The organism is Methylobacterium sp. J-059, from assembly GCF_022829485.1.
Classification (GTDB): domain Bacteria; phylum Pseudomonadota; class Alphaproteobacteria; order Rhizobiales; family Beijerinckiaceae; genus Methylobacterium.
In genome coordinates, this window is sequence record NZ_JAKSYA010000055.1 from 1 (window position 1) to 55,341 (window position 55,341).

General features: G+C 70.4%; 53 protein-coding genes, 1 tRNA gene and 2 pseudogenes (1 of these 56 only partly in view). 28 read left to right on the forward strand and 28 right to left on the reverse strand.

Annotated features, from left to right (window positions below; all coding sequences use genetic code 11):
* Positions 1-70: 70 nt before the first annotated feature.
* Complete coding sequence (locus MKK55_RS05920) at positions 71-394, reverse strand: hypothetical protein (RefSeq protein ID WP_147729311.1); 324 nt, start codon at positions 392-394, stop codon at positions 71-73.
* A gap of 182 nt (positions 395-576) precedes the next feature.
* Between MKK55_RS05920 and MKK55_RS05925 the strand changes: the two genes are divergently transcribed.
* From MKK55_RS05925 to MKK55_RS05950, 6 genes are read left to right on the forward strand one after another with little or no spacing between them, the layout of a single operon-like run.
* Complete coding sequence (locus tag MKK55_RS05925; protein ID WP_147729314.1) at positions 577-831, forward strand: acyl carrier protein; 255 nt, start codon at positions 577-579, stop codon at positions 829-831.
* Entirely contained in the window at positions 828-2,036 is a 1,209-nt protein-coding gene (locus MKK55_RS05930) for an acyl-CoA dehydrogenase family protein (protein WP_243933730.1), read from the forward strand. The genes MKK55_RS05925 and MKK55_RS05930 overlap by 4 nt, the downstream gene beginning before the upstream one ends.
* Complete coding sequence (locus tag MKK55_RS05935) at positions 2,036-3,007, forward strand: amino acid--[acyl-carrier-protein] ligase (protein WP_243933732.1); 972 nt, start codon at positions 2,036-2,038, stop codon at positions 3,005-3,007. Before MKK55_RS05930 ends, MKK55_RS05935 begins: the two co-directional genes overlap by 1 nt.
* A gap of 4 nt (positions 3,008-3,011) precedes the next feature.
* On the forward strand, positions 3,012-3,980 hold the full coding sequence (locus MKK55_RS05940) for a DUF1839 family protein (RefSeq protein ID WP_243933734.1): 969 nt from the start codon (positions 3,012-3,014) through the stop codon (positions 3,978-3,980).
* Positions 3,981-3,991: 11 nt separating this feature from the next.
* Positions 3,992-6,439: a glycoside hydrolase family 2 protein gene (locus MKK55_RS05945; RefSeq protein ID WP_243933736.1), complete on the forward strand. Its 2,448-nt coding sequence runs from the start codon at positions 3,992-3,994 to the stop codon at positions 6,437-6,439.
* Between the two features lie 7 nt (positions 6,440-6,446).
* Positions 6,447-8,171, forward strand: coding sequence for a thioesterase (locus MKK55_RS05950; protein ID WP_243933738.1), 1,725 nt, complete (start codon positions 6,447-6,449; stop codon positions 8,169-8,171).
* 324 nt (positions 8,172-8,495) lie between these two features.
* On the opposite strand, the gene MKK55_RS05955 is transcribed toward MKK55_RS05950, so the two are convergent.
* A complete protein-coding gene (locus MKK55_RS05955; protein ID WP_243933740.1) occupies positions 8,496-9,050 on the reverse strand; it encodes an ATPase in 555 nt (184 codons plus the stop codon).
* Between the two features lie 116 nt (positions 9,051-9,166).
* Positions 9,167-9,358 carry a hypothetical protein gene (locus MKK55_RS05960; protein WP_243933742.1) on the reverse strand — a complete coding sequence of 64 codons (192 nt, stop codon included), beginning with the start codon at positions 9,356-9,358 and terminating at the stop codon, positions 9,167-9,169.
* A 281-nt stretch (positions 9,359-9,639) separates the two neighbouring features.
* On the opposite strand from MKK55_RS05960, the gene MKK55_RS05965 reads away from it, so the two are divergent.
* The 4 genes from MKK55_RS05965 to rimM all read left to right on the forward strand — a co-directional run bounded on the left by MKK55_RS05965 (position 9,640) and on the right by rimM (position 12,569).
* A complete protein-coding gene (locus tag MKK55_RS05965; protein ID WP_147728734.1) occupies positions 9,640-9,855 on the forward strand; it encodes a glutathione S-transferase in 216 nt (71 codons plus the stop codon).
* A 4-nt stretch (positions 9,856-9,859) separates the two neighbouring features.
* Positions 9,860-11,425, forward strand: a complete 1,566-nt coding sequence (gene ffh / locus MKK55_RS05970; RefSeq protein ID WP_147844507.1) for a signal recognition particle protein — start codon at positions 9,860-9,862, stop codon at positions 11,423-11,425.
* 104 nt (positions 11,426-11,529) lie between these two features.
* Complete coding sequence (rpsP, locus tag MKK55_RS05975) at positions 11,530-11,892, forward strand: 30S ribosomal protein S16 (protein WP_147728730.1); 363 nt, start codon at positions 11,530-11,532, stop codon at positions 11,890-11,892.
* 11 nt (positions 11,893-11,903) lie between these two features.
* Positions 11,904-12,569: a ribosome maturation factor RimM gene (gene rimM, locus MKK55_RS05980; protein ID WP_243933743.1), complete on the forward strand. Its 666-nt coding sequence runs from the start codon at positions 11,904-11,906 to the stop codon at positions 12,567-12,569.
* 33 nt (positions 12,570-12,602) lie between these two features.
* On the opposite strand, the gene MKK55_RS05985 is transcribed toward rimM, so the two are convergent.
* Entirely contained in the window at positions 12,603-14,909 is a 2,307-nt protein-coding gene (locus MKK55_RS05985) for a PAS domain-containing protein (protein WP_243933744.1), read from the reverse strand.
* A 5-nt stretch (positions 14,910-14,914) separates the two neighbouring features.
* On the reverse strand, positions 14,915-15,721 hold the full coding sequence (locus MKK55_RS05990; RefSeq protein ID WP_147727551.1) for a Crp/Fnr family transcriptional regulator: 807 nt from the start codon (positions 15,719-15,721) through the stop codon (positions 14,915-14,917).
* A gap of 156 nt (positions 15,722-15,877) precedes the next feature.
* Here MKK55_RS05990 and MKK55_RS05995 point away from each other — a divergent pair, with 156 nt between their 5' ends.
* Positions 15,878-16,939, forward strand: coding sequence for an MBL fold metallo-hydrolase (locus tag MKK55_RS05995; RefSeq protein ID WP_243933745.1), 1,062 nt, complete (start codon positions 15,878-15,880; stop codon positions 16,937-16,939).
* A gap of 54 nt (positions 16,940-16,993) precedes the next feature.
* On the opposite strand, the gene MKK55_RS06000 is transcribed toward MKK55_RS05995, so the two are convergent.
* From MKK55_RS06000 to MKK55_RS06015, 4 genes are all read right to left on the reverse strand, one after another.
* A complete protein-coding gene (locus MKK55_RS06000) occupies positions 16,994-17,878 on the reverse strand; it encodes an EamA family transporter (RefSeq protein ID WP_409566023.1) in 885 nt (294 codons plus the stop codon).
* 4 nt (positions 17,879-17,882) lie between these two features.
* Positions 17,883-19,196, reverse strand: coding sequence for an ATP-dependent protease ATPase subunit HslU (gene hslU, locus MKK55_RS06005; RefSeq protein WP_147843262.1), 1,314 nt, complete (start codon positions 19,194-19,196; stop codon positions 17,883-17,885).
* Positions 19,193-20,278: a hypothetical protein gene (locus tag MKK55_RS06010; RefSeq protein ID WP_243933746.1), complete on the reverse strand. Its 1,086-nt coding sequence runs from the start codon at positions 20,276-20,278 to the stop codon at positions 19,193-19,195. The genes hslU and MKK55_RS06010 overlap by 4 nt, the downstream gene beginning before the upstream one ends.
* A gap of 109 nt (positions 20,279-20,387) precedes the next feature.
* Positions 20,388-22,058, reverse strand: coding sequence for a methyl-accepting chemotaxis protein (locus MKK55_RS06015; protein ID WP_147859931.1), 1,671 nt, complete (start codon positions 22,056-22,058; stop codon positions 20,388-20,390).
* A 261-nt stretch (positions 22,059-22,319) separates the two neighbouring features.
* Between MKK55_RS06015 and MKK55_RS06020 the strand changes: the two genes are divergently transcribed.
* Positions 22,320-23,804 (forward strand): hypothetical protein, encoded by a 1,485-nt coding sequence (locus MKK55_RS06020; protein WP_243933747.1) that lies wholly within the window; start codon positions 22,320-22,322, stop codon positions 23,802-23,804.
* 60 nt (positions 23,805-23,864) lie between these two features.
* Here MKK55_RS06020 and hslV read toward each other — a convergent pair whose 3' ends face one another.
* The 5 genes from hslV to MKK55_RS06045 form a co-directional block, all read right to left on the reverse strand.
* Entirely contained in the window at positions 23,865-24,395 is a 531-nt protein-coding gene (hslV, locus tag MKK55_RS06025; protein ID WP_147844277.1) for an ATP-dependent protease subunit HslV, read from the reverse strand.
* A gap of 108 nt (positions 24,396-24,503) precedes the next feature.
* Positions 24,504-25,226, reverse strand: a complete 723-nt coding sequence (locus tag MKK55_RS06030) for an ABC transporter ATP-binding protein (RefSeq protein WP_147728685.1) — start codon at positions 25,224-25,226, stop codon at positions 24,504-24,506.
* Positions 25,219-27,291, reverse strand: a complete 2,073-nt coding sequence (locus MKK55_RS06035; RefSeq protein ID WP_243933748.1) for an ABC transporter permease subunit — start codon at positions 27,289-27,291, stop codon at positions 25,219-25,221. The genes MKK55_RS06030 and MKK55_RS06035 overlap by 8 nt, the downstream gene beginning before the upstream one ends.
* A 4-nt stretch (positions 27,292-27,295) precedes the next feature.
* Positions 27,296-28,168 (reverse strand): branched-chain amino acid ABC transporter permease, encoded by an 873-nt coding sequence (locus tag MKK55_RS06040; protein ID WP_243933749.1) that lies wholly within the window; start codon positions 28,166-28,168, stop codon positions 27,296-27,298.
* A gap of 238 nt (positions 28,169-28,406) precedes the next feature.
* Positions 28,407-29,633, reverse strand: coding sequence for an ABC transporter substrate-binding protein (locus MKK55_RS06045; protein WP_147727533.1), 1,227 nt, complete (start codon positions 29,631-29,633; stop codon positions 28,407-28,409).
* 442 nt (positions 29,634-30,075) lie between these two features.
* Here MKK55_RS06045 and MKK55_RS06050 point away from each other — a divergent pair.
* A tRNA-Gln gene (locus MKK55_RS06050) sits at positions 30,076-30,149 on the forward strand.
* A 36-nt stretch (positions 30,150-30,185) separates the two neighbouring features.
* Here the strand turns inward: MKK55_RS06050 and MKK55_RS06055 are convergent.
* From MKK55_RS06055 to MKK55_RS06070, 4 genes and pseudogenes are all read right to left on the reverse strand, one after another.
* Entirely contained in the window at positions 30,186-30,560 is a 375-nt protein-coding gene (locus tag MKK55_RS06055; RefSeq protein WP_243933750.1) for a hypothetical protein, read from the reverse strand.
* A gap of 520 nt (positions 30,561-31,080) precedes the next feature.
* Positions 31,081-31,992 carry a class I SAM-dependent methyltransferase gene (locus MKK55_RS06060; RefSeq protein ID WP_243933751.1) on the reverse strand — a complete coding sequence of 304 codons (912 nt, stop codon included), beginning with the start codon at positions 31,990-31,992 and terminating at the stop codon, positions 31,081-31,083.
* A 49-nt stretch (positions 31,993-32,041) separates the two neighbouring features.
* A pseudogene (locus MKK55_RS06065) lies at positions 32,042-32,594 on the reverse strand (integrase core domain-containing protein); the annotation flags it as partial.
* Between the two features lie 100 nt (positions 32,595-32,694).
* Positions 32,695-33,579 (reverse strand): transglycosylase SLT domain-containing protein, encoded by an 885-nt coding sequence (locus tag MKK55_RS06070; RefSeq protein WP_243933753.1) that lies wholly within the window; start codon positions 33,577-33,579, stop codon positions 32,695-32,697.
* 265 nt (positions 33,580-33,844) lie between these two features.
* Between MKK55_RS06070 and MKK55_RS06075 the strand changes: the two genes are divergently transcribed.
* Positions 33,845-34,126 carry a hypothetical protein gene (locus MKK55_RS06075; protein WP_243932425.1) on the forward strand — a complete coding sequence of 94 codons (282 nt, stop codon included), beginning with the start codon at positions 33,845-33,847 and terminating at the stop codon, positions 34,124-34,126.
* A 55-nt stretch (positions 34,127-34,181) separates the two neighbouring features.
* On the opposite strand, the gene MKK55_RS06080 is transcribed toward MKK55_RS06075, so the two are convergent.
* The 5 genes from MKK55_RS06080 to MKK55_RS06100 all read right to left on the reverse strand — a co-directional run bounded on the left by MKK55_RS06080 (position 34,182) and on the right by MKK55_RS06100 (position 38,337).
* The gene (locus MKK55_RS06080) at positions 34,182-35,105 is read right to left on the reverse strand and encodes a CsgG/HfaB family protein (protein WP_243933755.1); all 924 of its coding nucleotides are present in this window, start codon (positions 35,103-35,105) and stop codon (positions 34,182-34,184) included.
* Between the two features lie 55 nt (positions 35,106-35,160).
* Positions 35,161-35,493: a curli assembly protein CsgF gene (locus tag MKK55_RS06085; protein WP_243933757.1), complete on the reverse strand. Its 333-nt coding sequence runs from the start codon at positions 35,491-35,493 to the stop codon at positions 35,161-35,163.
* A gap of 5 nt (positions 35,494-35,498) precedes the next feature.
* A complete protein-coding gene (locus MKK55_RS06090; protein WP_243933759.1) occupies positions 35,499-36,020 on the reverse strand; it encodes a hypothetical protein in 522 nt (173 codons plus the stop codon).
* Positions 36,005-36,403, reverse strand: coding sequence for a curli-like amyloid fiber formation chaperone CsgH (csgH, locus tag MKK55_RS06095; RefSeq protein ID WP_243933761.1), 399 nt, complete (start codon positions 36,401-36,403; stop codon positions 36,005-36,007). Before csgH ends, MKK55_RS06090 begins: the two co-directional genes overlap by 16 nt.
* A 65-nt stretch (positions 36,404-36,468) precedes the next feature.
* Complete coding sequence (locus MKK55_RS06100; protein ID WP_243933763.1) at positions 36,469-38,337, reverse strand: beta strand repeat-containing protein; 1,869 nt, start codon at positions 38,335-38,337, stop codon at positions 36,469-36,471.
* 1,001 nt (positions 38,338-39,338) lie between these two features.
* On the opposite strand from MKK55_RS06100, the gene MKK55_RS06105 reads away from it, so the two are divergent.
* The 6 genes and pseudogenes from MKK55_RS06105 to MKK55_RS06130 all read left to right on the forward strand — a co-directional run.
* Complete coding sequence (locus tag MKK55_RS06105) at positions 39,339-39,680, forward strand: hypothetical protein (protein WP_243933765.1); 342 nt, start codon at positions 39,339-39,341, stop codon at positions 39,678-39,680.
* A gap of 230 nt (positions 39,681-39,910) precedes the next feature.
* Complete coding sequence (locus MKK55_RS06110; protein ID WP_243933767.1) at positions 39,911-40,396, forward strand: hypothetical protein; 486 nt, start codon at positions 39,911-39,913, stop codon at positions 40,394-40,396.
* A gap of 43 nt (positions 40,397-40,439) precedes the next feature.
* Entirely contained in the window at positions 40,440-40,802 is a 363-nt protein-coding gene (locus tag MKK55_RS06115; protein WP_243933768.1) for an XRE family transcriptional regulator, read from the forward strand.
* Entirely contained in the window at positions 40,799-41,242 is a 444-nt protein-coding gene (locus MKK55_RS06120) for a hypothetical protein (protein ID WP_243933769.1), read from the forward strand. Before MKK55_RS06115 ends, MKK55_RS06120 begins: the two co-directional genes overlap by 4 nt.
* 515 nt (positions 41,243-41,757) lie before the next feature.
* Complete coding sequence (locus MKK55_RS06125) at positions 41,758-41,967, forward strand: hypothetical protein (RefSeq protein ID WP_243933770.1); 210 nt, start codon at positions 41,758-41,760, stop codon at positions 41,965-41,967.
* A gap of 255 nt (positions 41,968-42,222) precedes the next feature.
* Positions 42,223-42,596 (forward strand): annotated as a pseudogene (locus tag MKK55_RS06130) (transposase); the annotation flags it as partial.
* Between the two features lie 68 nt (positions 42,597-42,664).
* Here MKK55_RS06130 and MKK55_RS06135 read toward each other — a convergent pair.
* Positions 42,665-43,594, reverse strand: coding sequence for a LysR family transcriptional regulator (locus MKK55_RS06135; protein WP_243933771.1), 930 nt, complete (start codon positions 43,592-43,594; stop codon positions 42,665-42,667).
* Positions 43,595-43,674: 80 nt separating this feature from the next.
* On the opposite strand from MKK55_RS06135, the gene MKK55_RS06140 reads away from it, so the two are divergent.
* The 3 genes from MKK55_RS06140 (at position 43,675) to MKK55_RS06150 (ending at position 46,025) form a co-directional block, all read left to right on the forward strand.
* Positions 43,675-44,292, forward strand: a complete 618-nt coding sequence (locus tag MKK55_RS06140) for a pyridoxamine 5'-phosphate oxidase family protein (RefSeq protein ID WP_243933772.1) — start codon at positions 43,675-43,677, stop codon at positions 44,290-44,292.
* On the forward strand, positions 44,289-44,693 hold the full coding sequence (locus MKK55_RS06145) for a VOC family protein (RefSeq protein WP_147843978.1): 405 nt from the start codon (positions 44,289-44,291) through the stop codon (positions 44,691-44,693). Before MKK55_RS06140 ends, MKK55_RS06145 begins: the two co-directional genes overlap by 4 nt.
* 75 nt (positions 44,694-44,768) lie before the next feature.
* Complete coding sequence (locus MKK55_RS06150; RefSeq protein ID WP_243933774.1) at positions 44,769-46,025, forward strand: YbfB/YjiJ family MFS transporter; 1,257 nt, start codon at positions 44,769-44,771, stop codon at positions 46,023-46,025.
* Positions 46,026-46,125: 100 nt separating this feature from the next.
* Here MKK55_RS06150 and MKK55_RS06155 read toward each other — a convergent pair whose 3' ends face one another.
* Entirely contained in the window at positions 46,126-47,373 is a 1,248-nt protein-coding gene (locus tag MKK55_RS06155; RefSeq protein WP_409566026.1) for a winged helix-turn-helix domain-containing protein, read from the reverse strand.
* 97 nt (positions 47,374-47,470) lie between these two features.
* Positions 47,471-48,334 carry a helix-turn-helix transcriptional regulator gene (locus MKK55_RS06160; RefSeq protein ID WP_243933776.1) on the reverse strand — a complete coding sequence of 288 codons (864 nt, stop codon included), beginning with the start codon at positions 48,332-48,334 and terminating at the stop codon, positions 47,471-47,473.
* A gap of 99 nt (positions 48,335-48,433) precedes the next feature.
* Between MKK55_RS06160 and MKK55_RS06165 the strand changes: the two genes are divergently transcribed.
* Positions 48,434-49,336, forward strand: coding sequence for an SDR family oxidoreductase (locus tag MKK55_RS06165; RefSeq protein ID WP_243933778.1), 903 nt, complete (start codon positions 48,434-48,436; stop codon positions 49,334-49,336).
* Between the two features lie 225 nt (positions 49,337-49,561).
* Here the strand turns inward: MKK55_RS06165 and MKK55_RS29210 are convergent, their stop codons facing one another.
* Entirely contained in the window at positions 49,562-49,690 is a 129-nt protein-coding gene (locus MKK55_RS29210) for a hypothetical protein (RefSeq protein ID WP_313898890.1), read from the reverse strand.
* A gap of 269 nt (positions 49,691-49,959) precedes the next feature.
* Here MKK55_RS29210 and MKK55_RS06175 point away from each other — a divergent pair, with 269 nt between their 5' ends.
* The 4 genes from MKK55_RS06175 to MKK55_RS06190 all read left to right on the forward strand — a co-directional run bounded on the left by MKK55_RS06175 (position 49,960) and on the right by MKK55_RS06190 (position 54,784).
* Positions 49,960-50,793 (forward strand): DeoR/GlpR family DNA-binding transcription regulator, encoded by an 834-nt coding sequence (locus MKK55_RS06175; protein ID WP_147843193.1) that lies wholly within the window; start codon positions 49,960-49,962, stop codon positions 50,791-50,793.
* An 86-nt stretch (positions 50,794-50,879) separates the two neighbouring features.
* Positions 50,880-52,412, forward strand: a complete 1,533-nt coding sequence (gene glpD, locus MKK55_RS06180; RefSeq protein ID WP_243933780.1) for a glycerol-3-phosphate dehydrogenase — start codon at positions 50,880-50,882, stop codon at positions 52,410-52,412.
* Positions 52,413-52,496: 84 nt separating this feature from the next.
* Entirely contained in the window at positions 52,497-54,002 is a 1,506-nt protein-coding gene (gene glpK / locus MKK55_RS06185; protein ID WP_243933782.1) for a glycerol kinase GlpK, read from the forward strand.
* A 50-nt stretch (positions 54,003-54,052) separates the two neighbouring features.
* Positions 54,053-54,784: an MIP/aquaporin family protein gene (locus tag MKK55_RS06190; protein ID WP_243933784.1), complete on the forward strand. Its 732-nt coding sequence runs from the start codon at positions 54,053-54,055 to the stop codon at positions 54,782-54,784.
* A gap of 9 nt (positions 54,785-54,793) precedes the next feature.
* On the opposite strand, the gene glmS is transcribed toward MKK55_RS06190, so the two are convergent.
* Positions 54,794-55,341: the final stretch of a glutamine--fructose-6-phosphate transaminase (isomerizing) gene (glmS, locus tag MKK55_RS06195; protein ID WP_243932404.1), read on the reverse strand. Its footprint extends 1,279 nt past the window's final position; 548 of the gene's 1,827 nt are visible here — the last part of the coding sequence; its start codon lies beyond the right edge, outside the window; it ends in the stop codon at positions 54,794-54,796.

Below are 55,341 nucleotides of genomic sequence, written 5' to 3' on the forward strand. Positions count from 1 at the left end.
AGCGTCATAGATATCTCCAAAAGCTTCGAGACCCGAGGATCGTGTGGTCGCGGGGCCGGGGCCGATCGCGTCACACCTTGTTTTGCGGCCCGCTTTTTGGTGCGGGCTCATCGGGCCCGCTTTTGCGATGCCCCCAGTGCCCGAGCACTGTGTGCGAACCGGTCCACCCGAGCAACGTCGAATCCTCCTCGAAGACCTCGTGCGACGCCGCTGTTGCATCACGGCAACGAATCGAGTGACCTTTAGCCAGCTTGCATACGGATGTAGCGATCTGGCCCGCGCAACCGACCACGGAAGCCGTCGAAACACAGATCCTGCCGGCACTTCGCACATGGATTGTGCGCAATGTCGTCAATTCGATCTGCGGCGTGCTTTCGATCGCCGCTTCGCGCATCGCCGCCTCGCCTCCGGCGAATCCTGTCTCGCGGTGCGAAGGAGCGAATACCGACTTCCAGCGCGATAGACATCAAAGCTTTAGAATTCACCAATTATTAAGTTAACTTTATTGAAGAGTAAGAATTGACGACGACAGTCCAAGGCTTCAGGTTCGAGATGGATCAGATGGTGTTGCGTGCAATGATTTCCTCTCACGACATTCGCGAAACGCTCGGTGGAATCGAGTCCCTGTCCGGCCAAGTCGACCGGCTCTCGGACGACGACGATCTGTTCGACAAGGGCCTGTGCTCCTTCGGATCCGTGCAGCTGATGCTCGCGCTCGAGGAGCGGTTCAACATCGAGTTCCCCGATCATCTCTTGAACCGGGCGTCGTTCGCGACGATCCGCGCGATCCGCAGCACCGTCGCGACGATCGCCCAGCCGGTGGACGCATGAGCGCGCTCGCCAAGCGGGTGCCCCCCGAACCGGTTCTCGCTCCGCCGGCCTTCGCGGAGCGCATCCGCCGGGTCGCGCAGGTCGCCGCGCTCCATGCGGACGCCGTCGATCGCGAGGGGCGCTTCCCCGCGGAAGCCGTCGCCGCGCTCCGCGAGGAGCGGCTCCTCGGGATCCAGATCCCGGAGGCGTTCGGCGGCGAGGGGGCCGACATGAGCCGGCTGGCGGAGGCCTGCTTCGGCCTGGGGCAGGCCTGCGCCGCAACCGGGATGGTGTTCGCGATGCACCAGATCAAGGTCGCGAGCCTCGTCACCCATGGCGGGGAGAGCGCCTGGCACCGCGCGCTGATGCAGCGGGTGGCGGAGCGGCAGCTGCTCGTCGCCTCGGCGACCACCGAGGGCGGCATCGGCGGCGACCTGCGCAACAGCCTCTGCGCGGTCGAGGCCGAGGGCGACGCGTTCGCCTTCCGCAAGGACGCCACCGTGATCTCCTACGGCGCCCACGCCGACGTGATCCTCGCCACCGGCCGGCGCCATCCGGACGCCGCCTCCTCCGACCAGGTCCTTGTCGCGCTGACGGCCGACCAGATCACCCTGGAGCGGACCAGCCGCTGGGACACGCTCGGCATGCGCGGCACCTGCAGCGACGGCTTCCTGCTTGCCGCCCGCGACGTGCCGATCGCCCAGATCCTGCCGAAGCCCTTCGCCGAGATCGCGGCCCAGTCGATGCTGGCCTCCTCGCACCTGCTGTGGAGCAGCGTCTGGTTCGGGATCGCGAGCCATGCCGTCGACCGGGCGCGGACCTTCGTCCAGGCCGAGGCCCGCCGGCGGCCGGGCACGGTGCCGCCGGGCGCCCTGCGTCTCGCCGAGGCGACGAGCGCGCTGCAGGCGATGAAGGGGACCATCCAGGGCGGGCTGCGCCACTACGCGGAAGCCCAGGGCGCGCCCGATCTGCTCGGCTCGATCGGCTTCGCGGTGGCCTTGAACAACGTGAAGACCACCGCCTCGACCGCGGCCGTCGCCATCGTCCAGCTGGCGCTGGGGATCGTCGGCATCGCCGGCTACAAGAACGGAACCCCGTTCAGCCTCGGCCGGGCGCTGCGCGACGTGATGTCGGCGCCGCTGATGATTAGCAACGACCGTATCCACAGCAACACCGCCAACCTTCTGCTGGTGCAGAAGGGCAACGGCCAATTCCTGAGCGCGTGATGGACAGCTTGGCCACCCCGACCCTCGCCGCGCCGCTCGAGACGAGCCCGTCCCAGGCGGATGCGGCGGAACCGCGCTCGTTCCTCGACCGCCTGTTCGACCGCGGCCACCTGGTGCGCACCGGGATCGACGGGCTGTACGGGCGCGGCGGCGACTTCGAGAGCGTGGTCGAGGCGCTCGACGCCCTCGTCTCGCGCCTCGGCGCGGCCGACGGCGCCGAGCGGATGCGCTTCCCGCCGGGCATGAGCCGCCCGGCCTTCGAGCGCAGCGGCTATCTCAAGGGCTTCCCCAACCTCGCCGGCACCGTGCACAGCTTCTGCGGCGACGAGGCCGCCCACGCGCGCCTCCTCGCCTGCGTCGAGGCCGGGCGGGACTGGACCCAGGACCAGGCCTGCACCGACATCGTGCTGACGCCGGCCGCCTGCTACCCGCTCTACCCGGTCGCCGCCGCGCGCGGTCCCCTGCCGGCCGGCGGCCTGCTGTTCGACCTGCAATCCTACTGCTTCCGCCACGAGCCCTCGGTCGAGCCGACCCGGATGCAGATGTTCCGCATGCGCGAGTACGTGCGCATGGGCAGCCCCGAGCAGGTGCTGGCCTTCCGCGAGGTCTGGCTCGAGCGCGGCACCGCGATGATGCGCGCCCTCGGCCTGCCGCTGGCGGTCGACCCGGCCAACGACCCGTTCTTCGGCCGCGCCGGGCGGATGCTGGCCAACAACCAGCGCATGCAGGGGCTCAAGTTCGAGCTCAACGTGCCGGTCAACAGCGAGGCCCCACCGACCGCCTGCCTGAGCTTCAACTACCACCAGGACCACTTCGGCAGCACCTGGGAGATCGGCCAGGCCGACGGCGCCGTCGCCCACACCGCCTGCGTCGGGTTCGGCCTGGAGCGGATCACGCTCGCGCTGCTGCGCCACCACGGCCTCGACCTCGCCGCCTGGCCGGCGGACGTGCGCACGCAGCTCTGGGGCTAGGACGGTGCCGGCCGCCCTCGCCCTCGACCGTGCCCCGGACGCCGCCCCCGAGCCGGCGCCCCACCCGCTCCACGCCCCGGCCCGCGCCTGGCCGGAGACGAACTGCTACGTCGACCTCTGGATCGAGCTGCTGCACGCCCGCGGGCTCGAACCGGAGGGGATGCTCGGCTTCACCCTGCGCCAGGATTTCGAGGGCGACCAGTTCACCTTCTTCAAGCCGGCGATGGCCGACATCGAGGCGCTCTACGGCCTGCGCCTGGAGGAGCTCGCCGTCTACGACGGGCTCGAGCGCCACGCGAGCGTCCAGGTCGCCCGCGGCTGCCCGGTGCTCGTCGAGGTCGACGCGATCCACCTGCCCGACACCGCCGGCACCACCTACGGGCGCGAGCACGCCAAGACGACGATCGCGATCCTCGGGCTCGACCCGCGGCGGCGTACCCTCGACTACCTGCACAATGCCGGCCGCTTCCAGCTCGCCGCCGACGACTACGACGGCATCTTCGGCCCTGCCCTGCTGGCGCCCTACGCCGAGTTCGTGAAGGTGGTCGCCCCGCCCCTGCCGCCTCGCGCGCTGCGGGCGGCGGCCGGCACGCTGCTGTGCGGGCATCGCACCCGCGCCCCGCGGACGAACCCCGTGAGCGCCTTCCAGGCGGCGCTGGAGCAGACCGGCGAGGCCCTCGTGCTGCAGCCGCTCTCGGTCTTCCACCGCTACGCCTTCAACACCACACGCCAGCTCGGGGCCAACTTCGAGCTTCTCGGCAGCCACCTCGCCTGGCTCGACGCCGCGGGGCTGGCCGATCTCGCCACCGCGGCGGAGGCGGCGACGCGGCTGGCACAGGAGACCAAGGCGTTCCAGTTCCAGCTCGCCCGCGCCTTCGGCCGGCGCAACGCCGCGCCGCTGGCGGCCGCGCTCGAGCGCCCCGCCGCGAGCTACGACGCGGTCTTCTCCGCCCTCGACCGCGCCCTGCGCTGAGGGACGGCGCCGTGGCCCGCCTCCACGCCGTCGACGGCATCCCGGCCCGCACGATCGAAGGGCCGTGGTCCCTCGTGGTGACGGCGCCCGGTGCCTGCGCCGGGTCGGGCGAGGCGGCGAGCCTGCCGGGCTGGATTTCGGCGGAGGTCCCCGGCACCGCGGCCGCCGCGCTCCGTGCGGCCGGCCTCTGGTCGGAGGCCGAGCCGACGCCGCTCCACGGGGCGGACGTCTGGTACCGCACCGCGCTGACCCTGCAGGGCCGCGAATCCCTCCGCTTCAAGGGGCTGGCGACGCTCGCCGAGATCTGGGTCGACGGCGTGCTCCGCCTCGAGACGCGCTCGATGTTCCTCGCCCACGCCATCGCGGTCGAGGGGACGGGCACGGTCGAGCTCGCTCTGTGCTTCCGCGCCCTGCAGGCCGAGCTCGCCCGGCCCAACCGGCGCGGGCGCTGGCGCCCTCGCCTGGCGACGCCCGGAGCGCTGCGCCACGTCCGCACCAGCCTGCTCGGCTTCATGCCCGGCTGGTGCCCGCCGATCGACACGGTCGGCCCGTACCGGCCCGTCACCCGGACCGCGATCGGTCCCGGTCGTCCGTACGTGCTGTCGGTCGACCTGTGCGCCGCGCTCGACGGCGGCACCGGCCGCCTGCGCCTCGGCCTCGCCCTCGCCGATGCCGGAGGCTCCCGGCTGACGCTCCGCTGCGCCGGGGCAGAGGCGGTGATCGAGGCCGACGCGGCGGGCGGCTTCGCCGGCGAGGTGCTGATTCCCGAGGTCGCCTTGTGGTGGCCGCACACCCACGGCGAGCCGCGCCTCCACGCGGTCGAGGCCGAGATCGACGGCCATGTGCTGGCGCTCGGTCGCGTCGGCTTCCGTACGATCGCGCTGGAACGGCCGTTCGCCGAGGGCCTGAGCCTGACGGTCAACGGCGTGCCGGTGTTCTGCCGCGGCGCGTGCTGGACGCCGGCCGACCTCGTCGGCCATTCGGCCGAGGCGTGCCGCCCGCTGCTGGCGCTCGCGCACGAGGCCGGCATGAACATGCTGCGGGTCTCCGGCATCACGCTCTACGAATCCGACGCCTTCCACGACCTGTGCGACGAGCTCGGCATTCTGGTCTTCCAGGACCTGATGCTCGCCAACTTCGACTACCCCGTCGACGATCCGGCCTTTCGGGAGCTGCTGCTCGCCGAGATCGACGGCTTCCTCGACCGCACCCAGGCCTCGCCCTCGCTCTGCGTCCTGTGCGGCGGCAGCGAGGTCGCGCAGCAGGCGGCGATGCTCGGGTTCCCCCAAGACGCCTGGACCGGGGGCCTTGCCGACGACGTCCTCGCCGCCCGCGTCGCCCGCCTGCGGCCGGACCTCGTGGTGGTGCCGAACTCGCCCTTCGGCGGGGACCTGCCGTTCTCGACCGAGGCCGGGCTCGCCCACTATTACGGCGTCGGCGCCTATCGCCGGCCGCTGGAGGATGCGCGCCGCGCCGAGGTCGGCTTCGCCTCGGAATGCCTGGCCTTCGCCAACGTGCCCGAGGACGCGACGCTGCGGGAGGCTGACCTCCTAGACCCCGCCGGCCCGGCCTGGGCCGCGGCGATCCCGCGCGACCGCGGCGCGGATTGGGACTTCGAGCAGGTCCGCGACCACTATCTTCGGACGCTGTTCGGGCTCGACCCCGAGACCTTGCGTCGCGACGACCCGGACCGCTACCGCGCGCTCGCCCGCGCGACGAGCGCCGAGGTGATGGAGGCGGTGTTCGGCGAGTGGCGCCGGGCGCGCTCGCCCACCGCCGGCGGGCTCGTGTGGAACTTCCGCGACCTCGCCCCCGGGATCGGATGGGGCGTCGTCGATGCGGCCGGCCGCCCGAAATCGGCGTGGTACGCCCTCAAGCGCGCCTTCCGGCCCATCCAGCTGGCGATCTCGGACGAGGGCCTGAACGGCCTGCACCTCCACGTCCACAACGAGACGGCCGCGCCGCTGTCCGCAACGTTGCGGCTCGTCTTCAGCGATGCCGAGGGGCGCGTGGTGCAGCAGGCCGAGCGCGCGATCGCGTGCGATCCGCGCAGCTCGGGAACCTGGTCGAGCGCGACGCTGCTCGGGCGGTTCTTCGATGCCACCGGAAGCTACCGCTTCGGCCCCCCCGCGCACAGCCTCGCCCACGCGAGCCTGATCGGCCCGGACCGCGACGGCGTCCTCGCCGAGAGCTTCCACTTCCCGCAAGGGCGCGATCCGGCACCGCGCCCGATCGGGCTCGCCGCCGCGATCGAGGCCGGCGCGGCCGGTCCCGTCCTCCGGGTCGCGGCGGACCGCTTCGCGCTCTGCGTGCGGATCGAGACCGAGACGGACGCGCGTCCCGCCGACGACGGCTTCCATCTCGCGCCCGGCACGCGGCGGCGCATTGCCCTCGTCGGGGACGGCCGTCCGCGCGGGATCGTCCGGGCCGTCAACACAAACGAGATCGTGAGGTTCTAAAACCTTGATGATGCACGCTCCCTTGCCGCAGCGCCTGTCGCCCCTCGAAGCGGAACCGGTCGTGATCGACGGCCTGTTCGGATGGTTCAGCCCGGGCATCGGCCGGCGCGGCGTGATCCTGTGCGGTGCGACCGGCTTCGAGCAGCTCTCGGCGCATCGCCCGTGGCGGGCACTGGCCGGACGGATCGCCGCCACCGGCTGCGCGACCCTGCGCTTCGACTATCCGGGCGAGGGCGATTCGGCGGATGCGGGCGCCGGGACGCTGGCGGCGTGGCGCGATGCGGTCCGCAGGGCGGTGCGCTTCCTGCGCGAGGAACCGGGGGTGACGGAGGTCGTCCTCGTCGGCCTGCGGCTCGGGGCGACGCTGGCGGCGCTCGTGGCCGAGGAGGGCGGCGTCGACCGGCTCGTGCTGATGGCGCCGTGCCGGACCGGGCGCGGGTACCTGCGCGAGATGAAGCTGCGGGCCCCGGCGGTGAACCAGCTGTCGGACGGCACCGCGCCGGCCGAGATGCCCGGTCGCCTCTCGGTCGGCGGCTTTCCGATCGGCCCGGAGCTCGCGGCCGACCTTGCGCGGATCGACCTCGCTTCGGCGACGGTCCGGCCGGCGCCCGAGATCCTGATCCTCGGCGCGGAGACCGACGCCCTCGCCAAGCGCTACGCCGCGCTCGGCGCCGCGGTGACGGCGGGCGCCCTGCCCGGCCTCGCCCAGCTCGTCGGCAACCCGCTGTTCTCGGAGGCACCCGAGGCGGCCTTCGCCGAGGTGGTCGCCTTCGCGACCGCAGGCGCCCTGCCCCGGCCGAATTCGGCGCGCGCCGTCGCGGCGCCCGCCCATCTTGCCGGAGGCGGCTGGCGGGAGGAGGCGGCCCGGTTCGGGCCGGGGCTGTTCGGCATCCACGCCCGGCCGACCGGCCCGTCGACGGGGGCGCCGACGGTCCTGTTCATCGCCGCCGGCCTCAGCGCGCATTCCGGCTGGGGCCGTCAGGCGACGCGGATGGCCCGCGTTCTCGCGGCCGAGGGCGTGCCGTCGCTGCGGATGGATCTGGCCGGGGTCGGCGACAGCGCGGATCGGCCGGGCGGCGCCTCGCCGATGTTCTCGGCCGACACCCTCGACGATTTCCGCCACGCCCTGGACCACCTCGAGGCGCAGGGCGCGAGCCGGGTCGTCCTCGTCGGCAATTGCAGCGGCGCCTACGCGGCGTTCCAGGCGGCGTGGCGCGACCGCCGGGTCGCGGGCGCGCTGCTGGCCAACCTCTACTGCTTCGACTGGCACCCGGACGACGACGTCGACGCCGTCGTGCGCCGGACGGTGGGAAGCGCCGCGACCTATGCCGCCCTGCTCCGGCGCGGCAGCACGTGGCGCCGCCTGCTCAAGGGCGAGGTCGGCGTCCGGGCGATCGGCAGCGTGCTCCTGCGCCGCGGCCTGTGCATGGCCGAACGCCGGTGGAAGGCGCTGTTCCGTCCGGCGCCCGAGGGCGGCAGCGTCGCGCGCCGGATCGCGGCGATGCGCCGGCGCGGCGCGCCTCTGCGCCTCGTCTACGCGGTCGGCGATCCCGGGATCCCCGCCCTGCGCAGGCATGTCGGCCGCACGCCGGAGCGGGCCGCCCGGCGCCTCGGCGCGCCGGTCGCGATCATCGCGGGCACCGACCACAACCTCGCGACGCCCGCCGCGCAGGCCGAGCTGGCCACGATCCTGCGGGACCTCGTCGCCACCGTCGTCGCGAGTCGCCCCTGACGCCCCGCCGGCCGCGCGGCCGCGGGGGGCGGCGAGACAACGCAGGCGAGGGGCTTCACAGGGCGGGTCCCACCGCCTACCTTCGGGGTCCCAGCAACGAACGAAAGGAGGTGATCCAGTGTCTCATTGTCATCAGCCGCTGTCTTCGGCTTACCGGACCTGGACCGTCGCCTCCGGCGCCTCCTTCTAAGGGCGCTCGAGCCGCACACTCGGGACAGTTTCGGCCGGACCGCGGTTCGGCAATGGAAGGGCCGCCCTCACGGGCGGCCCTTCGGCTTTTCGGGGGGCACGGCGATCGCGTCGCCGTGCCGATGCGAAGCCGGTTCAGCGCTTCTGGAACAACGGCTGCGCCAGCGCCTCGGTGCGGGCGCGCCACAGGTCGCGCTCCTCGCGCATCGCGTCGAGCTCGTCGCGGATCTGATCGCGCTCCCCCCGGAAGTGATCGCGCTCGGCGCGGATTTCCTGGAGGGCGTTCATCTCGATCTGCACGTGGTTGCGCAGCTCGCGGATCTCCTGGGCGAGCAGGGTCTGCAGCTCGCCGTGGCGGTCGGCCTCGAGCCGAAGCTTGGCCTTCAGCATCAGGTTCTCGGCCATCAGCTCCGAGACGTCCTCGGCGTCCGAGTTCGAGCGCGGGGCCTCGGCCGGCTGCTGCACGATCCGGGGCGACCAGGCCTGCTCGGCGGCGCGGGCCTCGGGGCGCGGCGCCGGGCGCGCCTCGGCATGGCGCGCCTCGACTTGGCGCGCCTCGACTTGGGGCTGTGCCGGGGCCTGGGCGGCGGGCGCCTGGGCCTTCATGGCGGCGAGCCAGTCGCGCAGCGGGCCCGGGGCCGGGCGTCCACCGGACTCGTAGGGTGGCAGGTTGCGGGCGGGGTCCGACATCGGCATGTCCTCAACGATCGAGGCCATTCAGCGCCGAACATGCTTAACGATCGGTAAAGGTTAACGCCGTCTCGCCGTCCGATCACGGGAATGTGGGCCGGATCCCGCCCTGCCCCTCAGCCCGCGCCCTTCTCGATCTCCTGGTCGCTCTCCTGGTCGACGTTCTGCTCGCGCTCGTCGAAGGTGTAGCCTTCGAGCCAGTCCGCGCTGTCCTGCGAGCCGGCCGGGTAGGGGTCGGCCGAGAGCGGCGCGCCCTGCTTCTTGGCCGCCCTGCCCTCTTCCACGATCTTGGCCGATACGTATGCCATGCGGGTCTCCTCCTTGGCGCCTTGGTCTTCCGAAGGTGGGAGGACCGTGCGAAAAGGCGAGCCCGGCCGTCGGCGGGGACGACGGACCGCTGCAGATCCGTCGCGAAATTGACTTTTCGCGTGAGCTTCCGTATCGCCCGGCGCATCCGACGTTCTTCGTCGACTCCGAAGCCGACCGGTCCACCGAGACCGGAGGTCAACGCCCGACAGCGCGTCCGCGCCCTCGGGCGTGCTCGGCGTTGGCGGCAGCGTCCTCACGAAGGCCGTCCTTGACCCACGCCATGACCCCATCCGCCGCCCTGCGCATCGAGGATGCCGTGAACGAGGTCTGCCCCTGGTCGGGCAAGCCGATCGCGGCCGATTCGCTGACGCTGTACAACGGCGCCGTGGTCGGCTTCTGCAATCCGGGCTGCCGGGACAAGTTCGCCCGCGCGGTCGGCGCCTTCGAGGATGCGTTCCAGGCGCGTCGCGCCGCCGCGTCGGGGCTGGACCAGTAGCGCCATGTTCGAGGGCCTTTCCGACCGCCTGTCCGGCATCCTCTCCGGCCTCACCCGCCGGGGTGCGCTGACCGAGGCCGACGTCACCGCCGCGATGCGCGAGGTCCGCCGCGCCCTGCTCGAGGCCGACGTGGCGCTCGAGGTGGTCCGCGGCTTCACCGACGCGGTGCGCGAGAAGGCCGTCGGCGCCGTCGTGCTGAAGTCGGTGACGCCCGGCCAGATGGTCGTGAAGATCGTCAACGACGAGCTCGTGGCGATGCTCGGCACCGACGCCGCGGTGATCGACCTGAACGCGCCCGCCCCCGTGCCGATCCTGATGGTCGGACTGCAGGGCTCGGGCAAGACCACCACGACGGCCAAGATCGCCCGCCGCTTGTCGGACCGCGAGAAGCGCAAGGTGCTGCTCGCCTCGCTCGACACCCGCCGTCCGGCGGCGATGGAGCAGCTCGCCGTCCTCGCTGGCCAGGTCGGCGTCGCCTGCCTGCCGATCGTCGCCGGCCAGTCGGCGGTGCAGATCGCCAAGCGCGCGATGGATGCCGCCCGGCTCGGCGGCTTCGACGTGGTGATGCTCGACACCGCCGGCCGCACCACGGTCGACGAGGCCCTGATGCAGGAAGCCGCCGAGGTGAAGGCGGCGACGAAACCCCACGAGGTCCTGCTCGTCGCCGACGCGCTCACCGGCCAGGACGCGGTCAACACCGCCCGCGCCTTCGACCAGCGCCTCGGCGTCACCGGCATCGTGCTCACCCGCATGGACGGCGATTCGCGCGGCGGTGCGGCGCTCTCGATGCGCGCCGTCACCGGCAAGCCGATCAAGCTCGTCGGCACCGGCGAGAAGGTCGACGCGCTGGAGGAGTTCCACCCCTCCCGCGTCGCCAACCGCATCCTCGGCATGGGCGACATCGTCTCGCTCGTCGAGAAGGCGGCCGAGACCATCGACCACGAGCAGGCGCTCCGCACCGCGGAGAAGATGCGCAAGGGCAAGTTCGACCTCGACGACCTGTCGATGCAGCTCGCCCAGATGGAGAAGATGGGCGGCATCGGCGGCCTGATGGGCATGCTGCCCGGCATGGGCGCGATGAAGAAGCAGGTCGAGGGCGCCAACCTCGACGAGAAGATGTTCAAGCGCCAGCGCGCGATCATCTCCTCGATGACGGCGCAGGAGCGCAAGAACCCCGATCTCCTCAAGAACTCCCGCAAGAAGCGCATCGCGGCCGGCTCGGGCACCAAGGTCGAGGAGCTGAACAAGCTCCTGAAGATGCACCGGACCATGGCCGACATGATGAAGGCGATGGGCTCAGGCAAGCGCGGCATCGGCCAGGCGCTGGGCTCGATGTTCGGCCTCGGCGGCGGCGGGATGCCGGGCGGCATGGGCGGGATGCCCGGGCTTCCCCCGGGGATGCCCGAGCCGACGCCGGAGCAGATCGAGGCGATGCAGAAGCAGTTCGGCGGCAAGCTGCCGCCGATGCCCCCCGGCCTCGGGGGCGGCGGCAAGATGCCAGGCCTTCCGGGTCTCGGCGCGCCGAAGATGCCGGGCCTCGGCGGCTTCCCGTTCGGGAAGAAGAAGTAGGGCGAATGGGGAGTAGCGAATAGCGAACGGGGCTTTCGGCCATCTGTTCGCTACTCACTACCCACGATTCGCCGATCGATCGAAGCAAATCAGGAGCTGAAGACATGTCCCTCAAGATCCGCCTCACCCGTGGCGGCGCCAAGAAGCGCCCGTACTACCGCATCGTCGTCGCCGACGCCCGCGCGCCCCGCGACGGCCGCTTCATCGAGAAGGTCGGCGCCTACGACCCGATGAAGGCCAAGGACGACCCGGCCCGCATCGTGCTCGAGGCCGAGAAGATCACGGCGTGGCTCGCCAAGGGCGCGCAGCCGACCGACCGCGTCCTGCGCTTCCTCGACGCCGCCGGCCTCGCCAAGCGCCCCACCCGCAACAACCCGCAGAAGGCCGAGCCGGGCGAGAAGGCCAAGGAGCGCGCCGCCAAGCGCGCCGAGAAGGCCGCCAAGCCCGCCGAGGACGCGGCCGCTTAAGGAGCGCCAGCATGCGTCGTCCCGCAGGCCCATCCCGCGGCGACGGCGCGCGCCGCGGCGCCATCGCGCCCGGCACTCAGACCTCGCCGCGGCCCACGCCCGCGGCGAAGCCGGCTCCCGCCGCGATCGATCCGAGCCTCGTCGTGATGGGCGAGTTCGGGCGGGCGCAGGGGCTGAACGGCGAGATCCGCCTGAAATCCTATACCGGCGACCCGCAGGCGATCGCCGGCTACGGCCCCCTCGTCGCGGCCGACGGCCGGACGTTCGAGCTGACGAGCGTGCGCCCGGCGCCCGGCTCCTCGCCCGACCTGCTGATCGCGCGGGTGCGCGGCGTCTCCGACCGGACCGGCGCGGAGGCGCTGAACCGGACCCTCCTCCACGTCCCCCGCGAGCGCCTCGGCGACCCCGATGAGGACGAGGTCTTCACCGCCGACCTCGTCGGGCTGCTGGCGATCGATGCCGCCGGCACCGTGCTCGGCACCATCGTCGCCGTGCCGAACTACGGCGGCGGCGATCTCCTCGAGATCAAGCCCGCGCAGGGTGGCGCCACCGCGCTGCTGCCCTTCACCAAGGCCTTCGTTCCCGAGCTCGACGTGGCGGCCGGGCGCGTCGTCGTCGCTCCGCCGGAGGATTTCTTCGCGCCGCCCGGCCCGAAGCCCGCGGACGATCCGGGCTGAGCGGAGCCTCGGCGTGCCCGGCGGCGATCCGCCCTACGCTTCCATCAATCCGCTGAGCGGCGCCGTGACCGTGCAGGTGACGCCGGTTTCCGGGTAGGCCAGCGCCACCGCGCCGCCGATCGCGCCGACGAGGCCGCGCTCGATCAGCCGGGTGCCGAAACCCTTGCGGCGCGGCTCGACCACCGGCGGACCGCCCTGCTCGCGCCAGAGCAGGTGGATCACCGCGCCGGGCCCCTCGCCCGCGACGTGCCAGCCCAGGACCACGCTGCCGCCCGGCACCGAGAGCGCGCCGTACTTGACCGCGTTGGTGGCGAGCTCGTGCGCCATCAGCGCCAGCGACAGCGCCGCCTTCGGGCCGACCGCGAGGTCGGGGCCGGACAGCCGGAACCGCTGCGGCCCGCCGTCGTCGTGGATGCTCAGCGCGCCGCTGAGCACCGCCTCCATCCCGGCGCTCTCGCTCTCGCCGGAGAGCAGGATGTCGTGGGCCTTGCCCATGGCCACGAGACGGGCCGACAGGGCCTCGCGCGCCGCGTCCAGATCGGTGACGTTGCGCAGGGTCTGCGTCGCGATCGCCTGGACCAGCGCCAGCGTGTTCTTCAGGCGATGGCCGAGCTCGTGGTGGAGGATGTCCTGCTGCGCCGCGGCGCGCTTGCGGTCCTCGATGTCGCTGATCGCCACCACGGCGCCGATCGTGGCGCCGGACGGGTCCTTCACCGCCTCGCCGACGATCTCGATCCAGCGGCGCGACCCGTCCGGCCGCTGGTAGTGCGCTTCCAGCTCGGCATGGTCGACCTCGCCCGCGGTGAGGCGGGCGAGCGGGTAGTCCTCCGGCGCCACCGGCGCCCCGTCCGAGCGGAAGGCGCGGTAGGCGCCGTAGCCGGCACGGTCTTCGGCGTAGAGGGTGGCGTGGCCGAGGATGCGCTCCAGGCGCGAGTTGCCGAACACGATCCGGCCGCTCGGGGCCTCGGCCAGCAGGATGCCCACCGGCATGGTCTGGAGCACGGTGTCGAGCTGCGCCTGGTTCTGGCGCAGGCGGCGCTCGGTCTCGTTGCGCCGGGTGATGTCGAGCATCGCCCCGATCATCCGCACCGCCCGGCCCGCGCCGTCGCGGATGATGTAGCCGCGGTCGATCACCGCGGCGTAGCTGCCGTCGCCCCGCCGGAAGCGGTACTCGTCGGTCCAGGTCTCGGTCGCGCCGTCGATCGCCGCATGGATGCTGTGGGCGATCCGGTCGCGGTCCTCCGGATGGATCTGGGCGAGCCACCAGGCGCCCTGCGGCGCGACGTCGGCGAGGTCGTGGCCGTGGGCCAGCATCAGCGCCTCGTTCCACCGGACCTGGTCCGCGACGAGGTCCCAGTCCCAGATCGCGTCGGTGGTGGCCCGCGCCGCCAGGCGATAGCGCTCCTCGGTCGCCTTCAGGGCGAGGTCGGCGGATTTGTGCTCGGTGATGTCGCGGACGGTGCCGATGAAGCGGACCGCGACGCCGTCCTCGAGGATCGCCCGCCCGCGGGCGGCGATCCAGCGCTGCGCGCCGGTGTCGGCCGCGATCACCCGGTAGTCGATGTCGAGCGCGCCGGTGCCGGCCAGGTCCATGGCCGCCCGGACCGCCGCGTCCGCGCGCTCCCGGTCGTCGGGGTGCAGGCCGCCGAGATAGGTCTCGGCGTAGGTGACCGGGCCGCGGGCCGGTACGCCGAACAGGGCGCGCACCCGCGCGTCCCAGCGCAGCTCGCCGCTCGCGAGGTCGAAGTCGAAGATGCCGATGCCGGTGGCTTCGACCGCGAGCCGCAGCTGCTCCTCGGCTAGCGCGCGGGCGGCGAGCGCCTGCTCGCGGTTCTCGATCGCCCGGCGCAGCTCGAGCTGGACCATCACCTGGCGCGCGAGGGCGCCGAGCGTCGCCATCTGCCGGTCGGTCAGCCCTTCGGGGCGCGGGACGGAGTCGATGACGCAGAGCGTGCCGAGGGCGAAACCCTCCTGCGTGTGCAGTGGCGCGCCGGCATAGAACCGGATCTGCGGATCGCCCGTGACCAGGGCGTTGTCGCGGGTCCGCGGATCGCGGGTCAGGTCGGGGATGACCAGGATGCCGTCCCGGCCCAGCGCGTGCGCGCAGACCGATTGCGACAGCGGCGTCTCGCACGGGTCGAAGCCGATGCGGGCCTTGAACCATTGCCGGTCCTTGGCGACGAAGCTGACGAGCGCGGTCGGGGTCTCGCAGGCCTGCGAGGCCAGCAGGACGATGTCCTCGAAGCCGGCCTCGGCGGGCGTGTCGAGGATGTCGTAGGTGTCGAGGGCGGCGAGACGCGCGTCGTCCAGCGGGTCGTCCGGCGTCGGTGCGGCGGTCATGGCGCTCAGGCCGCCCTTCCCTGCGAGGGCTGGCCGGCCGCAGACCCGCCGGCCGCGGCCGGGTCGACGGCCACCAGCGTGCCGTCGTCGCGATAGACCGCGCCCAGCACCTCCTCGAAATGACGGCGCACCCGGTCGTGGCACTCGCAGGCCGCCCGCTCCAGGGCCGCCCGGTCGCGGATGGCGATGCGGCCGCGCGACACCGCGATCATCCCGCGGTCGTGCAGGCCGCGCAGGACGCCGGACAGGTAGGTGCGGCGGACGCCGAGCATCTCGGCGAGCACGTCCTGGGTGATCGGCAGCACGTCGGTCGAGAGCCGGTCGTGCAGGGTCAGCAGCCACTTGGCGGCGCGCTGCTCGATCGGGTGCAGGGCGTTGCAGGCCACCGATTGCAGGAGCTGGGCGATCAGGCAGTCGGAGTAGCGCGTGAACAGGTTGCGCAGCGTGCTCGACGCGTGCTTGGCCGCCTGAAGGCGCCCCGCCTCCACGCGCAGCCCCGGGCCGCCGATCTGGACCACGGCGCGGCTGAAGGCCGGCAGGTAGCCCTGGCTGACCACGCCGCCGACCGCGCCCTCCCAGCCGACCGTCGCGGTCTCGGTCATGCGGCCGTCGAGCATGGTGATCGCCAGGGTGACCACGGTGTGGTCGCACGGGAAGGTGACGTGCGAGACCGGATCGCCCGATTCGAACACGATGTCGCCGCGCGCGAACTCGGCCGGCTCGGCGTAGGGCGCGATCAGCGCCCGGTCGGCGGGCTGGAGGGCGCGCAGCAGGAGGTTCCTGCCGAAGGACGTGGCGGCGGTGACGGCCATGGCGGGGCGGTTCGTTTCCCAGGTGCAACAAGGCCATAGCGCAGCGCGAGGCCGCCGTCTGTTCACAAGTCGAAGTTCGCGCAAGTTTTCGATGACGGACGGGCCGGCATCGGCATCCGCTTGATTCCGGGGCGGCGCCGGCCATGTGATCACGGCATGAAACGGCGAAGCCTGCTCACGGCCGCGAGCGCGGCCACGGTGATGACCCTGGGCGGCGTCGGCTACGCCGTGCACAGGCGCGGGCGCAACCCGTACTACCGCGGGCCGGAGAGCGACCACTTCGACGGGGTGCGGTTCTTCGCGCCCGGCCAGGTCGCCGACAAGGCCCTGGCCGACATCCTCCGCTGGAAGGCCGAGCGCGGCGGAACGGCGTGGCCCAAGGCCTATCCGAGCCCCTTCCCGGCCGACCGTCCGCCGGAGCGCGTCACGGGCCTGCGCATCGTGCTGATCGGGCATGCCAGCTACCTGGTGCAGGTCGCCGGCCGCAACATCCTGATCGACCCGGTCTTCGCCACGCGCGCGAGCCCGACGCGCTTCGCGGGCCCGAAGCGGGTCAACCCCCCCGGCATCGCCATGGCCGACCTACCGCCGATCGACGCCGTGCTGATCACCCACAACCACTACGACCATCTCGACGGGCCGAGCCTCGCGCGGATCTGGCAGGCGCACCAGCCGCTGGTCGTCGCGCCGCTCGGCAACGACACGATCCTGCGCGGCTACGACGACACGATGCATGTCGAGACCGCCGACTGGGGCGGCTCGGTCGATCTCGGCGACGGGGTGGCCGTCCACCTGACGCCGGCCTACCACTGGTCGGCCCGCGGGCTGAACGACCGGCGCATGGCCCTGTGGTGCGCCTTCGTGCTGACCACGCCCTGGGGCGTCCACTACCATGTCGGCGATACCGGCTTCGGCGACGGCGCGATCTTCCGGGACGTGCGTGCCCGCTTCGGGCCGCCGCGGCTGGCGACCCTGCCGATCGGCGCCTACGAGCCGCGCTGGTTCATGCAGGCGCAGCACATGAACCCGGCCGACGCGGTCGCCGCCCTCGACCTGCTCGGGGCGACCCAGGCGCTCGGCCATCATTGGGGCACCTTCCGGCTCACCGACGAGGGCATCGCGCAGCCGGCCGAGGCGTTGGACGCGGCGATGGACCAGGCCGGGCAGCCGCGCGCGCGCTTCCTCGCGCTGCGGCCGGGGCAGGTGTGGGAAGGCTGACCGCGGACGAACCACCCGCGTCGGTCACGGTGGAGACGCCCTCTCGATCGTCCGTCAGGCGGTCCGCTCCGTCGCGCTCGCCTTCCGGCCACCGGCGGTGATGCCGGCGGAGGCCGCGATGACGCAGCCGATCGCCAGCCATTGCAGCAGGGACAGGCGCTCGCCGAGCAGGATCAACGCCGCGAGCGCCGCGATCGCCGGCTCCAGGCTCATCATCACCCCGAAGGCCTGCCGCGTCAGCCGGCGCAGGGCCACCATCTCCAGCGAGTACGGCAGCGCGCTCGACAGCACGGCGATCCCGAAGCCGAGCGCCAGCGTCTCGGGATCGAGCAGGGCCGCGCCGGAGCTCGCCAAGCCGAACGGCGCCACCACGATGGCCGCCGCGAGCATGCCGAGCGACACCGCCTGCCCGCCGTCGACCCGGCCCGCGCGCTGCCCGAACACGATGTAGAGCGCCCAGGCCAAAGCCGCGACGAGGGCGTAGGCCACACCCGCCGGGTCCAGGCCGCAGGCCTCGCGCATCGGCAGCAGCAACCCGAGCCCGAGCACCGCGAGGCCGATCCAGGCGAAGTCGGCGGTTCGGCGCGAGGCCGAGAGCGCGACCGCGAGCGGCCCGAGGAACTCGATCGCCACCGCGGGCCCGAGCGGGATCGTGCGGAGTGCCAGGTAGAAGGTGAGATTCATCATCCCGAGCGCGGCGCCGTAGAGCGCGATGATCCCGGCCTCGCGCAAGCTCAGGCTCCGCCGCCACGGCCGCCACACCGCGAGCAGGATCAGGCCCGAGAAGCCGACGCGCAGGCTCGACACGCCGGCCGCGCCGACGATCGGGAACAGGCTCTTGGCCAGGGCCGCTCCGCTCTGGAGCGAGACCATGCCGGCGACGAGCGCGACGACGGGCAGGAGCGTCGCCGACGCGCCCGGCCGTTCGAGGCCGCGCACGGCGCTACAGGATGAACCGGCTGAGGTCGGCGTTGGCCGCCAGGCTCTCGACCCGGTCGCGGACATAGGCCGCGTCGATCGCCACCGTCTCGCCCGAGCGGTCGGTGGCGGTGAACGAGACCTCGTCGATGACGCGCTCGAGCACGGTCGAGAGGCGCCGCGCGCCGATGTTCTCGACCGAGCCGTTCACCTCCACCGCGACGCGGGCCAGCGCGTCCACCGCGTCGTCCGAGAAGGCCAGCGTCACGCCTTCCGTCTGCATCAGCGCCACCGTCTGCTTGAGCAGGCTCGCCTCGGTGGAGGTCAGGATCTGCTTGAAGTCCTCGACGGTGAGCGGCTGCAGCTCGACGCGGATCGGCAGGCGTCCCTGCAGCTCCGGCAGCAGGTCGGCGGGCTTCGAGACGTGGAAGGCGCCCGAGGCGATGAACAGCACGTGGTCGGTCTTCACCGGCCCGTGCTTCGTCGTCACCGTCGTGCCCTCGATCAGCGGCAGCAGGTCGCGCTGCACGCCCTCGCGGGAGACGTCGGCCGAGGACCGCCCCTCGCGGGCGCAGATCTTGTCGATCTCGTCGAGGAAGACGATGCCGTTGTCCTCGACCTCGCGGATCGCCTCGCGGATCAGCGCGTCGTCGTCGACGAGCTTGTCGGATTCCTCGGCGAGCAGGGGCGCGTAGGCGTCGCGCACGCTCATCCGGCGCGGCTTGCCCTTGGCGGCGCCGAACGCCTTGCCGAACATGTCGCCGAGGTTGACCGCGCCCATGGAGGCGCCCGGCATCCCGGGGATTTCGAACATCGGCAGGCCGGAGGACGGATTGCCGGCGAGCTCGATCTCGACCTCCTTGTCATCGAGCTGGCTGTCGCGCAGCTTCTTGCGGAAGCTGTCGCGCGTCGGCTGGCTCGCGGTCGGGCCGACCAGGGCGTCGAGGATGCGGTTCTCGGCCGCCGCCTCCGCCTTGGCCTTGACCGCCTTGCGCTTCTCCTCGCGCACGAGCCCGATCGCCACCTCGACGAGGTCGCGCACGATCTGCTCGACGTCGCGGCCGACATAGCCGACCTCGGTGAACTTGGTCGCCTCAATCTTGAGGAACGGCGCGCCGGCGAGCCGCGCGAGCCGGCGGGCGATCTCGGTCTTGCCGCAGCCGGTCGGGCCGATCATCAGGATGTTCTTCGGCGCGACCTCCTCGCGCAGCGGCCCGGTGAGCTGCTGCCGGCGCCAGCGGTTGCGCAGCGCAATGGCGACGGCACGCTTGGCGTCGTGCTGGCCGACGATGAAGCGGTCGAGTTCCGAGACGATCTCGCGGGGGGAAAACGTGGTCATCGCGCTCCGATCGGGTGCGGCAGCCGGTCTGCCAGGCGCGCGGGCAGGCCGCGCAGGACGACGCCCCGCATCGCGTGCCAGCCGGCGCTGAGCAGCAGGACGAAGGCGCCGAGCGCCAGGAAGCTCAAGGGGGCGGCCCGGTTGCTGAAGCCGGCGTCGCGGATCAGGGTTCCGAACGCGATCCCGGCATAGGTCAGGCCGGCCACGAGGATGGCGCGCCGGTCGGTGACCAGCGCCACCAGCGCCAGCAGCAGCACCACGCCGAGCACCAGGATCGCCGAGACCGTCGACGGTGCCTCGGCGTTCCGGAGGACCGTGGCGAGCATCGGATGCACGATCAGCGGGGCGGCGAGCAGGTGCAGCCAGAACGCGATGTCCGTGCGCCGGGTCTGGCGCTGGCGATCGCCGAGGTCGAAACGCATCGCCAGCGCGAAGACGGCGAGGCCCGCCGTGACCAGCAGCGCGCTGAAGGCGTCGGCATCGAGGGTCGGGACGAGGGCGAAGGCCAGCGCGAGCAGCGTGCCGGCGAGCGCGGCTGCGCCCGCCGCGATGGTGATCGGCACGGCAAAGCGCCGGTAATGCAGGGCGCAGAGCGCCAGGGTCGCGAGCGCCGCCCCGGCATAGGGAAGCGGTGCCGGCGCGCCCGATCCGCTCGGTCCCGGCAGGGCGCTGCCCCAGCCGATCGCGAGGCCGGCCATCGACGCGAGCGCCAGGAAGGACTCGACCGCGAAGATCGCCAGCAGGGCGATGCTCGGCAGCGCCATCCTGCGGCGGCGGGTGAAGAACTCCGCGAGCGCCCAGGCCAGGGCCGCGACGAGCACCCGGCTGCCCGTCTCGCCGAGGGTGTCGCCGGCCAGGAGCCAGGCCGCGCCCAGGAACAGGGCGATGCCGAGGGTGACGAAGATGTCGGCGAAGCCGGTGATGAAGCGCAGGCGCTCGTCGTCGTCCACCCGCTCGGGCACCGGCACCGCCTCCTCGCGGGCCAGCCGGTCCAGGGCCTCCACCTGCGCGGCGGTGAGGATGCCGCGGGCGACCGCGCGCGACAGGAGCGCGGGGTCGATCACCGGAGGGCCGGCGGGCACGGGGAGGGACGTCGCATCGCCCCGATCTAAGCGCGAAGCGGGACGCTTACCAGGGTCGAACGCGCCGCCGAGCGCGCGGCCGATCCGGCGTGCGATCCCCCGGCCGGCGTCAGGCGGCGCGGATCTCGCCGACGAAGCCGGCGACCTCGCCGCCGAGGCCCTCGGAGCGGCGCGCGAGCTCGCCGGCCGCGGCCAGCACCTGCGCCGCGGCGGCGCCCGCCTGCAGGGCGGCGGCCTGGACCTCGGCCATGGTCTCGCTCACCGCCCGGGTGCCCTCGGCGGCGTCGCTCACGCTGCGGGCGATCTCCTGGGTGGCGAGCTGCTGTTCCTCCACCGCCGCGGAGACGCCCATCGCGATCTCGTGGACCGAGCCGATGGTGCCGCCGATCTCCTCGATCGCCGCCACCGCGTCGGCGGTGGCCTCGCGGATCGTGGCGATCTCGGCGGTGATCCGGTCGGTCGCCAGCGCGGTCTGGCCGGCGAGGCTCTTCACCTCGGCGGCCACCACCGCGAAGCCGCGTCCCGCCTCGCCGGCCCGCGCCGCCTCGATCGTGGCGTTGAGCGCCAGCAGGTTGGTCTGGCCGGCGATGCCCGAGATCAGCGAGACGACCTCGCCGATGCTGGCGGCACTGCGGGCGAGCCGCTGCACGGACTGCTCGGTGCGTCGCGCGTTCTCGACGGCGCCGGCGGCGGCGACCGAGGTCTGCGAGACCTGCGCGCCGATCTCGTTGGCGGTCGCGGCCAGCTCCTCGGTGGCGGCCGCCACGGCCTGGACGTTCATCGAGGCCGCGCCGGCGGCGTCCATGACGGCCTGCGACTGCAGGCTGGTGCGCTCGGCGTTGCGCGCCATCGCGCGGGCCGTCTCCTCCATCGTCCCGGCGGACGCGGCCAGGTGGCCGACGAGGCCGCCGACGCTGCCCTGGAATCGGTCGGCGAGGGTGTCCATCTCGGCGCGCTTGACGGCGCCGGCTTCCAGGCCGGCCTGGGCCTGGCTGCGGCGCAGGGCGTCCGCCTCGCCCATCGCGTCGGCGAAGGTGCGCATGCTCGCCCAGATCGCGCCGATCTCGTCGCGCGAGGGCTTCACCATCGGCAGGTCGCGGTCGCCCTCCGCGAGGCGGCGGATCGCGGTCGACACGGCCCGCAGCGGCCTCGCGATCATGCGATGGCCGAACAGCCCGCCGATGAGCAGGCCGCCGAGGGCGCCACCGAAGGCCAGCGCCAGGAGCAGGCGCAGGCGCCCCGTGTAGAGCGCGTCGGCACCGGCGTTCAGGCTCTCGATGCGGTCGCGGTTGCGCATCACGAGGGCCTCGATCCCGGCCTGGAAGGCGATGCGGTTGTTGCGGTTCTCCTCGGTGAAGCCCTGCTCGGCGGCGGCCTTCGGCGAGACCTCGGTGCCGAGACGGGCCGTCTCGGTGCGGTGCCGTCGGAAATCCGCGGCGTCCTTCGCCACGCGGTCGAACAGCGCCCGGTCCTCCGCCGGCACCGCCGGGAGCCACTCGGTCAGCAGCGCATCGATCGCCGAGAGATCGCGGACGATGCCGCCGGCGTAGGTCCGCGCGGCCTGCGTGCTGGCGGCGGCGTAGATGCCGCGGGATTCGAGTGCGGTGTCGGTGGTGAGCCGGGTGAGCTCGGCCGCGAACAGCGCGTTCTCGGTGGCGTTCCGCGCGGCCCCGACCGACGCGTTGAAGGTCCGCAGGGTGTCGAGCCCGACGCCCGCGACCACGAGGGTCACGAGGCTGGAGGCGCCGACCAGTCCGATGAGTTTGCCGCCGATCGTCATCGCGTCCACGCCCCGTGCTTGCGTGGTCGAACCTACCCAGAGGTTGTCAAGGACCCGTTAAGCTTGCAACCCGCTCACCCCTGCACGGCCTCGGGGCGCGAGGCCGACATCCTCGATGCTTCGCCACCCTGCGGTCGAAGCTGCGAGAACGACAGCATAAACCCGCGGACCCGGCGGGCATAACCTTGACCGTTCCTTCGTCAGCCCGGATGAGTGGACCCGGCCGGGATCGATGATCGAGCCCGGTCCGGGGGACGTCAGATGAAGCGATGGATCGTGGGGGCCGCCCTGCTCGCCGGGCTGGCCGCGCCGGCTTGCGCCAAGGATATCGTCCTGCCGGCGAAGGAACCCGCCGTCACCGCGACGATGCCGGACGACTGGGACACCAGCGTCTACGAGACCGAGATCGCCTCCGTCTCGGCCGACGGCGACATCGTGGTCAACATCGCCACCGACAGCAAGGCGCGCCTCGACGCGCTGATCAAGGACAGCAAGGCCTACCTGACCAAGAACAAGGTCAAGCTCGTCGGCAAGCCGACCGAGCAGACCATCGACTTCAACGGCACCCCGGGCCAGGTGCAGCGCTACCAAGCGACGGACAAGAACGGCAAGGCGATCATCGACTTCGTCACCCTCGACGCGAGCCGGAACCGGGTGGTCCTGCTGACCGTGTGGGGCTCCGAGGACGACCGCCAGACCAACGGGACCGCCCTGGACGCGATCATGAAGAGCGTGACGGTCCCGGCCGGCGGCGGAGGCGGCGGGTTCTGGTCCGGTGCCGCCGTCCCGTCCGGCAAGGCCGGGACGGGCAAGACGGAAGCCACCGCGCCCGAGGCGGTCAAGCCGCCGCCGGGGGGCGCCGCGGCGGCGCCCCAAGCGTCCGCTCAAGCCCCCGCTCAAGCACCCCCTGCCGCAGCGCCGGCCGCCACCCAGACGCTCGGGGTCCGGCGCGTGCTGTTCGTCACGCGGCCCTCGGACGGCTTCGGCGACGCCGACCCGCGCGCCGCGAGCCCCTTCCTGCCGAGCGAGAAGGTCATCACCTACATGGAGCCGATCGGCGAGACGCTGGTGCCGGTCGCCGGCGGCGACGTGCGGTTCGGCTTGGTCGTCGACTACGCGCTGCAGACCAGGGGCGGCGCGATCCTCGCGGGCCAGAAGGCCGTGATCGACCGGGAGTTCACCGCCGGGAAGGACGTTCTGCTGGACGGCTCCCCGAAGTTCTCCTTCCACGTCACCCTGGGCATCACCGGCGTCGACCCGGGCGAGTACGTCCTCGCCTTCACGCTGCGCGACAAGTTCAGCGACCGCACGACCCAGATCGAGCGGCCGTTCACGGTGGCGGCGGCCCCGGCCACGGCCGCAGCGGCCCCCGCCGCCGCGCCCGTCCCCTCGGCTCCGACGGCCGCCGCGCCCGCGCCGTCGACGCCCGCTCCCGCCCCGGTCGTCGCGGCGGCTCCGCCCTCGCCTGCGGGTGGGCTCTGCGAGCAGGACGCGGTGCGCACGGATCTGATGGTCTCGGTCAACGGCGCCCCCGACTTCAAGGACGGCAAGCGCCGGCTCAAGGCGCTGGTCGAGCCCGAGACGGTCTTCGAGGATCGCAAGGCCAAGCGGATGACCTGCCGCTACACCTCGGTCTGGGACGAGACCCAGGACACGGGCACGACCGAGACGCGCATGAAGATGACCTTCAAGGCCAGCGACGACGGCAAGGACGGCATCGACCTCGATTACAGCTTCGACAAGTAGCAGCCGCGCAGCCTCCCGGCGGCCCCAGGGCCGTCGGGACGGAGCCGGTGAGGGCCGGACCTAGCCCGCGTCGAGAGCCTCGAGGACGAGGCTCTCGTTGGTGTAGACGCAGATCTCGGCGGCGATCCGCATGGCCTTGCGCACGATCGCCTCGGCGTCGAGGTCGGTGTCCTCCAGGGCGCGCGCGGCCGACAGCGCGTAGTTGCCGCCGGAGCCGATCGCCATCACCCCGCCCTCCGGCTCGAGCACGTCGCCCGCGCCCGACAGCAGCAGGCTGACGTCCTTGTCGGCCACCAGCATCATCGCCTCCAGGCGGCGGAGATAGCGGTCGGTGCGCCAGTCCTTGGTCAGCTCGACGCAGGCGCGGGTGAGCTGCCCGGGATACTGCTCGAGCTTGGCCTCCAGGCGCTCGAACAGGGTGAAGGCGTCGGCCGTCGCGCCGGCGAACCCGCCGATCACCGCGCCCTTGGCGAGCTTCCGGACCTTCCGGGCATTGCCCTTGACGATGGTCTGGCCGAGGCTGACCTGGCCGTCGCCGCCGATGACGACGCGGCCCCCCTTGCGCACCATCAGGATGGTGGTGGCGTGCATCTGGGCCGGGCCTGAATCGTCGTGTGCCAAGGGTGTCTCCGGGTATCGCTCGGCGTCAGGTAGGGGCTCGCGCCCCGGATTGCCAAGCGGCGCCGCGAAGACCCGCGGTCAGTGGTCGCCGCCGAGATAGGCCGCGCGCACCGCCGGATCGCTCTTGAGCCGGGCCGCCGGCCCCTGGAAGCGGATGCGGCCGTTCTCGAGGACGTAGGCGTAGTCGGCCACCCCGAGCGCCGCCATGGCGAACTGCTCGACGAGCAGCATCGTCACCTGCTCCTCCTTGAGCTGGCGGATGATGCGGAACACCTCCTCGACGAGCTTCGGCGCCAGCCCCATCGACGGCTCGTCCAGCAGCAGGATGTCGGGGCGCAGCATCAGGGCGCGGCCCATGGCGAGCATCTGCTGCTCGCCGCCCGAGAGCGTGCCGGCGAGCTGCAGCCGGCGCTCCTTGAGGCGCGGGAACAGCGCGTAGGCGCGCTCGCGGTCGGCGGAAACGTCGCCCTTGGGGCGCGAGCCGGTCAGCCGCGGGAAGGCGCCGAGCGTCAGGTTGTCCTCCACCGACAGGGTCGGGAACACCCGCCGCCCCTCCGGCGAGTGGGCGAGGCCGGCGCGGGCCACGTCGTGGCTGTCGAGCCCCGAGATCTCACGCCCGGCGAGCCGGATCGAGCCGGCGCGCGGCTGGATCATCCCCGAGAGGGCCCGCATCGTCGTGGTCTTGCCGGCCCCGTTGGAGCCGATCAGCGTCACGACCTTGCCCTTCGGCACCTGGAACGAGAGCCCGTGCAGGACCTCGATCTGGCCGTACCCGGCCGACAGGTTGGCGACCTCAAGCATGGGCTGGCTCCGGAGCGGCCGAGCCGCCCATGTCGTCGGGGGCGCCGAGATAGGCCTCGATCACCTTCGGGTCGGCCTGCACCTCGCGGGCCCCGCCCTCGGCGATCTTGTGCCCGAAATCGAGCACGCTGACCCGGTCGCACAGCCCCATCACCACGTCCATGTGGTGCTCGATCAGGATCACGGTGATGCCCGCGTCGCGGATCTTGCGGATGATCGCGGTCAGGTCCGCGATGTCGGGCGCGGTCAGGCCGGCGGCCGGCTCGTCCAGCAGCAGCAGCACGGGGTCGAGCGCCAGCGCGCGGCCGATCTCCAGGAGGCGCTGCTTGCCGTAGGGCAGGTTGCGGGCCTCCACCTGGGCGAGGCTCGACAGGCCCATGAAGTCGAGGATCGCCATCGCCCGGGCGCGGGCCTCGCGCTCCTCGCGGCGGCGCCGCGGCGTGCCGAGGATCGCGTCGACGATGGTGCCGTGGAAGGCGTGGTGCAGGCCGACGAGCACGTTCTCCAGGGCCGTCATCTCGCGGAAGAGCTGCACGTTCTGGAAGGTGCGGGCGACGCCGGCGAGCGCGATCTCGGAGGGCGTGCGCCCGTCGAGGCGCTTCGGCGCGCTGCCGGCGGCGGCCAGCGTCACCGCGCCGGCGGTGGGTTTGTAGATGCCGGTGAGCACGTTCATCATCGTGCTCTTGCCCGAGCCGTTCGGGCCGATGAGCCCGTGGATCGTGCCCGGCCTCACCGACAGGTCGACGCCGGCCAGCGCCTTCAGGCCGCCGAACTGCATCAGCGCCTGCTCGACCTGCAGCAGCGGCTCGGTGCCGGCGGCCTTGCCGCGCTGCGCGATCAGCGCGTCGCCGTCGGCCGAGAGCGCCTTGCCCTCCGCCGTGTGGGCCGGGCGGAGCGCCGGGATCTTCTCGCGCAGGAAGCCGACGATGCCGTCGGGCAGGTAGTAGACCACGAACAGGATCAGCAGGCCGAACACGCTGAGCCGGAAGTCGGTGACCGATTGCAGCGCCAGCGTCGCGGGCAGGAACAGGATGCAGAGCACCACCGGCACGAGGATCGCGAAGCGGTTCTCGCGCCGGCGCAGGAAGGCCTGGATGCCGACGACGAGCGCCACGGCGGCGATGAGGCCGGCCATGATCCGCACGAGGTCGATGTCGGCCAGGATGTTGGGCATCATCACGATGATCGCCGAGCCGATCAGCGGGCCGGCCCGCGACTTCCGGCCGCCCATCGTCACCGCGAGCAGGAACAGCACGGTGAGTTCGAAGCCGTAGGAATTCGGGGCGACGTAGCGCTCCGACCAGGCGAACAGCGCGCCCGCGAGCCCCGCGAGCGCCGCCGAGACCACGAAGGCGTAGACCTTGTAGCGGTAGACGCTGACGCCCATGCAGTCGCAGGCGATCGGCGAGTCGCGCAGCGCCTCGAAGGCGCGCCCGAACGGCGAGCGCACGATGCGGTTCACCACCACGATCGTCAGCAGGAGGCAGGCGCAGACGAGGTAGTAGAACTCGAGCTTGCGCCCCGCCGCGCCCCAGGGCGGCGTGATCCCGAGCGTCGCGAAGTCGATGACGCGGGCCGGCGGCAGGGTGATGCCGAGCGGCCCGTTGGTGATCGGCGTCAGCTCGTTGATGAAGATCTGCACGATGGTGCCGAAGGCCAGCGTCACCATCGCGAGGTACGGGCCGGTGACCCGCAGCGCCGGCACCGCGAGCAGCAGGCCGAAGGCGGAGGTGACGCCGATCCCGGCGAGCAGGCCCCACCAGATCCCGAGCTTGAAGTGCAGGAACAGCACGGCCGCCGCGTAGGCGCCGACGCCGAACAGCCCGGCATGGCCGAGGCTGACCTGGCCGGTATAGCCGACGACGATGTCGAGCCCGAGGATCAGGATCGCGTAGATCGCGATCACCAGGAGGAGGTGGATGTAGTAGCTGCTGGTGACCACGTGCGGGAAGGCGGCGAGGAACACCACGAGCAGCAATGCGCCCGCCGCGCCGATATGCCGGCCGAGACCGGCGGAGGCCGAGGGCGCCGGGGCGGCGGCCGGCGCGAAGGTGGAGTGCGCCATCGGCTCAGACTTTCTTGATCACGGCCTTGCCGAACAGCCCCACGGGGCGGATCGACAGCACGACGAGGAGCAGGATCAGGCCCGGCACGTCCTTGTAGCCGGTGGAGATGTAGAAGCCGGTCAGCGTCTCGGCGATGCCGAGGATCAGCCCGCCGACGATGACGCCGAGGCCGGATTCGAGGCCGCCGATGATCGCCACCGCGAAGGCCTTCAGCGCCAGCACCGCGCCCATCGTGGCGCCCGTCAGCGTGACCGGGGCGACGAGCACGCCGGCGAACGCCGCCGTCATCGCGCTGATCGAGTAGGACAGGGTGATGACGCGCTTGGTGTTGATGCCCATCAGGCCGGCGGCATCGATGTCGTTCGAGGTGGCGATCACCGCCTTGCCCCAGATCGACTTGCGATTGAAGATCTCGACCGCGAGCATCATCAGCAACGCCCCGGCGATGATCAGCAGCTCCATCGGCAGCATGCGGATGCCGCCGAGCTGCAGCGCCTCCTCGGGCAGCGGCGACGGGAACTTGAGGTCGTCGTGGCCCCAGATGTTCTCGGCGAGATTGCGAAAGATGATCCCGAGCGCGATGGTGGCCATGATCCACCCGTACTCGGACTTGATCTTCACCGCCGGGCGCACGCCGAGGCGCTCGACCACGGCGCCCAGCGCGAAGCCGAAGACCAGCACCAGCGGGATCATCAGCCAGTAGCCGGTGAACGGCGCCAGCGTCAGGCCGAACAGGGCGCCCAGCGCCAGCGCCTCGCCCTGCCCGAAGTTCAGCGTCTTCGAGGTGGCGAAGGTGAGCTGGTAGCCGAAGGCGATGGCGGCGTAGATCATGCCGACCGCGACGCCGGACGCGACGAGCTGCAGGAAGATGGTCATCGTGTCACCGGCGCCCGTGCGTGAGGGTTTGGTCGTTCATGACGTCCGGTCCCGACTCGATCCGTCGAGGCGCGGGCTCCCGTCCCGCTCGGGATCGGGCCGCGCGACGGGCGACCGGACGGCGTCGGGCCGGCCGTGCCGCCCCGGCACGCGGGCGGTTGCGGGACCTCGCGCGCCGCCGGACGCTCGATAAGCGTTCCGGCGGCGGTGGATCATCCCGCCCGACCGACGAAAATCGTCAGTTGGAGGTCTTTTCCTTGACGCGCACCACGCCGGCGTTCTTGGCGTCCGTGTCCTTGGCGTAGACGATCTTGCCGTCCTGCACCTTCCCGAACACGACCATGTTGCGCGAGATCGCGTTGTGGTCGGCGGCGGTGAAGGGCTTGTCGTAGGTCGTCACCACGCCCTCGACCTTCTCCTTGAGGTTCTCGAGCGCCTCGCGGATCTTCGGCCCGTCGGTCGAGCCGGCCTGCTTGATCGCGGCGGCGATCAGGAACACCGAGTCGTAGCCCTGCGCGCCGGCGACCGGGGTCGGGATCTTGGTCACGCCGTAGGTCTTGTAGTAGTCCTCCAGGAAGGCCTTGCGCTTCGGCAGCGTCTTGTCCTCGATGAAGGTCTGCGGCATCACCACGCCGTTGCCGTTGGCGCCAGCGATGTCGATGAAGCTCTGCATCGAGGCCGGCCACGAGGTGATCATCGGCACCTTCCAGCCGAGCTTGGCCATGCCGTTGGCGATCTGCGCCAGCTCCGGCCCGATGCCGTAGGCCAGGATCACGTCGGCGCCGGCCTGCTGGGCCTTCAGCAGCTGGGCCGTCATGTCGACGTCCTTGATGTTGAACTTCTCGACCACCACCGGCTTCACGCCCTTGGTGCCGAGGTACTTCTCGATGTCCTCGCGGCCGAGCTGGCCGTAATTGGTCGAGTCGGCGAGGATGGCGATCTTCTTGTGGCCCTGCGCGACGGCCTCGTCGACCATCATGCCGGCCTGCAGCACGTCGTAGGCCGAGTTCCGGAAGACGTAGTTGCTGTCGTAGTCCGGCGCCTTGAACTGGTTGGTGATGACGGTGCCGGTGGCGACGTTGTTGAACACCGGGATCTCGGCTTCCTGGTAGAAGCGCTGCGCGGCCAATGCCACGCCGGTGTTGATGAAGCCCAGCGTCGCGACAACCTTCTCCTTGCTAATGAGCTCCTGCGCCACCTGGGCGCCGACCTCGTTCTTGGCCTCGTCGTCGCGCTCGACGAGCTGGATCTGACGCCCGAGCACGCCGCCGGCCTTGTTGATCTCGGCGGCCGCCAGCCGTGCGCCGTCGCGCATCGACACCCCCATGGCGGAGGAGCCGCCGGTATAGGGGCCGGTGACGCCGATCTTGATCGGGTCCGCGGCCTGGGACGGCAGGGCGCCGAGCGTGGCCAGTGCCGTCGCGCCGAGCAGGGCGCCGACGAACGCGCGCGTCGTCAGTGTCATGGCTGTTTCCTCCGTGTCCCGATCCGGGCGTTTTTTGTGTCGCGGTGCCTTGAGGCACCGTCGCGGGTTCTGCGGCCCGAAGTCTCGGGCCCCTGCCCGAGCGTTGGAATATTGTCGAACGTGCACGCGAACGCAACGCAGGACGCGAGGCCCGGCCTACAAATCCAAAGGGTTGTGGGTTTTACGGCGCGAACCTCGGGCCGCCGCGGCGAGGGTCGGCCAGGCGGCGTCCGTCGCGGCCTGCGCGGGGACCATGCTCCGGCCGATGCGCCCAAGCGTTCCGGAAGCGCCGGGCCGGCCCGGAAATGCGCCGGCGCGGGCAAAGCCTGTTGACCGATCCGCGCTTTCCCCTTAACGGAAGCGCTCCCGAACGACGGACCCCTTCCGAGCGGTCGCCGGCTTCCAGCCGTGCCCGGATCGCGAGCGGTACCCGTCCCTTCGGTGGGGGATAGTTTAACGGTAGAACGGTGGACTCTGACTCCTCTGGTCCTGGTTCGAATCCAGGTCCCCCAGCCAATGAATTTTCAACGACTTAGCTTCAACGACGAGCGCCTACGGCGGCAGGTTTGACTTTTCTTCGGAACGGTCTTCCCCCTGCAGATCGCCGATCACGCGTGCGTTCGACCGTTTCATGTCGGTGCTCCGGTGGTACGTCGGCGTCGCGTGGGCCGTGCGTTGGCCCAAGATATCGGCGATCTCCCGATCCGTTTTTCCGAGCCCGCGCAGGTCGGTCGCGACGCTGTGGCGTAGGCCGTGCGCCGTCAGCCCCGGGCGCACTTGTCCTGCCTCTCCCGGCCGGGCGCGCAGCTTGCGCCAGGACGTGTTCCACCCGCCATCGGTCCACGGCGTGCCTTCCGGGCGTGACGAGCAGATGCGTTCGGCTCGGCGGGCGCTTGTTCGAGGATTGTGGCCAGCGGTGCCGGGCACGGCACGCAGACCTCGGCATCCCCCTTCCCCGTCCCAAGGGCGATCATGCCGTCCTGATAAGCGGCGGCCGGCATCGCACGCACGTCTCCAAGACGGCCCCCAAGGTGCCGCGTGAAAGCCAGCGGTGCCTTCCGCTGGATAGGCGCCGCGGCCAGCCCTGCCTCGCGCTCCGCCACCGACCAGAGCTGGTTCCGATGCCCCTCCCCTGTCGCCTTGCGGGTCTTCTCGACGCGTAGCGCCACGTTGGTCTCGGTCGTGGACCCATCAGCTCATCGCCAGATTCGAATGGCCAAGGGTTTGATGCTGGCGAGGACGGTTTGAGCCGCAGGAACTCCGGAGTCGTGCGATATTCGTGGATGAGGTGGCCGAGCGCGTGGCGGACGGCCGCCTTCGCTTTCCACGCTCGATCCAGGCGCTGAACCTCGACCGCGAAGGCAGCGGTGCCGAATTCGGAAGGCCGGCCTTCTGACAAGACGTCGATCCTCCACGCACCCGATGATTTGTGCGAAGCTTCCGTCGATCATCGCGGGAGCGTGGCTGCAAAACGAGACATGAACCGCTGCCGAAGCTTGGCGGCCATCGATTTTGGCGTTGGCAATTCATGATGGAGAGCCATGTCAAGATCAGATGGCATTGCCGGCTGAGACCCGGCTCCAGTTTTTTGCATCGTTACATAAAATTCATGTGATTTTTTCATCGTTGGCAGTATATTGATAATATTAAATTCTACCAATCCCATAGATATCAACTCTTGAAATATTTTTATGAAGATGTAAGGAGTATATACCGTGCAGTGAACATCGTGATAGCTGTTGTTTATCGAAACATCTTTCGCAACGTTTAAGGCGTTGCCAAGTTGTCCATCGAACATATCATCGGGCTCCCGCCCATGCCCGGCCCAAATCGCATTCGGATCGACATTCACGGTACGTGCAACGTGCTCGAACACCTGTGCCGGACTGGCGATGCGCGCGCCAGCGAGGTAGTGCGCGATCAGGTCTCCTGTCGTCGAGGTCGTGCGGCGAAAATCGAAGGTGAACCTTTTGTCGGGGACAACGAGAAACAAGATGCCGTCGGCTTTCAAGGCGCTTGCCAGGCCCTGGAGCCAGCGAATTGGATCAGGCAGATGCTCAATCACGTGGCTGGCGACGATGTAATCCACCGGTCCTCTCTGACCGAGGGCCTCGGCGAGATCTTGGTGCTCCAGCACAAGATCGACATCCACGATGCGATCGGCGTCGGGGCGCATCACATCATGAGCCGCATATTTCGCTTGCAGATGTTCCGTGGATAGATGATCGGCATAGAGCACATCACCATCGCTGCGTAAGATGATCGGCCGATTCAGGGGGCCAAGCTCGACTCCCAACTTTCCTTTCGGGCGCACGGACTTGAGTGCCTGCTCTCGCCTGAAACGTACGATCTTATCCATCTTAGCAATCCGACCGTGCCTGCCCCCATTCGGCGGCCCGGCTTCGAAGTTAGTGCATTGTCGGGCGCGTGACGATGGCGGGGTGGGCGAGCGGCGGCGAGCTGCTCGGTTCCGTCGGCCAGATGGCGGCCTCCAGCGCAGGCGTCGGGTAGCCGAGTGACGAGCGTGGACGGATGATGTCGGCGTGCCTCCGCCGATGCTCGATCCCGACGCTGACTTCCCTGAGGATGGAGATCACCTCGCCGTTCAGGCGTTCGTCGCGGAGCTTCGCGTTGGAGATTTCGCAATAGCCGCTTTCCCATGGACGGCCCGACTTGATGCAGGCTGCCCGCGAGCCGACCGCTGCGATCGAGTCCTGGACCGCTTTGTCGATCAATTCCAGCCCGTTGCCCGGGCGGATTTGATGGGGTGCCCAATCTAAACCGAACAAGTCCGAGATCACGTCGATCACGTCTACCGCCTGGAGCTTGCGAGTGATCCGGTTGAGCAGGCGCTTGCGGGTGAGCGCGCTGCACGATCCTTGGGGCCGCCACCACGTTCAGCGTTCGGTGCTTGCGACCCCTGTGCGTACGATGCTCGACGAAGTCGTAGGACCGGATATGTGTGTGGTCCTCGCATGTGGTGGAGCGGATCGAGTTTTCGAAGCTGCTCCTTCGGTGCCTTCGAAATCCGCTAACCTTTTCGACGGGAGCGCACGCCAAATCAGTAACTGACTTGGATCAGGCAACTCGGGCACATGGCACGTTCCGCCATCGTCGTCGAAACGCGGGTGACGCGTTTCCCGGATCGAGCTGACGACATCAGATTCGCGAATTTCGATCCTGCAGGTGACTTTCCGGTTTGGATGGGTGTCGTTCGGTTGGTCAACGATTCGAGGAGCTCGAGTTCCCAATTCTTCGCCTTGTAGGCTGAGGCGCGCATCGCGGCTTCCTTTCGGAGAATGCCGGAGCGCGTGTCGCCTCCGAGGAGTTTGGCACCGGGCGGTGCCCATTCCTCCGCCGTCCGACCGGTGATCGCCAGGACGTAGCTTCGGGTTTCCATGGGCAGGCCGCCGCGGCCAGCGAGCCAGTTCGCGACCCGCGTCGGGCCGCCGTTATAGGCGGCGGCGGCAAGGCCGATATTCCCGAATTGCCGGGTGAGGTCGCTGAGGAAGGCGGCCGATTTCGGCAGGGCCTCAGCCGGGTCGAAGGGATTCTTCAGCCCGCGGACGGCTGCCGTGCCGGGCATGAACTGCGCGATCCCCTGGGCGCCGGCGCGGCTGACCGCGCGATGATTGAAACCGCTTTCCTGCTTGATCAGGCGCAGGAAGTAATCGACCGGCACGGAGTGGGCGGCGGCGGCTTCGCGCGCGATGCGTTTGACCCCCGCCACATCGTGCGGCGCGGTGTCGGCCTGCGGTGCCTGCACCGGCCTCCTCAGGACCTTCAGCACGAGGGGGATGGTGGCTCCTTCGCGCAACTGGACCGCGACCGCCTCACCGCCCGGCCCATCCTGAACGGGGCTCTGCCCCGCCCGGGCGAGGTCGGACGAAGCCGCGCAAAGCAGGGCAAGCACGACGAAGGTCCGCAGGCGGGCCGCGAACCGCATGGCCGATCCGTCCGACATCAAAACGCCTGCTCGATCGGGCCGAGAACCATGCCCGGCCGGAGGCGGGAGGACAGCGAAGGCTCCGAGCGTTTGACGGATCCTGTGCGGTGACGGCACCGAAGCGCGATGGGACGGGCTTTCCCGAGATTCATGCTTGACGGGACCGCAGGAAACGCGATGCCCTGTCGAGAGTTGATCCGCGTGATCGAGGTTTCGAGAAGCAATGCCGCGTCCAGGGAAGAGATCGACCATGTTGAGACCTTGGATGGCGCTCGCGGTGGTTTGCGTGTCGACGACCGTCATCGCAGGAGAGCAGGTTCGTCCTCACCGTGGCTCGCCCGCGCGCCCGTCGATCGAGCAATCGTCCGAGGCCCGGATCCAGCAGGTTCCCGAGCGCTCGCGATCGCCGGCCCAGCCGATCCCCGAAGGCGAGGCGAAGAGCGCCAATGTCCGCGGGCCCTCCGCGCCGGTCACCTGCAACGGCCAGAACTCCGAATCCCCGGCCTGCTACACCGCAACCCAGCAGAGCCGTCCCGTAACCCGCTGACATCCGGTCCGCATCCATCGTGCCTGACGGCGGGCGAGCCCGCGCGGCGACGGCGTCACCCCTTCGCCGCGAGGGCGACCGGTGACACGGCCTCGGGCGATCCCGGCTCCGTCACGGCGAAATCGACCGCGCGACGCTGGTCCTCCAGGGCCCGCAAGAACGCCTCGCCGGCCTCGGCATCCTTGAATTTCCAGAGCTTGTTCTTCACGCCCTCGAAGATAAGCGAGTAGACCGCCAGCTGAACGCCTTCCCGAACGGCCAGGGTCGTGGGCGAATTCTTGGTGAAGCCGGCTTCGGCCTGGAGCAGATGGTCCACCGCCGCGAACTTGAACGCGGTTCCGTTCACCAGCACCGAGTAGATGGTCTTCGTCGTGGTCACCGAGGCGAGGACGCGGCCGGTCTGAACGCTGACGGCGCGAAGGGCCACGGTGACGATGTCCTGCCGGTACTGCGCGTTGCCGCCGATCCCGAGGTAGTTCGCGCCGATTCCGCCCGTGGTCTCGTTCGAATCGTAGCCGATGATGCCGCCCTGGAGCGTGACGCCGGCGAAGCGCAGCGGTGGCAGCCCCTTGGACTTGTCACCCTCCACCGCGGTGCGGGTGTTCTGGATGATCTGCCGCTCCTGGAGGAGAGCGGCGAGCTCGTTGCGCTCGGCGACGTTGAACCAGCGGCCGCCGCCGGCCTTCACCAGCACGTCGGTCAGGATCGGTGCGCCGCCTTGTGTCGTCGCACGCGAGAACTCCGCGAAGTTGTCGTTCGGCTTGTTCTGTCCGGTCAGGTCCGGGAAACTGTAGACCGCCACATCCAGCGCCTGGACCGGGGGCGGCAGCCTCTCGAGGATGATTCCGGTCTTGGTGTTGGCCACGAGGGCGGCCGGCTGGGTCGCGGGATCGAGCGCCGATCCGGTCAGCGCAACGCAGCCCGCGAGGGCGGGCGCGAAAGCCGCGGCGACCGCGACGCGCTTTAGAAGTGTGAACATTCGCCTCGAGCCCCTGCGCGTCTTCTTGTCGTTGTCCTGCGATCGAGCCGATCGATCACGGGTTCGCGGGGATAGCGGTTCCGTTGATGATGATGGTGGGCGTGGCCACGCTGTTCGAGCCGCCCAATTTGCTCAGCGCTTCGTTGAGCCCGGAGAGATCCGGGGAGTTCTGGCCGGATTTCGCGCCCGCGCCCTGCGCCTGCGCGGTCGACAGGAGAAAGGTTCCGTTGAGCGGATTGCCGCCGAAGGTCGGGCTCACCGGGCGATAGAGCTGCTCGGTCGCCGATCCGGGCGCGCTCGCAAGGGTTCCGCACAGGAGCGAAGCAACTGCCAAGGCTAAAATTTTCATCGACCCCTCACTGCGATATTTCAGATCATTTAGGGTCATGCGAGTTAACGCTTAATCAACAAGCCTCCATTCGGAAGGCGCGCAATCAACATATTAACCGGAATAGACCCTTGAGGCTGAATTACACCGACATTCAATCCTTGAGTTCCAAGTAGCACAATGTTGGAGTGAAGATTGTTGCCTACCTGCAACACGCCAACCTGATTCATGTTGCCGATGATGCCGGCAGTCGATTGATTTCCCGTTCCTGTCTGCAGATGAGCCACGTGGTTGTTGTTGCCGATCTGCAGGGTCTGCGCGACTTGGCCGGACCCGCGCGCGGCGGCCATCTCGGGCGTCGCCATCGGCGCGGGGATCGCCGGCGACCGAGCGAACGGGGTCGGGGCGCCGTTGGTCGACCCGAAGGCCTGAACCGGGACCGAGGCGCCGATGGCTGCCTGCGCCACGTAGGCCGATTCGGCCCGGGCCGGGACGGATCCGAGGGCGGCGCAGATGGCGACGGATGCGCTCGCCGTGGCGATGCGACGGATCGTGGAGGTGAGCCCGAGGGTCAGGGCGAGTGGCATGAGATGCTTCCTTGATCCCACGTGAGGACCAGTTTCGCCTCGTAGTGCCCGAGTGCCGAGCGATCCAAGGTCAGGGTCGACAGGACGGTTTCCGAATTCGCCGAGAGCGCGAAGTCGCCGCTCTGGACATTCCGGCTGGTTCCGGTCTCGCTCTCCTTTGAGACGAAGAGCGAATACTGACCTTGAAGATCGCGGTCGGCTCTGGCGAGCGCCTGGAGGCGGAGGAATTGCGAGGTCGGTTCGGCTTCGACGGTGCAGGACACGTTCGCGATGGAGGCCGTGGCCCTGGGCATCGAGAAGGCCGGATGGGTCCCGAGGCAACCAGCAAGGCAGAGGAGCGCTGAGCGCACGAGACCCCGGATCGGCGATGCTGCGCGCCGCATGCGGTCTGCTCTCGATCTGGAGAAAGACAGGCGGCAGGCTTGTTCGGCCTGCCGCCTTCCGGGACTTAGCGCTGCACGGTCACGGCGGTGTTGCGGTAGCCGAACTGGGCGGTGACGGAGCTGTTGGAGACGTTGCCGGCGCTGGACTGCGAGGTCATCGCGTAGTTGGCCGCACCGACCTGCACCGTCTGCTGGGTGTTGGCACCGATCATGTTCTGCGGGCCGGTGGTCTGGAACGCATTGGCGGTGTTGCTGTAGCCGGCCTGCACGATGAGCGAGCCGTTCACACCGATGCCATCGAGCGGATTGGCGATGGTGGTGCCCTGGGCGGTCAGCGCCTTGTTCTTCGCGCCGATCTGCAGCGTGGCGGCACCGTTGCCGTTGAGCGCCAGCGGATTGTTGCTCTGGCTGGTGACGGCGGCGTTCTTGTAGCCGAGCTGGACGGTGCCCTGCAGGTTCGAGCCGTTCTCCTGGCCGACGATCGCGGTGTTCTGCGAGCCGATCTGGGCGACGGTCGAGTTGTTGGAGGTCGGCAGGAGGCTGACACCCTTCTGCGAGGTCAGGGCGACGTTCTTGTTGCCGAGCTGGACGACGTTGGAGGAATTGTCGACGCCGGCGAGTGCGACCAAGTCCGGAAACACCGTGGTCGTGGTGATGGTGGGGTAAACTCCACTCGATTTGCTGTTGGGGGCCGAGAAGCCGATGGAGGACTTGGACTGCAACGAAGCGCTGGTGGTGAACCGACCCGTCCGCGCGCCGGCCGAAGTCTGGCTCGTGACGGCCGAGTTGCCGTTGCCGACCTGCAGGGTCGACGCCGCGTTCACGCCACCCTGGTAGGCCGGCAGCGGAACGGAGGTGTCAAACGACTTCATTGTATCGAGCCCCTTGAACTCGATAAACTTGGAAAAAACCGGAATGAAGAAATTGGAAGATGTCGTGCGAACCGTCGTGGTGATCGCGCCCTTCGCCGAAGGTGCGCCCGAGGATGCCTGCGAGGTCAGGGCGTTGTTACCGCGGCCGATCTGCGTCGTGGTCGCAGTGTTGCTCGAGCCCTGCGCGTTGCTGGCCTGAGCGGTGACCGAGACGTTCTCGACGCCGACCTGGAGCGTGTTCTGGCCGTTCTTGCCGCCGTCCTGGGTGGCGAGCGAGACGTTGCCGAGGCCGAACTGCTCCGTGGTGGAGCCGTTCCCCGGCCCGGTGGCGGCACCGCTCTGGTTGGTCAGCGCGAAGTTGCCGACGCCGACCTGGAGGGTGTCCTGCTTGTTGTTGCCGCCGGTCTGGCCGACCAGCGCGCCGTTGTTGGCGCCGAACTGGGCGACGTCGGAGCTGTTGCTGCCGGCGGTGGCGCTCTTCTGAGCGACGACGGCGGAGTTGCCGGCACCGACCTGCAGGGCACCCTGGATGTTGTTGCCACCATCCTGGCCGATGACCGCATCGTTCTTCACGCCGAACTGCGAGGTGGTCGACAGGTTCAAGCTGGTCCCGCCATTGGTCTGGGCGATGACGGCCATGTTGCCGGCGCCGACCTGCAGGGTGCCCTGGCGGTTGCCGCCGGCGGTCTGGCCGATGACGGCGCCGTTCTCGAAGCCGAACTGCGAGGTCGTCGACAGGTTCGAGGCCGAGCTGGTGGCCGCGGTCTGCGAGGACACCACCGAGTTGCCGGCGCCGACCTGCAGGGTGCCCTGGGTGTTGTTGCCGCCGGTCTGTCCGACGAGGGCGGTGTTGGCGGTGCCGAACTGGCCGATCGTGGAGTCATTCGCGCCCGACTTGCCGCCGCCCTGACCCAGGACCGCGACGTTGCGAACGCCGACCTGCAGCGTCTGCTGGCTGTTGTCGCCTCCGGTGGTCTGCCCGATGACGGCGCCGTTGCCGAGGCCGATCTGCGAGGTGGTCGAGGCGTTCTTGCCCGTCTCGCCGCCGGTCTGGCCGATCACGGCCGTGTTGCCGCCACCGATCTGGAGGCTGCGCTGGGTGTTGTTGCCGGCCGACTGCCCGACCAGGGTGCCGTTGCCGAGGCCGAACTGAGCCGAGGTGGAGTCGTTCGCGCCCTTGGCGCCGCCGGTCTGGGCGGTGACGTTGACGTTGCCGGCGCCGACCTGAAGCGCGCTCTGGGTGTTGTTGCCGTTCGTCTGGCCGACGACGGCGTTGTTTCGGGCCCCGAGCTGGACGATGCCGGACTTGTTCTGGGTGCTCTTGGCGTTCGCCTGCGAGGTCAGGGCCCGGTTCTTGACGCCGGCCTGGACCGTGCTCTGCGTGTTGTTGCCGCCGGCCTAGCCCGAGAGCGCCTCGTTGTAGGCGCCGACCTGCGCGATGAACGACTCGTTATCGGCCGCGAAAACGGCCGTGGAGCTCGCGAGAACGAGCACCAACGCTGCTGACGTCTTCATTTGGAGATGCCTACTCTATCCGGGCGGGTCGCTTTGAAGTTGCAACCACTGTGGAGCATCGAACGATTCGCTGCCCTCGGATCGAGTTAATGTCACGTTAACGAATCAACGGCAAGTGAGGCTGTTAAAATTCAGTTAACGATGCACATCCTCCTTCGTTCCACGCTTCTTCGACGATCGCGCGACTGCGGCGAGGGCCTGGAAGAATGGGGATTGAGGTATTTCAGGCTGCCGCCCGCCGCCGCAACTCCGAGATAGTTGATGCGATGGTATTTGGCGGACATATCGGCCCCTGAGCGATGCCGATTCGGCCATCCGTTTCTCTGGCATCGCGAGACGAACTCGATGGGGCGGCGATCGATTGCCCCCTCGCGTCGCAGCGCGGGCGAAAGATCCGCATTTATCGTTCCGTGCGGTCCCTGCTCGGAGCGGCCGCTCTCGAGGCCCCTGGCCGAGACACCGAGGGCGGCGTCGCGACCAGGCTGGTTAATGGGGCGATCACGAATTGGCCCTACACGGGAATCCCGAATCGTAGAGGGGGCCGAGACATGATCCGCTTCGCGCAAGTCGCAACGTTCGCTGCATTAACCATCCCCGGTGCGACCCCGATCCTTGCTGCCGAGGCCTATGTTCCACAGGCCGCGATCGCCCAGGCCGGCGACGTCCCCGTGCGACTCCCGGCAAGCCCGCTCCTGGCCCTGCCCGTGACCCTCGCCTCCGCCCAGGCCACCGCCGCGAGCCGGCAGGCAGGCAACACGGCGCAGGTCGTGCAGATCGGAATCTATAACAATGGCATGGTCTCGCAGACCGGCATGGGAAACGTCGCCGCGCTCTATCAGCAAGGGCAGGGCAATGTCGCCGTGATCTCGCAGACCGACCGCTCGCGCTGAGATTTCATGACCACGATCGTGTATCGACGATTTTGTCCGTCCGAATCGTGACTTGATGCGACCTATTCCGTTTGATGGCCGTCTCGGGGCAACGGTCGTCAAACGCGCTTCGGACCTTCCACATCCACGCTAGAGTGCGGAGCGGATTCCCGGCGTCTGAAGATCGCGGCTCGTGTAGGCGGCGTTCCCTAAGCTAAATCAATGCGATTTTCGCGAAACGTGTGATTCAGGTGGACACGCTTGAGAACCTTCTTGCAGACCCAGGGATTGTGCGGCTAGAAGCCGTCCTTGGTCCACGCGAACTGCCGAACAGGCGGCTGTTCGGCACCCAAGACTTCGTGCGATGGCTAGATGGGCAAGTACGCCAGCAAGAACCGTCGCCAAGCGGAGCCGAAACGACACCACTCGAACAGATCGACGACCTCTTTCACCGATATTCGACGGGCGGCTTCCTGGCTCATCGCCGGGAATTTCGTTGTGTCAAAGTCGAAAAAAATCCTGTATGGGAATTAAAGACCGTAGACGTTCGAATATTCGGCTGGTTCCCGGCAAAAGACTGCTTCGTATGTGTTTTTGGAGATTTTGCTGATCGCGTAAAAGATCATGATCTCTATCGCGGCTATCGCCTCGAAATTCGGCGGATGCGACGCGAGATGGGGATCAAAGAAGATCTTTGCGGGATGGGGGGGGCGCCGAGTGACGTCATATCATTTTAGGACCAACGGCCGGTCCCGATCGGCGGGACGCCTGATCGGTCGCGTGCGCAGCGAGCTGCTCCAGGCCTTGCTGGAAAAACGCACGGCATCGGGCGCCTCCATCCAATCCGTCGCCGACAAGCTCCTTCTCGAGCGCTCGGTCATCAACGGCCAGCTTTCCGGGCATCAGCAGCTCTCGCTTCGACTGATCGCCGATCTGGCTTGGGCCCTGGATCGCGAGATTGTCTTCGAGATCCGCAAGGTCGAGCGGCAGGCGGGCCAGAACTCTCCCCCGGAAGTGTCCACGGCGATGTCTCGCGCACCGACCCTGGTCGGCGTTTCGCGCACCCTGACGTCGACGCTGCCGCCCAGCCGCCAGATCCACGTGCGACCTCGGCAGGCGAGGCAGAAAAGCGCCTCCACATGAAGCGCCATGGATTCTCGATCTTCTGCGACGACATTCGTAACGAGGTGGGCGGAAAGCTGAGCTTCATCGGGTGCTACAATTCGGTCATGTTCGCCTCTCCGGACATGCCGTTCATCCTGCCGAAGTTCTGCATCCATACGCATGTGATCTCGTCGGCCGAGCACCCGCTCTCCTCCGTCCTGCTACGCTGCTACGTGCCCGGCCTCGAGGATCCGATCATCGAGGAGCCCGTGGAGACGCCGCCCATCGCCGAGCAGCGGAAGCTCGTTTCCGCGCTCGAATCCGGCAGCACGGCGCCGCGATACATCGTGGCGTCGGCGAGCCTGATCCTCTCGCCTTTCGAGATCTTGAGCACGGGCCTCATCAGCGTCCGCGCCGTCCTGGGCGACATGGCGGAAGAACTCAGCCTCGGAGCGTTGAGGGTCGTCGTCGCAGACTAGGTGTTTGATCCCACGGTGTGGTGATATGGTTGAGCACCATGCTGCCAGCGATGCGCTCTGGCCCAGGTTCTTCATGGAAGGCCGAGGCGGACTTGTCGATCGCGATGCCGGCCGGAATCTTCCGCGGATCGACCAAGTCAGGATCGATGCTCGCGGCCTCGATGCGGCGACGGAGCACCGCGGTCCTTCCCGATACGAGGCGTTGGTCTTCGAGCGGTGTCCTGAGCCATTTCTCGGCCCTCCAATTCACGATCTCAGATGGGGATCGGGATGCGGACCCGACATCGAGGGCTGGCCGGAACCTCGATCCCGGCGCGCGCACGGACTCCGGATGACCCCGATCGCGGTTTTTCCTCCCCACGGGCCCAGCCTTCTGCGCCTACTCCTCCCTTGCTGTGGTCGAGGGGCTTGCTCGATGAGGTCGGCGACGGCTTGGCCGTGCACCGTGATGGGGAACCGCGATCATCTGCAGCGCTTGGCCTTCCTGCCGGCATGAGGTCCGGCGGGAGAGCAGCATGTCGAGCGACACCCACAAGCATCAGGAACTGCTCAGCGCTTTGAAGGCCGCGCAGGGCAGAGGCGACGGCTCCTTCGAGCAGGCCGTAACGAATGCCTTCGAGCACGTCTTCGAGCACCTCGATCGACTGAACTCGCACGTGTCGCTCGGCGGACCGGAGGGGGACGAGCGTCATCTCAAGACCGGTGAGTCGCCGACGCTGCGATAAGCTCCGGGCCCTGACTTCCGATTCGGAGTCGGGGCCGTCGTCGCGGCCTTCCTCTCGATGGCGCCGGTCGTCATGCGACGTGATCGAGCCCAGGGCCGGCAGCGAGTTCGTCGACCAGGATGCTCACGATCCGCATCGGTCGGTCCGTCGTCGGTCGCCTCGCACAGGATGGCGAGCGGGGACGGCCGCACGCCGGCGGCGCGAAGATCGCCGAGGATCCCTGCCGAGCAGGGCACTCGGAACCATCGGGGTGTGCGGCTGGTCCAGCGCAACGGCTATCGTGACCGGGACTGGCAGACGCGGGCCGGGACCGTCGAACTGCGCATCCCGAAGTTGCATAGGGGGCGTGCTTCCCGGCTTTCTTGATCGTCTCGGCGGCGGTGATCGTGAGCACCGACGGCCGGCGCGAGGTGCGCGGCATGGATGTCGGCCCCTCCGAGGCCGAGACGTTCGGGACAGCCTTCCGCAAGCTCGCCCGGCGGGGGCTGCGCGGGGTCAAGCCGGTGATCTCGGACGCCCACGAGGGCATCAAGGCATCGGTGGCCCAGGTGATGAGCGCAACCTGGCAGCACTGCCGCATCCACTTCCGGAGGACGGGGCCCGCCCAGGCCGGCCGCTCAGGTCTTCGATGCGCTTTGCGGGGCCCTGATTCCTCGGGGCGCGTTCGAGCCACGGTCCCGCGGTCAGCTCAAAGACTTCAAACGACGGACGACGCGGTCCGGGCGGCCTCCGGACTCACCCCCCAGGCGCCGCTCCGCGCGCGGGCGCGCATGGCCTCGATGAACAGGCGGACGCTCGGCAGGTGCGCGCGGCTGGCATCGAACAGCAGGTGGATCGGCACGGGCGGCGGCGCGTGCGCGTCGAGCACGCTGCACAATCGGCCCGCGGCGAGGCCCTCGGCCGCCTGGTAGCTGAGGACGTTCGCGAGCCCGAGCCCGGCCGCGGCGGCGGCCAGCTGGGCATCGATCGAGGTCACGGTCAGCCGCGGCGCGACGGCGACGCCCTGCGACCGCGGGCCGAAGCGCCAGTGCGAGCCGGTTCGGACGTTGTCGCCGGCGATGATGTCGTGCTCGGCGAGCGCCTTCGGGTCGGCCGGCCGCCCGCGCGCGGCGCAGTAGGCCGGGCTCGCGACGATGACCTGCCGCACCGTGCCGAGGGCGACCGACCTGAGGCGGCTGTCGCGCGGCTCGCCGATGCGGACCGCCACGTCGATCCCCTCCTCGACCAGCCGGATGTTCCGGTCGAGCAGCATCAGGCGCGCCGACACCGGCCGGTGCCGGGCGAGCAGGTCCGCCACCACGGGAAGGACGTGCAGCCGGCCGAAGACGACCGGCGCCGTGATCTGCAGCTCGCCGTGCGGCGCCGCCTGGCGCCCCATCACGACGTGCTCGGCATCCTGCAGCCGCATCAGGATCTCGCGGGCGCGATCCAGGAGGGCGGCGCCCTCCTCGGTCAGCGCCACGCTGCGGGTCGAGCGCCGGAACAGCGGCACGCCGAGATGCCGCTCGAGGGCGGCGATGGTCCGCGTCACCGCGGGCGGCGAGTGGCCGAGGTGGCGGGAGGCGGCCTTGAAGCCGCCCCGCTCGGCCACCGCGACGAAGGTGGTCAGCGCCGCGAAGCGGTCCACGCGATCATTCCCGAAAACGAAATTCTGAACTGCGAAGGTGATGGATTATCGCCGCCGCGTGAAGCCGCTACCTCTCCGGCATGCCCGGTACCTACTTCCACCACCTGTTCGGCGAGACGGCGCGCACGCTCCAGGCGCGCGCCGGCTCCCGCGCCAGCTACGCCAGGCGGGAGGCCGCGTCCGCCGACGGGCGCGATGCGCTGACCGAGCGCGAGCACGCCTTCCTGCAGGCGCGCGACAGCGTCTACCTGGCGAGCGTCGGCCCCGAGGGCTGGCCCTACATCCAGCATCGCGGGGGGCCGGCCGGCTTCGTCCGGTCGCTGGGCGAGAACCGGATCGGATTCGCCGACTATCCCGGCAACCGGCAGTACATCTCGCAGGGCAACGTGATCGAGCGCGGCCGGGTGGCCTTGTTCGCGATGGACTATCCGGCCCAACGCCGGCTCAAGCTCATCGGCCACGCGCGCATCGTCGCGGCGGCCGAGGATCCCGATCTCGTCGCGCGGGTCTCGCATCCCGCGGCGCCGCCGGCCGTGGCCGCGTTCGTGATCGACGTGGTCGGCTTCGACTGGAACTGCCCGCAATTCATCGCGCCGCGCTTCACGCGCGCCGAGATCGAGGACGAGCTCGGGCCGCTGCTCATCGAGAACGCGAACCTGCGCGCCGAGCTGGCGCGCCTCAAGGGAGCCTCCGCATGACCGAGCCGTCGACCCGTGGCGTGCATCACGTCGGCCTCGCCGTGCCGGACCTCGACGCCGCCGAGCGCTTCTTCGTCGACGCGCTTGGATGGCGCGTCGCCGGCGGCGTGCCGTCCTACCCCGCCGTGTTCGTCTCCGACGGCGCGATCCTCGTGACGCTGTGGCGGATCGCCGATCCGGAGGCCGCGGTGCCGTTCGACCGCCGCGCCAACGTCGGGCTGCATCACCTCGCCCTCAAGGTCGCCGACCGCGCGGCGCTCGCCGCCGCCTACGACCGGGTGCGCGGCCATCCGGGGACGACGATCGAGTTCGCGCCCGGCCCGATGCGGGAGGGGTCCGAGACGCACCACTTCATCGGCACGATGCCGGGCGGCGTGCGCCTCGAATTCGCCACGGCGTAGGACCGTTCCTGTCGCCAGGCCGGCTTTCACGTCGGCGCCCTGCACTCTCGGACCGAACGGCGGGAACCTCGTCCCATGGCCTTGCCGACGCCTGCCCGGCCTCGAACGCTTCCGCACGGCGATCGCGCTGGCGCCGACGACAGACGGACGGCCCGGCGCGCGGTCGCCTCGGCCTCCTGCGCCAGCCTGATCGGGATCGGGCTCGCGCGGTTCGCCTATACGCCGCTGCTTCCGGCGATCATCGACGGCGGCTGGTTCGAGGCCTCGACCGCGGCCTATCTCGGGGCGGCCAACCTTGCGGGTTATCTCGCCGGCGCCCTGCTCGGGCGGCCGCTCGCCGCCCGCACCCGCGTTCCCGTGGTGCTCCGCGCGATGATGGTGGTGGCGACCGCGGCGTTCTTCGCCTGCGCCTACCCGCTGAACGTCGCGTGGTTCTTCGCCTGGCGCTTCGCGTCGGGCTTTGCCGGAGGCGCGCTGATGGTGCTGGCCGCGCCCGCCGTGCTTCCGCACGTGCCGCCGGGCAAGCGCGGCCTGGCCGGCGGCCTGATCTTCATGGGCATCGGCGTCGGCATCGCGGCGTCGGGGACGCTCGTCCCGCTCCTCCTGCGCGGCGGGTTGCAGCAGGCCTGGTTCGGCCTCGGCGCGCTCTCCTGCCTGCTCACCGTCATCGGCTGGCGGGGCTGGCCGTCCGAGGCTCCGGCGGCAGTTCGGCCGGTTGCCGGTGCCGAGCCGTCGCGCGCGCCAGGCCGGGCGGCGCTGCGGGCGCTCTACGCGGAATACGCGCTCAACGCGGCCGCGTGGGTGCCGCACATGCTCTTCCTCGTCGACCTCGTTGCGCGCGGCCTCGGGCAGGGCATCCAGGCCGGATCGCACTATTGGGTGCTGTTCGGGCTCGGCGCGACGGTCGGCCCGATCCTCGTCGGGCACCTCGCCGACCGGACCGGCTTCGGTCCCGCGCTCCGGCTCGCCTTCCTGGTCGAGGCCGGCGCGATCGCGATTCCGGCCCTCGGCCTCGGCCCGTCATGGCTGATCCTGTCGAGCGTCGCGGTCGGCGCCTTCGTCACCGGAACCGTGCCGCTCATGCTCGGCCGCATCGGCGAGCTCCTGCCCGGGGAGCCGGAGCGGCAGAAGGCGGCTTGGAGCGTCGCCACCGTGGCGTTCGCGCTGTTCCAGGCCGGCGCCGCCTACGGGCTGTCCTTCGTCTTTGCGCACACGGCGGGCAACTACACGCTGCTGTTCGCGCTCGGCACGGCCGCGATGGTGCTGGCGCTCGCCATCGACCTCGGCACGGCGCTGGCGACGCCGCGCCCCGCCTCCCCCGCCCGTCCCTGAGGCTGGCGCCCGAGTCCGGCGGAGTTGAGCGTCCGTGCCGCATCGCAGCCGTGCCGAACGCGGGGCGAGCGGCGCCGCCTCACGATCTCGCGGCGATCGGTCAGCCCGAGGCTTCGGTCGCTCCCGGTTCGATCGACGGCGGGTCGGGCTCGCCGGCGACCGCGATGGGCAGGCCGGTCGCGCCGGCCGCCGGCGCGGCGGCGAGGCTCGCCAGGTCCAGCCACGCCGCCATCAGGCGGAGCTCCCCGAGCAGCCGGTCCATGGTGCCGGGGGGCGCATCGGGCTCCAGGTGCACGCGCTGGACGACCAGCACGCCGATCCGGCGGTTCGCCTTCAGGTCGACGCGGGCGACGAGCGCGCCGTCCATCAGGAAGGGCAGGACGTAGTAGCCGTGCTCACGCTGGTGGGCGGGCGTGTAGATCTCGAGCCGATAGCGGAAGCCGAACAGCCGCTCGGTCCGCGGCCGGTGCCAGATCAGCGGATCGAAGGGCGACAGGAGCGCGGCGCCGTCGAGCCGCCGGCCGAGCCGCGCCTCCCTGTGCCGGTAGGCCGGCTGCGGCCAGCCGCGGACCCGGGCCGGAATCAGCGTGCCGTCCTCGACCAGCTGCGCGATCGGCAGGTGCGCATCGGCGGGCGCGAGGCGATAATAGTCGCGCAGGTCCTGCGCCGTCGCGATGCCGAGCGCCCGCGCCGCGCGTGCGATCAGCTCCCGCCGCGCGTCGATGCCGCTCGGGGTCGGATGCGCGAGGACGGCGCGCGGAAGCACGCGCTCGGGCAGGTCGTAGACGCGCTCGAAGCTGCCGCGACGGTGCGTCGAGGCGACGAGGCCGGCCCAGAACAGCCATTCGAGCGCGTGCTTGGCCGCACTCCACACCCACATGCCCTGCGAGGCCCGGTTGCCCGCGACGTCGGAGGCGGCCAGCGGCCCCTCCGTCTCGATGCGGGCGAGGAGGGCTTCGGCTTCGCCGCGCCTGTCCCCGGCGAAGGGTTCGAGCCGCCGCCATAGGCCGCGGCCGGCGAGGGCCCGGGCCATGCGCCAGCGCAGCAGGGGGTGATGGTCGACCGGCAGGAGCGAGGCCTCGTGCCCCCAATATTCGAAGAACCGCTTCGGCCGGTCGGCCGCCAGGGCGTCGAGGAGCCCACGCTCGTAGGGGCCTAGGCGCGAGAACAGCGGCAGGTACTGGGCCCGCAGCAGCACGTTCACGCTGTCGATCTGAAGCAGGCCGAGCCGGCCGATCTCGTTGCGCATCCGCGCGGCGGAGACGAGTCCCGCGCGCCGGCCCGCGGCGAAGCCCTGGGCGACGAGGGCGATGCGACGGGCCTCGGAGGCGGAGAGGTCTGCCGTCAGGGCCGGTCTCCGGACAGGGGCGGCGCGATTGTCACGCGCCGATGCAGCGCGAGGTCCGGCCGTGGATGAACGGTCCCCGCGATGCGCGCCGCACCCACTACGCGTCCTTCGAAGGCGGCCGATCGGTGCCGCTCCCGCCCCGCTTCGCATGAACGAGCGCACGGATCTGCTCGCGGACCTCCGGGGTGATCGGGTTGTAGACGATCATGCCGAGATCCGGTCTTCCGTCCACGGCGAAGGCCGAGAACTCCAGCTCGATCGGGCCCAGGACGGGGTGACGGAGCCGCTTGACCCCGTCTCCGTGGGCGTGGACGTCGTTCTCCCGCCACAGGGCGGCGAAGTCCGGGCTGGTGCGGCAGAGCTCGTCCACCAGCTCGCCGACCTCGGAGGCCGCGCCGGCCCGCACCGCGTCCGCCCGGAACGCGCCGACCACGAAGCGGGCGACGCTGTCCCAATCCTGCTGCGCCGTCCGCACCCGCGGGTCGCCGAACATGCGGCGCAGGATGTTGCGCTCGCCCGGCGGCAGCGGTTCCCAGTCGGTCATCAGGACGGCGGCGGCGCGGTTCCAGGCGACGACGTCCCAGGTCGCGGTCTTGATCAGGGCCGGGCTGACCTCCAGCGTGTCGAGCAACCGCTGGAGGCGCGGCGTGATCCCCTCCTGCGGCCGGTAGCGGACCTCGGGCGGACGCCCCAGCGCCAGCATGAAGACGTGCTCGCGCTCGGGCTCGGTCAGCATCAGCCCGGCGGCGATGCGGTTCAGCACGTCCGCCGAGGGTGCGCCGCCACGCCCCTGCTCCAGCCAGGTGTACCAGGTCGCGCTGATGTTCGAGCGCTGGGCGACCTCCTCCCGGCGCAGGCCCGGCGTGCGACGGCGGCCCGAGAACCCGAGGGCGGCCGGATCGAGCTTGGTGCGCCGATCCCGCAGGTAGGCGCCCAGCGAGGGTTCGGAACGGGCGGGCATGGCGATCCTGTTGGGACGTATACCGGGATACAGTCACGACTTTAACGGGATCGGCGGCGGGCCGACAAGGGGCGCTCTGATCACAGCGGAGTGCATCGCATGCGCATCTTCCTCACCGGCGCCACCGGCTTCGTCGGCTCGGCCATCGTCCCGGAACTGCTCCGGTCCGGGCATCGGGTGCTCGGCTTGACCCGCTCGGAGGCCGGCGCCCGCAAGCTGATCGAGGCCGGGGTCGAGCCGCATCGCGGCACCCTTGACGACCCGGACAGCCTGCGCCGCGGCGCCGCGCAGGCCGACGGCGTGATCCACACCGCCTTCGACCACGACGACTTCACGAACTTCGTCGCCAATTGCGACAAGGACCGGCGGGCGATCGAGGCCCTGGGGGCCGCCCTTGCCGGCTCGGATCGGCCGCTGCTCATCACCTCCGGTGCGGGAATCGGGAGCCCCGACGACGGCGGCCCGGCCCGGGAGGACGTCTTCGACCGCGCGCACCCGAACCCGCGCATCGCCTCCGAGCTCGCCGGGGCCGCACTGCTGGAGGCGGGGGTGAACGTGTCGGTGGTGCGGCTTCCGCAGGTGCACGACACGGTCAAGCAGGGGCTGATCACCTACCTGATCGACCTCGCCCGGCGGACCGGCGTCTCGGCCTATGTCGGCGACGGCGCCAACCGCTGGGCGGCGGCGCCGGTCCTCGACGTCGCCCGGCTCTACGCGCTCGCCTTCGCGCGGCGGGAGGCGGGCGCCCGCTACCACGCGGTCGCCGAGGAGGGCGTCGCCGCCCGCGACATCGCGCAGACCATCGGCCGCGGCCTGAAGCTGCCGGCGGTCGCCCTCGCGCCGGAAGACGCCGCCGCGCATTTCGGCTGGCTCGCCGCGTTCGTCGGCCTCGACATGCCGGCCTCCAGCGCGCTGACGCGGGCCCGGCTCGGCTGGCACCCGACCGGCCGGGGCCTGATCGAGGACTTGGAGCGGATGGACTATTCCCGGCCGCCCGCCTGAGGCGCCCGAGGCCTTCGCCCGTCAGGACGACAGCGTGCGCAGCTCCCCGCGGGCGATGCCGAGCGGCGTCCGCACGAGCAGCCACAGGATGACGGGGGGGCAGCGTCAGGAGCACGAGGGCGGCGGCGTCGGTCGGGAGCCCGGAGCCCGGTCGACACGGCCTCGGAGGATGGCGCGATCGCCGCGTCCCGGACGACCTCCGGCATCGACGGTCTCCCCTCGCGCTCACGCGCGCCGCACCCGCGATTCACCAGGGCTGCCGGAAAAGGCGCGCGAAACCGGCCTGCGCGCAAGGTCGGCGACCGGCAGGGCGCGGATGCGCTGCCCGGTCAGCGCCGCGATCACGTTGAGCACGGCGGGGGCAGCCCGGGCGCGCCGACGCCGCCCGTCGGCGCGCCGCTCTCGACGATGCGCACGTGCACTGCCGGCCTGTGCTCGCGGCGGATCGGGTCGGTGTGGTCGTTCCGCGACTGCCGGGCGCCGTCGCGGTAGACGATCTGCTCGAACAGCCCCGAGGACAGGTCGAGCGCCGCCGGCCCCTGGGCCTGCGCGTTTCGTTTGCGAAACCCCGCCGGTCACCTACACTCCGATCCGAGGCGTGCGAGCCCCGGGCCGGAGTTTCCATGACGCGTATGGTCGAGCGGGGCGGCTTCGAGCGGAAGGCGGGCGAGCGCGCCGACGCGTCGGCGGTCGAGACGCGGCGCGGGGCGATCGTCGCCGCGGTGCGCCAGCGCGGCTTCGTGACGATCGAGGCCCTGGCGAGCCAGTTCGGCGTGACCGTGCAGACGATCCGGCGCGACCTCAACGAGCTCAGCGCGGAGGGGCGGCTCGAGCGCTACCGGGGCGGCGGCGGCCTGCCGTCCAGCGTCGAGAACATCGACTACGCCGACCGCCGCACCACGCTGCTGTCCGAGAAGACCCGGATCGGCCGGCTGGCGGCCGGCCGCATCCCGTCGCACTGCTCGGTGTTCCTCAACATCGGCACCACGCCGGAGGCGGTGGCGCGCGAGCTCGTCCGCCACGACGACCTCAGCATCATCACCAACAACCTCAACGTGGCGGTCGGGCTGGCGGAGGCGACCGACTTCCGCATCGTCGTGGCGGGCGGCACGATCCGCAACCGCGACGGCGCCGTCCTAGGGCAGCTCACCTGCGACACCCTCAGCCAGTTCCGGGTCGACGTGGCGGTCATCGGCATCAGCGGGATCGACGCCGACGGCGCCCTGCTCGACTACGATTACGAGGAGGTGCGGGCGACGCAGACCATCCTGGCGCATGCGCGCCAGACCTTCCTCGTGGCCGATCACACCAAGTTCACCCGCCGCCCGATGGTCGAGGTCGGGCGGCTGGAGCAGATCGACACCTTCTTCACCGACCGCGTCCCGCCGCCCGAGATCGTCGCCCTGATGGAACGCCACGGCGTCGCCCTCGCGGTGGCCGACCGAGACGAGCCGTAGCGAACATCGCAATTTTCGCTTGCGAAAATCCTAAGATAAGGCAATATTCTGCCGACCCGGGCATCGGCCGGGGCGGGAGGCGACTCATGACGACGGTCTCGAACGTGCGGGCGCTGGGCGCCCCCTACGACCTGCTCGTCATCGGCGGCGGCATCAACGGCACCGGCATCGCCCGCGACGCGGCCGGGCGCGGCCTCTCGGTGCTGCTGTGCGAGCGCGGAGACCTCGCGGAATTCACCTCGTCCTCGAGCACCAAGCTGATCCACGGCGGCCTGCGCTACCTCGAATACTACGAGTTCCGCCTGGTGCGGGAGGCTCTGGCCGAGCGCGAGCGCCTGCTGCGGCAGGCGCCGCACATCATCTGGCCGCTCCGCTTCGTGCTGCCGCACGACGCGGGCCTGCGTCCGGCCTGGATGCTGCGGGCCGGCCTGTTCCTGTACGACCACCTCGCCCGGCTGCGCACCCTGCCCGGCTCCAAGACGGTTCGCTTGCGAACATCGCCGATGGGCGCACCGCTTCAGGACCGGCTCACGAAGGGGTTCGTCTATTCCGACTGCTGGGTCGAGGACAGCCGCCTCGTGGTTCTGAACGCCATGGATGCGCGGGCCCGCGGCGCCGAGATCCGCACCCGCACCGGCGTCGAGTCGGCGCGCCGGGTCGACGGGACGTGGACGGCGACCCTGCGCGACGCCGTCACCGGGCGCACCGAGACCGTCCGGGCGAAGGCGGTGGTGAACGCCGCCGGCCCCTGGGTGAGCGCGACGCTCGGCGGAACGCTCGGCGTGAACAGCCGCGCGGCGGTGCGGCTGATCAAGGGCAGCCACATCGTGGTCGCCAAGCTCTACGAGGGCGATCAGGCCTACATCCTGCAGCAGCCCGACAAGCGCATCATCTTCGCGATCCCCTACGAGCGCGACTTCACGCTGATCGGCACCACCGACGTCCCCTACGCGGACGAGCCCGGCCCGGTGCGGATCTCAAAGGACGAGACGCGCTACCTCTGCGACTGCATCAACCGCTCGTTCGCCAAGGCGATCGGGCCGAAGGACGTGGTCTGGAGCTATTCGGGGGTGCGCCCGCTCTACGACGACGCCGCCGCCAACGCCTCGGCGGTGACCCGCGACTACGTGCTCGACGTCGACGATGCCGGCGGGCAGGCGCCGGCGCTCTCGGTGTTCGGGGGCAAGATCACCACCTACCGCCGTCTCGCCGAGCACGCGATCGAGAAGATCGCGTCCCACTTCCCCGGCCTGAAGCCGGCCTGGACGGGCGAGGCGACCCTGCCCGGCGGAGCGATGCCGGAGGCGGATTTCGACGCCTTCCTCGCCGCCTTCGTCCGCGAGGCGCCGTTCCTGCCGGCCGAGACCGCCCGGCGGCTCGCCCGCGCCTACGGCACCGAGGCGCGAGCCATCGTCAAGGGCGCGCGCAGCCTGGCCGACCTCGGCGAGGCGTTCGAGGGCGGCCTGAGCGCGGCGGAGGTCGACTACCTCGTCCGCTCGGAATGGGTCCGCACGGCGGAGGACATCCTGTGGCGGCGCTCGAAGCTCGGCCTGCGCACCAGCCCGGACGGGGCCGCGCGGCTCGCCGCCTACCTGACGCGAAAGGCGGAAGCCGCCTGAATCAAGGTGCGCGGCGCGGAACCGGCGCGAAGACCGGTCCGCGCGAGACGATCGACCCACGGTCCGCAAGGGAGGAAGACAGCCATGTCCCAGTATGTCGGCGCCATCGACCAGGGCACCACCAGCAGCCGCTTCATCGTGTTCGACCGCGAGGGGCGCATCATCGTCTGCAAGCAGCGCGAGCACGCGCAGATCTATCCGCGGCCCGGCCATGTCGAGCACGATCCGATGGAGATCTGGCGCAACACCCAAGGCGTGATGCAGGACGCCCTCGACGGCGCCGGGCTGACGCCGAAGGACCTCCTGTCGATCGGCATCACCAACCAGCGCGAGACCACGCTGATCTGGGACAGGCGCACCGGCCAACCGCTCCACAACGCCCTGGTCTGGCAGGACACCCGCAACGACCGCCTCGTCACCGAATATGCCCGCGACGGCGGGCGCGACCGCTTCCGCGCGCTCACCGGCCTGCCGTTGGCGAGCTACTTCTCCGGGCTGAAGCTGCGCTGGCTCCTCGACCACGTCGCGGGCGCGCGTGAGAAGGCGGAAGCCGGCGACGTGCTGTTTGGCAACATCGACACCTGGCTCGTCTGGAACCTGACGGGCGGCCCGGACGGCGGCCTCCACCTCACCGACGTGACCAATGCCAGCCGCACCCAGCTGATGTCCCTCGAGACCCTGGCCTGGGACGACGGCATGCTCTCGGCCTTCGGCATCCAGCGGGCGATGCTGCCCGAGATCGTCTCCTCCTCGCAGGTCTACGGCGAGACGCGGGTGCCGTTTTCCGGCGTGCCGATCGCCGGCATCCTCGGCGACCAGCAGGCGGCCCTGTTCGGCCAGGCCTGCTTCCAGCCGGGCGAGGCCAAGAACACCTACGGCACCGGCTGCTTCGCGCTGATGAACACCGGCGAGACGCCCGTGCCCTCCACCTGCGGCCTCGTCACCACGCTCGGGTACAAGCTCGACGGCAGGCCGGCGGTCTACGCGCTCGAGGGCTCGATCGCGATCACCGGCGCCCTGGTGCAGTGGCTGCGCGACAACCTGCACATGATCCAGGACAGCGCCGAGGTCGAGAGCCTCGCCACCACGGTCGCGGACAACGGCGGCGTCTACTTCGTGCCCGCCTTCTCGGGCCTCTACGCGCCGCACTGGAACGAGGGCGCCCGTGGCCTGATCATCGGCCTGACCCGCTACGCCAACCGCGGCCACATCGCCCGCGCCTGCCTGGAGGCGACCGCCTTCCAGACGCACGAGGTGCTGGAGGCGATGGAGAAGGATTCCGGCATCCCCGTGCGCGAGCTGCGCTCGGACGGCGGCATGGTCGCCAACGTCACCCTGATGCAGTTCCAGGCCGACATCCTCGACGTGCCGGTGGTGCGCCCGCGGGTCACCGAGACCACGGCACTCGGCGCCGCCTACGCGGCGGGCCTCGCCACCGGCTACTGGCGGAGCACCGACGACCTCGTGCGCAACTGGGGCGTCGACCGGCGCTGGGTGCCGAACATGGATGCGGGCGAGCGCCGGCGCATCACCGCCGCCTGGGGCCGCGCCGTGAAGCGCGCCTTCGACTGGGACGAGCAGGAGGATTGAGGCCGCCGCCTCGACCGCTTCCCATCCCGGACACTCTCGGAGGACATCCCATGACGTCGCCGTTCCTGGGCGAGCTTCTCGGCACGATGGTGCTGATCATCCTCGGCAACGGGGTCGTCGCCGGCGCGCTGCTGCGCGGCTCCAAGGCGGAGGGCGCGGGCTGGATCGCGATCACCGCCGGCTGGGCCTTCGCGGTGCTGGCCGGCATCTTCGTCGCGACCGCGACGGGCAGCCCCGACGCCCACATCAACCCGGCGGTGACGATCGCCGGTGCGATCACGTCCGGGAATCCGAGCAAGCTCCTGGTCTACGTGCCCGCGCAGATGATCGGCGCCTTCCTCGGCGCGACCGTGGTCTGGCTGCACTACCTGCCGCACTGGGCCGTCACCGAGGATCAGGGCCTGAAGCGGGCCTGCTTCTGCACCGATCCGGCGATCCGGCAATCGGCCGCGAACTGGACGAGCGAGATCATCGGCACCTTCCTGCTGATCCTGATCATCAGCGCCCTGCTGTCGCGGACGGTGGGGGCTTCCGGCAACATCCCGACGGGGCTGGCGCCCTACCTCGTCGGCATGGTGGTCTGGGGGATCGGCCTCTCGCTCGGCGGCACCACCGGCTACGCGATCAACCCGGCCCGCGATCTCGGGCCGCGCCTCGCCCATGCGGTGCTGCCGATCGCCGGCAAGGGGCACTCGGATTGGGGCTACGCCCTGATCCCGGTCTCCGGCCCGGCGATCGGCGCGGTGCTCGCGGCGCTCGCGATCCTGCTGATCGGCGTCTGAGGGCGACGCCTATTCCACCGTCACCGATTTGGCGAGGTTTCTCGGCTGGTCGACGTCCTTACCCATGACGACGGCGGTGTGGTAGGCGACGAGCTGGATCGGCACCGCGTAGACGATCGGCGCCACCGTCGGGTCGAGGTCGGGCATCGTCACCGTGGCCAACGTGTCGAGCCCGTGCTCGGCCGCGCCCTTGGCGTCGCCGATCAGCACGATGCGCCCGCCGCGGGCGGCGACCTCCTGCATGTTCGACACGGTCTTCTCGAACACCGCGTCGTGGGGGGCGATCACGATCACCGGCACGCTCTCGTCGATCAGGGCGATCGGCCCGTGCTTGAGCTCGCCCGCCGCATAGCCTTCGGCGTGGATGTAGCTGATCTCCTTCAGCTTCAGCGCGCCCTCCATCGCCATCGGGTAGCTCGTCCCGCGGCCGAGGTAGAGCACATCGCGCGCCTTGGCGATCTCGCGGGCCAGCCCCTCGATCTCGCTCTCGCGGGCGAGCGCGTCGGCCATCAGGCCGGGCACGGTGATCAGCGCGTCGACGAGGCGGCGCTCCTCGG

What these genes read in the sequence shown, in the direction of transcription:
- MKK55_RS06020 (WP_243933747.1), top strand. Translation starts at nt 22,320, where the DNA reads ATGAAGCGATGGATCGTGGGGGCCGCCCTGCTCGCCGGGCTGGCCGCG.
- MKK55_RS06090 (WP_243933759.1), bottom strand. Translation starts at nt 36,020, where the DNA reads ATGCCACTCGCCCTGACCCTCGGGCTCACCTCCACGATCCGTCGCATC.
- MKK55_RS06175 (WP_147843193.1), top strand. Translation starts at nt 49,960, where the DNA reads ATGACGCGTATGGTCGAGCGGGGCGGCTTCGAGCGGAAGGCGGGCGAG.
- MKK55_RS05965 (WP_147728734.1), top strand. Translation starts at nt 9,640, where the DNA reads ATGACCCCATCCGCCGCCCTGCGCATCGAGGATGCCGTGAACGAGGTC.
- MKK55_RS06150 (WP_243933774.1), top strand. Translation starts at nt 44,769, where the DNA reads ATGGCCTTGCCGACGCCTGCCCGGCCTCGAACGCTTCCGCACGGCGAT.
- MKK55_RS05930 (WP_243933730.1), top strand. Translation starts at nt 828, where the DNA reads ATGAGCGCGCTCGCCAAGCGGGTGCCCCCCGAACCGGTTCTCGCTCCG.
- MKK55_RS06045 (WP_147727533.1), bottom strand. Translation starts at nt 29,633, where the DNA reads ATGACACTGACGACGCGCGCGTTCGTCGGCGCCCTGCTCGGCGCGACG.
- MKK55_RS06030 (WP_147728685.1), bottom strand. Translation starts at nt 25,226, where the DNA reads ATGCTTGAGGTCGCCAACCTGTCGGCCGGGTACGGCCAGATCGAGGTC.
- MKK55_RS05990 (WP_147727551.1), bottom strand. Translation starts at nt 15,721, where the DNA reads ATGGCCGTCACCGCCGCCACGTCCTTCGGCAGGAACCTCCTGCTGCGC.
- MKK55_RS06145 (WP_147843978.1), top strand. Translation starts at nt 44,289, where the DNA reads ATGACCGAGCCGTCGACCCGTGGCGTGCATCACGTCGGCCTCGCCGTG.
- MKK55_RS06060 (WP_243933751.1), bottom strand. Translation starts at nt 31,992, where the DNA reads ATGGATAAGATCGTACGTTTCAGGCGAGAGCAGGCACTCAAGTCCGTG.
- hslU (WP_147843262.1), bottom strand. Translation starts at nt 19,196, where the DNA reads ATGACCACGTTTTCCCCCCGCGAGATCGTCTCGGAACTCGACCGCTTC.
- MKK55_RS06190 (WP_243933784.1), top strand. Translation starts at nt 54,053, where the DNA reads ATGACGTCGCCGTTCCTGGGCGAGCTTCTCGGCACGATGGTGCTGATC.
- MKK55_RS06035 (WP_243933748.1), bottom strand. Translation starts at nt 27,291, where the DNA reads ATGGCGCACTCCACCTTCGCGCCGGCCGCCGCCCCGGCGCCCTCGGCC.
- glpD (WP_243933780.1), top strand. Translation starts at nt 50,880, where the DNA reads ATGACGACGGTCTCGAACGTGCGGGCGCTGGGCGCCCCCTACGACCTG.
- MKK55_RS06120 (WP_243933769.1), top strand. Translation starts at nt 40,799, where the DNA reads ATGAAGCGCCATGGATTCTCGATCTTCTGCGACGACATTCGTAACGAG.
- MKK55_RS05925 (WP_147729314.1), top strand. Translation starts at nt 577, where the DNA reads ATGATTTCCTCTCACGACATTCGCGAAACGCTCGGTGGAATCGAGTCC.
- ffh (WP_147844507.1), top strand. Translation starts at nt 9,860, where the DNA reads ATGTTCGAGGGCCTTTCCGACCGCCTGTCCGGCATCCTCTCCGGCCTC.
- MKK55_RS06015 (WP_147859931.1), bottom strand. Translation starts at nt 22,058, where the DNA reads ATGACGATCGGCGGCAAACTCATCGGACTGGTCGGCGCCTCCAGCCTC.
- MKK55_RS06160 (WP_243933776.1), bottom strand. Translation starts at nt 48,334, where the DNA reads ATGCCCGCCCGTTCCGAACCCTCGCTGGGCGCCTACCTGCGGGATCGG.
- MKK55_RS05920 (WP_147729311.1), bottom strand. Translation starts at nt 394, where the DNA reads ATGCGCGAAGCGGCGATCGAAAGCACGCCGCAGATCGAATTGACGACA.
- MKK55_RS06125 (WP_243933770.1), top strand. Translation starts at nt 41,758, where the DNA reads ATGTCGAGCGACACCCACAAGCATCAGGAACTGCTCAGCGCTTTGAAG.
- MKK55_RS06140 (WP_243933772.1), top strand. Translation starts at nt 43,675, where the DNA reads ATGCCCGGTACCTACTTCCACCACCTGTTCGGCGAGACGGCGCGCACG.
- MKK55_RS05935 (WP_243933732.1), top strand. Translation starts at nt 2,036, where the DNA reads ATGGACAGCTTGGCCACCCCGACCCTCGCCGCGCCGCTCGAGACGAGC.
- MKK55_RS06040 (WP_243933749.1), bottom strand. Translation starts at nt 28,168, where the DNA reads ATGACCATCTTCCTGCAGCTCGTCGCGTCCGGCGTCGCGGTCGGCATG.
- MKK55_RS06080 (WP_243933755.1), bottom strand. Translation starts at nt 35,105, where the DNA reads ATGTTCACACTTCTAAAGCGCGTCGCGGTCGCCGCGGCTTTCGCGCCC.
- MKK55_RS05985 (WP_243933744.1), bottom strand. Translation starts at nt 14,909, where the DNA reads ATGACCGCCGCACCGACGCCGGACGACCCGCTGGACGACGCGCGTCTC.
- csgH (WP_243933761.1), bottom strand. Translation starts at nt 36,403, where the DNA reads ATGCGGCGCGCAGCATCGCCGATCCGGGGTCTCGTGCGCTCAGCGCTC.
- MKK55_RS05960 (WP_243933742.1), bottom strand. Translation starts at nt 9,358, where the DNA reads ATGGCATACGTATCGGCCAAGATCGTGGAAGAGGGCAGGGCGGCCAAG.
- MKK55_RS06165 (WP_243933778.1), top strand. Translation starts at nt 48,434, where the DNA reads ATGCGCATCTTCCTCACCGGCGCCACCGGCTTCGTCGGCTCGGCCATC.
- rpsP (WP_147728730.1), top strand. Translation starts at nt 11,530, where the DNA reads ATGTCCCTCAAGATCCGCCTCACCCGTGGCGGCGCCAAGAAGCGCCCG.
- MKK55_RS05955 (WP_243933740.1), bottom strand. Translation starts at nt 9,050, where the DNA reads ATGTCGGACCCCGCCCGCAACCTGCCACCCTACGAGTCCGGTGGACGC.
- glpK (WP_243933782.1), top strand. Translation starts at nt 52,497, where the DNA reads ATGTCCCAGTATGTCGGCGCCATCGACCAGGGCACCACCAGCAGCCGC.
- MKK55_RS06105 (WP_243933765.1), top strand. Translation starts at nt 39,339, where the DNA reads ATGATCCGCTTCGCGCAAGTCGCAACGTTCGCTGCATTAACCATCCCC.
- rimM (WP_243933743.1), top strand. Translation starts at nt 11,904, where the DNA reads ATGCGTCGTCCCGCAGGCCCATCCCGCGGCGACGGCGCGCGCCGCGGC.
- MKK55_RS06070 (WP_243933753.1), bottom strand. Translation starts at nt 33,579, where the DNA reads ATGCGGTTCGCGGCCCGCCTGCGGACCTTCGTCGTGCTTGCCCTGCTT.
- MKK55_RS05995 (WP_243933745.1), top strand. Translation starts at nt 15,878, where the DNA reads ATGAAACGGCGAAGCCTGCTCACGGCCGCGAGCGCGGCCACGGTGATG.
- MKK55_RS06085 (WP_243933757.1), bottom strand. Translation starts at nt 35,493, where the DNA reads ATGACCCTAAATGATCTGAAATATCGCAGTGAGGGGTCGATGAAAATT.
- hslV (WP_147844277.1), bottom strand. Translation starts at nt 24,395, where the DNA reads ATGCACGCCACCACCATCCTGATGGTGCGCAAGGGGGGCCGCGTCGTC.
- MKK55_RS05950 (WP_243933738.1), top strand. Translation starts at nt 6,447, where the DNA reads ATGATGCACGCTCCCTTGCCGCAGCGCCTGTCGCCCCTCGAAGCGGAA.
- MKK55_RS06075 (WP_243932425.1), top strand. Translation starts at nt 33,845, where the DNA reads ATGGCGCTCGCGGTGGTTTGCGTGTCGACGACCGTCATCGCAGGAGAG.